At 63.1% G+C, this 57,314-nt stretch carries 51 protein-coding genes (1 of these 51 running past the window's edge); 33 read left to right on the top strand and 18 right to left on the bottom strand.

What is annotated here, in order from left to right; translation table 11 throughout:
• The 5 genes from otnI to ltnD all read right to left on the bottom strand — a co-directional run.
• Window positions 1–143: the beginning of a 2-oxo-tetronate isomerase gene (otnI, locus tag F6S08_RS10840; RefSeq protein ID WP_315871579.1), read on the bottom strand. It extends 643 nt beyond the left edge of the window; the window shows 143 of its 786 coding nt (coding positions 1–143); it begins with the start codon at window positions 141–143; the stop codon falls past the left edge of the window.
• A gap of 15 nt (window positions 144–158) precedes the next feature.
• Window positions 159–1,619 carry an SLC13 family permease gene (locus F6S08_RS10835; protein ID WP_315871578.1) on the bottom strand — a complete coding sequence of 487 codons (1,461 nt, stop codon included), beginning with the start codon at window positions 1,617–1,619 and terminating at the stop codon, window positions 159–161.
• A 97-nt stretch (window positions 1,620–1,716) separates the two neighbouring features.
• Complete coding sequence (locus F6S08_RS10830; protein ID WP_065946550.1) at window positions 1,717–2,361, bottom strand: aldolase; 645 nt, start codon at window positions 2,359–2,361, stop codon at window positions 1,717–1,719.
• Window positions 2,358–3,650: a 3-oxo-tetronate kinase gene (otnK, locus tag F6S08_RS10825; protein WP_315871577.1), complete on the bottom strand. Its 1,293-nt coding sequence runs from the start codon at window positions 3,648–3,650 to the stop codon at window positions 2,358–2,360. The genes F6S08_RS10830 and otnK overlap by 4 nt, the downstream gene beginning before the upstream one ends.
• Before the next feature lie 10 nt (window positions 3,651–3,660).
• Window positions 3,661–4,635: an L-threonate dehydrogenase gene (gene ltnD, locus F6S08_RS10820; RefSeq protein WP_256097762.1), complete on the bottom strand. Its 975-nt coding sequence runs from the start codon at window positions 4,633–4,635 to the stop codon at window positions 3,661–3,663.
• A 183-nt stretch (window positions 4,636–4,818) separates the two neighbouring features.
• Between ltnD and F6S08_RS10815 the strand changes: the two genes are divergently transcribed.
• From F6S08_RS10815 to F6S08_RS10790, 6 genes are all read left to right on the top strand, one after another.
• Entirely contained in the window at window positions 4,819–5,409 is a 591-nt protein-coding gene (locus F6S08_RS10815; protein WP_027603604.1) for an amino acid synthesis family protein, read from the top strand.
• Between the two features lie 39 nt (window positions 5,410–5,448).
• Window positions 5,449–6,282, top strand: coding sequence for an alpha/beta fold hydrolase (locus F6S08_RS10810; RefSeq protein ID WP_027603603.1), 834 nt, complete (start codon window positions 5,449–5,451; stop codon window positions 6,280–6,282).
• Window positions 6,279–7,760: an aldehyde dehydrogenase gene (locus F6S08_RS10805; protein WP_315871576.1), complete on the top strand. Its 1,482-nt coding sequence runs from the start codon at window positions 6,279–6,281 to the stop codon at window positions 7,758–7,760. Before F6S08_RS10810 ends, F6S08_RS10805 begins: the two co-directional genes overlap by 4 nt.
• 12 nt (window positions 7,761–7,772) lie before the next feature.
• The gene (locus F6S08_RS10800; protein ID WP_027603601.1) at window positions 7,773–8,258 is read left to right on the top strand and encodes a flavin reductase family protein; all 486 of its coding nucleotides are present in this window, start codon (window positions 7,773–7,775) and stop codon (window positions 8,256–8,258) included.
• Window positions 8,259–8,388: 130 nt separating this feature from the next.
• A complete protein-coding gene (locus F6S08_RS10795) occupies window positions 8,389–9,141 on the top strand; it encodes a GntR family transcriptional regulator (protein ID WP_027603600.1) in 753 nt (250 codons plus the stop codon).
• Between the two features lie 2 nt (window positions 9,142–9,143).
• Window positions 9,144–9,707, top strand: coding sequence for an NUDIX hydrolase (locus F6S08_RS10790; protein ID WP_065926395.1), 564 nt, complete (start codon window positions 9,144–9,146; stop codon window positions 9,705–9,707).
• A gap of 139 nt (window positions 9,708–9,846) precedes the next feature.
• Here F6S08_RS10790 and F6S08_RS10785 read toward each other — a convergent pair whose 3' ends face one another.
• Window positions 9,847–10,140, bottom strand: a complete 294-nt coding sequence (locus F6S08_RS10785) for a DUF1330 domain-containing protein (RefSeq protein ID WP_065926396.1) — start codon at window positions 10,138–10,140, stop codon at window positions 9,847–9,849.
• Between the two features lie 69 nt (window positions 10,141–10,209).
• On the opposite strand from F6S08_RS10785, the gene ribBA reads away from it, so the two are divergent.
• From ribBA to F6S08_RS10760, 5 genes are all read left to right on the top strand, one after another.
• On the top strand, window positions 10,210–11,319 hold the full coding sequence (gene ribBA / locus F6S08_RS10780) for a bifunctional 3,4-dihydroxy-2-butanone-4-phosphate synthase/GTP cyclohydrolase II (protein WP_315871575.1): 1,110 nt from the start codon (window positions 10,210–10,212) through the stop codon (window positions 11,317–11,319).
• Window positions 11,320–11,547: 228 nt separating this feature from the next.
• Complete coding sequence (locus F6S08_RS10775; protein ID WP_027603596.1) at window positions 11,548–12,573, top strand: ABC transporter substrate-binding protein; 1,026 nt, start codon at window positions 11,548–11,550, stop codon at window positions 12,571–12,573.
• Window positions 12,570–13,487 (top strand): ABC transporter permease, encoded by a 918-nt coding sequence (locus tag F6S08_RS10770; protein WP_065926398.1) that lies wholly within the window; start codon window positions 12,570–12,572, stop codon window positions 13,485–13,487. The genes F6S08_RS10775 and F6S08_RS10770 overlap by 4 nt, the downstream gene beginning before the upstream one ends.
• A 6-nt stretch (window positions 13,488–13,493) precedes the next feature.
• Window positions 13,494–14,303: an ABC transporter permease gene (locus F6S08_RS10765; protein ID WP_010567348.1), complete on the top strand. Its 810-nt coding sequence runs from the start codon at window positions 13,494–13,496 to the stop codon at window positions 14,301–14,303.
• A 17-nt stretch (window positions 14,304–14,320) separates the two neighbouring features.
• On the top strand, window positions 14,321–15,475 hold the full coding sequence (locus F6S08_RS10760; protein WP_315871574.1) for an ABC transporter ATP-binding protein: 1,155 nt from the start codon (window positions 14,321–14,323) through the stop codon (window positions 15,473–15,475).
• A 366-nt stretch (window positions 15,476–15,841) separates the two neighbouring features.
• On the opposite strand, the gene F6S08_RS10755 is transcribed toward F6S08_RS10760, so the two are convergent.
• Genes F6S08_RS10755 through F6S08_RS10745 form a run of 3 tightly spaced genes read right to left on the bottom strand, consistent with a single transcriptional unit; the run spans window position 15,842 to window position 18,257 of the window.
• Window positions 15,842–16,582 (bottom strand): PAS domain-containing protein, encoded by a 741-nt coding sequence (locus F6S08_RS10755; protein ID WP_065946542.1) that lies wholly within the window; start codon window positions 16,580–16,582, stop codon window positions 15,842–15,844.
• A complete protein-coding gene (locus F6S08_RS10750) occupies window positions 16,583–17,242 on the bottom strand; it encodes a response regulator (protein WP_065926401.1) in 660 nt (219 codons plus the stop codon). It lies immediately after the preceding gene.
• Window positions 17,211–18,257, bottom strand: a complete 1,047-nt coding sequence (locus F6S08_RS10745) for an ATP-binding protein (protein ID WP_065926408.1) — start codon at window positions 18,255–18,257, stop codon at window positions 17,211–17,213. Before F6S08_RS10745 ends, F6S08_RS10750 begins: the two co-directional genes overlap by 32 nt.
• Before the next feature lie 250 nt (window positions 18,258–18,507).
• Between F6S08_RS10745 and F6S08_RS10740 the strand changes: the two genes are divergently transcribed.
• The 9 genes from F6S08_RS10740 (at window position 18,508) to folD (F6S08_RS10700) (ending at window position 29,426) form a co-directional block, all read left to right on the top strand.
• Window positions 18,508–18,951 (top strand): dimethylamine monooxygenase subunit DmmA family protein, encoded by a 444-nt coding sequence (locus F6S08_RS10740; RefSeq protein WP_315871573.1) that lies wholly within the window; start codon window positions 18,508–18,510, stop codon window positions 18,949–18,951.
• Window positions 18,948–19,877 (top strand): PDR/VanB family oxidoreductase, encoded by a 930-nt coding sequence (locus F6S08_RS10735; protein WP_065946539.1) that lies wholly within the window; start codon window positions 18,948–18,950, stop codon window positions 19,875–19,877. The genes F6S08_RS10740 and F6S08_RS10735 overlap by 4 nt, the downstream gene beginning before the upstream one ends.
• Before the next feature lie 11 nt (window positions 19,878–19,888).
• Complete coding sequence (locus F6S08_RS10730; RefSeq protein WP_065926404.1) at window positions 19,889–20,905, top strand: heme-dependent oxidative N-demethylase family protein; 1,017 nt, start codon at window positions 19,889–19,891, stop codon at window positions 20,903–20,905.
• Window positions 20,906–20,935: 30 nt separating this feature from the next.
• Window positions 20,936–22,066: an aminomethyltransferase family protein gene (locus F6S08_RS10725; RefSeq protein WP_315871572.1), complete on the top strand. Its 1,131-nt coding sequence runs from the start codon at window positions 20,936–20,938 to the stop codon at window positions 22,064–22,066.
• Window positions 22,067–22,096: 30 nt separating this feature from the next.
• Window positions 22,097–22,963, top strand: a complete 867-nt coding sequence (purU, locus tag F6S08_RS10720) for a formyltetrahydrofolate deformylase (protein ID WP_065939724.1) — start codon at window positions 22,097–22,099, stop codon at window positions 22,961–22,963.
• Window positions 22,964–22,983: 20 nt separating this feature from the next.
• Window positions 22,984–24,351 carry an NAD(P)/FAD-dependent oxidoreductase gene (locus tag F6S08_RS10715; RefSeq protein WP_315871571.1) on the top strand — a complete coding sequence of 456 codons (1,368 nt, stop codon included), beginning with the start codon at window positions 22,984–22,986 and terminating at the stop codon, window positions 24,349–24,351.
• A 2-nt stretch (window positions 24,352–24,353) separates the two neighbouring features.
• Window positions 24,354–26,663, top strand: coding sequence for a DUF1989 domain-containing protein (locus F6S08_RS10710; RefSeq protein WP_315871570.1), 2,310 nt, complete (start codon window positions 24,354–24,356; stop codon window positions 26,661–26,663).
• Window positions 26,664–26,737: 74 nt separating this feature from the next.
• Complete coding sequence (locus F6S08_RS10705; protein WP_315871569.1) at window positions 26,738–28,417, top strand: APC family permease; 1,680 nt, start codon at window positions 26,738–26,740, stop codon at window positions 28,415–28,417.
• A gap of 16 nt (window positions 28,418–28,433) precedes the next feature.
• Entirely contained in the window at window positions 28,434–29,426 is a 993-nt protein-coding gene (gene folD, locus F6S08_RS10700) for a bifunctional methylenetetrahydrofolate dehydrogenase/methenyltetrahydrofolate cyclohydrolase FolD (RefSeq protein WP_315871568.1), read from the top strand.
• A 551-nt stretch (window positions 29,427–29,977) separates the two neighbouring features.
• Here the strand turns inward: folD (F6S08_RS10700) and F6S08_RS10695 are convergent.
• The 5 genes from F6S08_RS10695 to glnT all read right to left on the bottom strand — a co-directional run bounded on the left by F6S08_RS10695 (window position 29,978) and on the right by glnT (window position 35,726).
• On the bottom strand, window positions 29,978–31,303 hold the full coding sequence (locus tag F6S08_RS10695) for an ammonium transporter (protein WP_065925859.1): 1,326 nt from the start codon (window positions 31,301–31,303) through the stop codon (window positions 29,978–29,980).
• A 137-nt stretch (window positions 31,304–31,440) separates the two neighbouring features.
• Complete coding sequence (locus F6S08_RS10685; protein WP_027603581.1) at window positions 31,441–32,763, bottom strand: FMN-binding glutamate synthase family protein; 1,323 nt, start codon at window positions 32,761–32,763, stop codon at window positions 31,441–31,443.
• A gap of 14 nt (window positions 32,764–32,777) precedes the next feature.
• Window positions 32,778–33,452 (bottom strand): protein glxC, encoded by a 675-nt coding sequence (locus F6S08_RS10680; RefSeq protein WP_027603580.1) that lies wholly within the window; start codon window positions 33,450–33,452, stop codon window positions 32,778–32,780.
• Between the two features lie 11 nt (window positions 33,453–33,463).
• Window positions 33,464–34,369, bottom strand: a complete 906-nt coding sequence (locus F6S08_RS10675; protein ID WP_065925860.1) for a class II glutamine amidotransferase — start codon at window positions 34,367–34,369, stop codon at window positions 33,464–33,466.
• Between the two features lie 22 nt (window positions 34,370–34,391).
• Window positions 34,392–35,726 (bottom strand): type III glutamate--ammonia ligase, encoded by a 1,335-nt coding sequence (gene glnT / locus F6S08_RS10670; protein WP_315871567.1) that lies wholly within the window; start codon window positions 35,724–35,726, stop codon window positions 34,392–34,394.
• Window positions 35,727–36,008: 282 nt separating this feature from the next.
• Between glnT and F6S08_RS10665 the strand changes: the two genes are divergently transcribed.
• From F6S08_RS10665 to F6S08_RS10635, 7 genes are all read left to right on the top strand, one after another.
• A complete protein-coding gene (locus F6S08_RS10665) occupies window positions 36,009–36,608 on the top strand; it encodes a helix-turn-helix domain-containing protein (RefSeq protein WP_041161149.1) in 600 nt (199 codons plus the stop codon).
• A gap of 1,256 nt (window positions 36,609–37,864) precedes the next feature.
• Entirely contained in the window at window positions 37,865–38,731 is an 867-nt protein-coding gene (gene purU, locus F6S08_RS10660; RefSeq protein ID WP_065925509.1) for a formyltetrahydrofolate deformylase, read from the top strand.
• The gene (folD, locus tag F6S08_RS10655) at window positions 38,728–39,633 is read left to right on the top strand and encodes a bifunctional methylenetetrahydrofolate dehydrogenase/methenyltetrahydrofolate cyclohydrolase FolD (RefSeq protein WP_065925510.1); all 906 of its coding nucleotides are present in this window, start codon (window positions 38,728–38,730) and stop codon (window positions 39,631–39,633) included. The genes purU (F6S08_RS10660) and folD (F6S08_RS10655) overlap by 4 nt, the downstream gene beginning before the upstream one ends.
• Entirely contained in the window at window positions 39,615–40,856 is a 1,242-nt protein-coding gene (locus F6S08_RS10650) for an FAD-dependent oxidoreductase (protein WP_065925511.1), read from the top strand. The genes folD (F6S08_RS10655) and F6S08_RS10650 overlap by 19 nt, the downstream gene beginning before the upstream one ends.
• Window positions 40,857–40,869: 13 nt before the next feature.
• Window positions 40,870–41,169 carry a sarcosine oxidase subunit delta gene (locus tag F6S08_RS10645; RefSeq protein ID WP_065925512.1) on the top strand — a complete coding sequence of 100 codons (300 nt, stop codon included), beginning with the start codon at window positions 40,870–40,872 and terminating at the stop codon, window positions 41,167–41,169.
• Complete coding sequence (locus tag F6S08_RS10640) at window positions 41,166–44,063, top strand: 2Fe-2S iron-sulfur cluster-binding protein (protein ID WP_315871566.1); 2,898 nt, start codon at window positions 41,166–41,168, stop codon at window positions 44,061–44,063. Before F6S08_RS10645 ends, F6S08_RS10640 begins: the two co-directional genes overlap by 4 nt.
• Before the next feature lie 3 nt (window positions 44,064–44,066).
• Window positions 44,067–44,633, top strand: coding sequence for a sarcosine oxidase subunit gamma (locus tag F6S08_RS10635; RefSeq protein ID WP_065947956.1), 567 nt, complete (start codon window positions 44,067–44,069; stop codon window positions 44,631–44,633).
• Here F6S08_RS10635 and F6S08_RS10630 read toward each other — a convergent pair.
• On the bottom strand, window positions 44,621–46,027 hold the full coding sequence (locus tag F6S08_RS10630; RefSeq protein ID WP_315871565.1) for a purine-cytosine permease family protein: 1,407 nt from the start codon (window positions 46,025–46,027) through the stop codon (window positions 44,621–44,623). The genes F6S08_RS10635 and F6S08_RS10630 overlap by 13 nt on opposite strands.
• 321 nt (window positions 46,028–46,348) lie before the next feature.
• Between F6S08_RS10630 and F6S08_RS10625 the strand changes: the two genes are divergently transcribed.
• Both F6S08_RS10625 and F6S08_RS10620 read left to right on the top strand, forming a co-directional pair.
• The gene (locus F6S08_RS10625; protein WP_065925516.1) at window positions 46,349–46,834 is read left to right on the top strand and encodes a flavin reductase family protein; all 486 of its coding nucleotides are present in this window, start codon (window positions 46,349–46,351) and stop codon (window positions 46,832–46,834) included.
• Window positions 46,835–46,890: 56 nt separating this feature from the next.
• Window positions 46,891–47,934, top strand: a complete 1,044-nt coding sequence (locus F6S08_RS10620; RefSeq protein WP_065925517.1) for an LLM class flavin-dependent oxidoreductase — start codon at window positions 46,891–46,893, stop codon at window positions 47,932–47,934.
• A gap of 50 nt (window positions 47,935–47,984) precedes the next feature.
• Here F6S08_RS10620 and F6S08_RS10615 read toward each other — a convergent pair whose 3' ends face one another.
• On the bottom strand, window positions 47,985–49,286 hold the full coding sequence (locus F6S08_RS10615; RefSeq protein ID WP_074846027.1) for an Nramp family divalent metal transporter: 1,302 nt from the start codon (window positions 49,284–49,286) through the stop codon (window positions 47,985–47,987).
• A 244-nt stretch (window positions 49,287–49,530) separates the two neighbouring features.
• Between F6S08_RS10615 and F6S08_RS10610 the strand changes: the two genes are divergently transcribed.
• Window positions 49,531–51,939, top strand: a complete 2,409-nt coding sequence (locus F6S08_RS10610) for a glucose/quinate/shikimate family membrane-bound PQQ-dependent dehydrogenase (RefSeq protein WP_315871564.1) — start codon at window positions 49,531–49,533, stop codon at window positions 51,937–51,939.
• A 423-nt stretch (window positions 51,940–52,362) separates the two neighbouring features.
• Window positions 52,363–52,671 carry a DUF6124 family protein gene (locus F6S08_RS10605; RefSeq protein WP_315338690.1) on the top strand — a complete coding sequence of 103 codons (309 nt, stop codon included), beginning with the start codon at window positions 52,363–52,365 and terminating at the stop codon, window positions 52,669–52,671.
• Between the two features lie 275 nt (window positions 52,672–52,946).
• Here the strand turns inward: F6S08_RS10605 and F6S08_RS10600 are convergent, their stop codons facing one another.
• Window positions 52,947–53,645: a lysophospholipid acyltransferase family protein gene (locus F6S08_RS10600; protein ID WP_065947959.1), complete on the bottom strand. Its 699-nt coding sequence runs from the start codon at window positions 53,643–53,645 to the stop codon at window positions 52,947–52,949.
• A 219-nt stretch (window positions 53,646–53,864) separates the two neighbouring features.
• Between F6S08_RS10600 and F6S08_RS10595 the strand changes: the two genes are divergently transcribed.
• The gene (locus F6S08_RS10595; protein WP_074846021.1) at window positions 53,865–54,575 is read left to right on the top strand and encodes an autoinducer binding domain-containing protein; all 711 of its coding nucleotides are present in this window, start codon (window positions 53,865–53,867) and stop codon (window positions 54,573–54,575) included.
• Here F6S08_RS10595 and F6S08_RS10590 read toward each other — a convergent pair.
• Window positions 54,572–55,741 carry a XylR family transcriptional regulator gene (locus F6S08_RS10590; RefSeq protein WP_137213126.1) on the bottom strand — a complete coding sequence of 390 codons (1,170 nt, stop codon included), beginning with the start codon at window positions 55,739–55,741 and terminating at the stop codon, window positions 54,572–54,574. The genes F6S08_RS10595 and F6S08_RS10590 overlap by 4 nt on opposite strands.
• Window positions 55,742–55,880: 139 nt before the next feature.
• Between F6S08_RS10590 and xylA the strand changes: the two genes are divergently transcribed.
• On the top strand, window positions 55,881–57,197 hold the full coding sequence (xylA, locus tag F6S08_RS10585) for a xylose isomerase (protein ID WP_065926259.1): 1,317 nt from the start codon (window positions 55,881–55,883) through the stop codon (window positions 57,195–57,197).
• Window positions 57,198–57,314 lie beyond the last annotated feature (117 nt).

Here is a 57,314-nt window from a genome sequence, read left to right as displayed (position 1 = left end):
CGTTGCTTGAGTGCCTCGGCGCTGTAGTCGTAGGGGAACAGGTATTCCACCGCGTCGAAACCATCGGCCTTCGCCGCCGCGAAACGCTCGAGAAAATCATGTTGCGGGTACAGCATGCTCAGGTTGGCAGCAAAACGAGGCATAAAAGCTCCCAAGAGTCAGACAAAAGGCCAGATCAACAATGTAATCACGAACCCCAAGGTACCGAGCAAGGTGGTGATCACCGTCCACGTGCGCAGACCGTCTGCCACGTTGAGCCCGGCGAGCTTGGTGAAGATCCAGTAGCCGGCGTCGTTGATATGCGACATCGCCAGCCCGCCACCGCCCATGGCCAGGCACAGCAGCGCCAGGTGGTTGGGCGTGAGGTTGAGGGTCACGATCAGCGGGCTGATGATCCCCGCCGTGGTCACCAGGGCCACGGTGGTCGAACCCTGCACTGCGCGCAGCAGCATGGTCAACAAAAAGCCCAGGGCCAGCACCGGCAGGCCGGTGGTGCGCAGCATGTCGGAGACTACCGCGCCGATGCCGGTGTCCACCAGCACCTTGCCGAACACGCCACCGGCGCCGGCGATCAGGATCACCATGGCCACGCCCGGCAAGGCCGAGCCGATCACATCCGACACCTGGCTGCGGCTCCAACCCCGGCGCGAACCCAGCAACCAGGCGCACAGCAAGGTGTCGATCAGCAGCGCCACCAACGGCGCGCCCAGCACGGTCATCACCCCACGCAACGCCGATTCGATCGGCAGCAGCGAGGTGGCCAGGGTGCCCAGCAAAATCAGCACAATCGGCAGCAGGATCAGGCTCACAATCAGGCCAAAACCGGGTGCAGGCGCCGCCGGCAGCTTGGCGGCAATGGCGCTGGTGGACTCTTCCAATCCCATATGGGACTCGGCCACGGCGCTCTGTTGCACCGCCTGGTGATTGCCGTTGGTCCAGGCCCGCAGGTCTTCATTGGTCACGTGGGGGCCATAGACTTCTGCACGGATATCGTCGGTCATCGGATAGAAGCGCCGGGTCATGCGTCCCGCCACGCGGTAGCCGATGTAGCACAACAATGCGGTGATCGGCAGGCCGAACATCAGTACCCGGCCCAGGTCAGCGCCCAGTTGGCTGGCGGCGGCTACGGCGCCCGGATGGGGCGGCAGGAAGGCATGCACGGTGAGCAGCGCCGCACACATCGGCAAGGCGAACACCAGCAGCGGCTTGCGCGCCCGGCGTGCCACGCCATAGGCCAACGGCATCAGGATGATCACCCCGACTTCAAAGAACACCGGCACGCCGATGATGAACCCGGCGATGGTCAGCGCCAGCGGCGTACGGCTGTTGCCGAAGCGCTCGATCAACGACTTGGCCAGGGCCTCGGCACCGCCGGACAGCTCGATGATCCGCCCGATCATCGCGCCCAGGGCAATGATGATCGCGATATGGCCAAGGGTCTTGCCCATGCCGCCCTCGATCGTCGCCACCAGGTCAGCCGGTTTCACCCCGGCCACCAGCGCCACCACGATACTCACCAGCATCAACGCGACAAACGGCTGGAATTTGTACCTGAGGACCAGAAACAGCAGCAGCGCGATACCCGCGCCAGCGGTCAACATCAAAATCAGTGGGCTCATTCAAGAATGTCCTGTTGTTATTGTTTTTTTAGGCAAGCCGGGTCCGTCGAGCGTCAAACCAGGCGCTCGGGCAGCACTTGCCGTGTCGTCTTGCGGGTTACCAGTGCGCGCCGAAGGTCTCGCGCAATTCATCCAGTGCAGCCTGATCCAACGGCGCCGGCCGGGGGTTGCTCATCAACCACAACCGTGCGGTTTCTTCCAACTCTTCCAGGGCGTAGCTGGCCTTGGCCACCGAACTCTCCCAGACCACCGGCCCCAGGCGTTCGAGCATCACCCCTCGCACGCTGTTGGCCAGTTGCGCGACCTGCTCGGCGACCTTGGGCGAACCCGGACGCTGATAGCCGATCAAGGGAATGTGACCGACCTTCATCACCTGGTAAGGCGTGAGCGGCGGCAAGATATCCTCCGCGCTCCACACGCCTGCCAGGGTCAGCGCAACCAGGTGGGTGGAGTGGGTGTGCACCACACCGCCCACCGAGGGGTTGCGGTCATACACCTGGCGATGCAGGGCCAGGGTCTTGGACGGTTTGTCCCCGGACACCCACTCGCCCTTCAGGTTGACCTTGGCAATAGCGCCTGGCACGAGGCGCCCGAGGCAGACATCGGTGGGGGTGATCAGCCAGCCATCGTCGAGGCGCGCACTGATATTGCCGGCGCTGCCGACGGTGTAGCCACGCTGGTACAGGCTGTGGCCGACATCGCAGATTTCTTCGCGCAGGGCCTGTTCGTCGATGCCAGTCACTGGGCACCTCCGGCCAGGTGCGCGAGGGCTTTGGCGAAGAACTCACGGCCACCGAAGTTGCCGGATTTGAGCGCCAGCGCCAGCGGCTCGGCGGAACTGCTGACGGTGGCCGGCACGCCAGGGTCGATCTGCGCACCAATCTGCAATAGGTTGACGCCGAGGGCCTTGACCACCGAGCCGGAGGTTTCCCCGCCGGCGATCACGAAACGCCGCACGCCTTGCTCGCGCAAGCCCGCGGCGATCTCGCCCAAGGCGTTCTCCACCAGGGCCCCGGCGCGTTCGACGCCGAGCCGCTCTTGCACGGCCTTGACCTCGGCGGGGGTGCTGGTGGCGTAGATCAATACGGTGTGTGCGCTGTCGCGGGCAAACGCCAGCGCCTGCGCCACCACCGGTTCACCGGCAGCCAGGGCGATGGGATCAATGCGCAATGCCGGGCGGCCCGCCTCGCACCAGGCCGCGACCTGGCCGAGGGTCGCTACCGAGGCACTGCCGGCGAGCACCACCTCGCCACCGCTGATAGTCGGCAGCGTCGCCGCATCGAAGTCGCGCAGCTTACCGGCACGGCGGAAATTGCCTGGCAAACCCAAGGCCAGGCCCGAGCCACCCGTGAGCAAAGGCAAGTCGGCGCAGGCGCTGCCGAGGGTGTAGAGGTCTTGATCGCACAGCGCATCGGCGATGGCAATGCCCACGCCTTGCTCGCGCAGTTCGGCGATTTTTTTACGGGTCGCCTCGACGCCCGCGGCGATGCTGTCGTACCGCAGCAGCCCGACCGGCAGTTGCGTCTGGCTCTGCAGCACGCGCACCAGATTCGCGTCGCCCATGGGCGTCAGCGGGTGATGTTGCATGCCCGACTCATTGAGCAACTGGTCCTGCACAAACAGGTGGCCACGGAAAATCGTCCGGCCGTTTTCCGGGAACGCCGGGCAGGCCAGGGTGAAATCACTGCCCAGCGCCTTGAGCAAGGCCTCGCTGACCTGGCCGATATTGCCGGCGGCAGTGGAGTCAAAGGTCGAGCAATACTTGAAGAAAATCTGTTCGCAGCCCTGCTCGCGCAGCCAGTCCAGCGCGGCCAGGGATTCCTCCACAGCCTCTGCGACCGGCGTGGTACGCGACTTGAGGGCGATGACGATGGCGTCCGCATCCAGCCCGTCCGCGACTTCGCGGCTGGGGATGCCAATGCTCTGCACCGTGCGCATACCGCCGCGCACCAGCATGTTGGCCAGGTCGGTGGCGCCGGTGAAATCGTCGGCGATGCAGCCCAGCAACGGGCGCGTGGTGTGGTTAGTCATAAAGCGTTCCTTACACCGGCTCGGGCTTGGCAGTCGGCAGGTCGATGCCGGGGAAAATCTTGATCACCGCCGAGTCGTCCTCGCGGCCAAAACCGGCGCTGGAAGCCTGCATGAACATCTGGTGCGCAGTGGCCGACAACGGCAGCGGGAATTTGCTCGCACGCGCGGTATCCAGCACCAGGCCGAGGTCCTTGACGAAAATATCCACCGCCGACAGTGGCGTGTAGTCGGCCTTGAGAATGTGCGGCACGCGGTTTTCGAACATCCAGGAATTGCCGGCGCTGTGGGTGATCACCTCGTACAAGGCATCGGCGTCCACGCCTTCGCGCAGGCCCAGGGCCATGGCTTCGGCGGAGGCGGCGATGTGCACGCCGGCGAGCAACTGGTTGATGATCTTGACCTTGGAGCCCAAACCATGAACGTCGCCCAGGCGATACACCTTGCCGGCCATGCCCGCCAGCACTGCATCGGCCTTGGCATAAGCGGCCTGCGGGCCGGAGGTCATCATGGTCATCTCACCGGCGGCGGCCTTGGCCGCACCGCCGGAAATCGGCGCATCCAGGTACAGCAGGCCGTGTTCGCCCAAGCGCTGGCCGAGGTCCACGGCGTAGGTCGGGGCCACGGTGGCACAGCCGATCACCAGGCTGGCGGGACGCAGCGCCGCCACGGCACCGCCCTCACCAAACAGCACGGTCTCGGTCTGCTCGGCGTTGACCACCACGGTGATGAGCACATCACAGGCCTCGGCCATCTGCGCCGGCGACGCGCACGCCACCCCGCCTTCGCCGGCGAACTGCCGGGTAACCGCCTCGCGTACATCACAGGCATGCACATTGAAACCTGCGCGCAACAGCGAGCGGGCAATGCCCAGCCCCATCGCGCCCAGACCGATCACACCGACATTCTTATTATTCATGGGGTACTCCAGAGGAAAACGGCGGCTGACACCACACCGGCGAGCCGCGTTGGAATTGGGATCGATCATCCACCAATGAACGGATTATGTGAAGTATTTTTTCGATCTAACATTTTTTAACATCGCCCCAAGAAGAATTTCACACCCCCTTTATCGCCTTACCCACGCAAACTCATTTGCGACGCTTGTGCTTTGCGTATTATGGTATACCATCATACGCAATCCACTCCCCCACACCTGATGGAGCCGCTCATGAGTTTCGAAATTCGCAAGATCGTCAGCTACGTTGAAGAAACCTTTATCGAAGGCGGCAAGGCCTCGGATACCCCGGTGAAGATGGTCGGCCTCGCCGTGGTGCTGAAGAATCCATGGCTGGGTCGTGGCTTCGTCGAAGACCTCAAGCCGGAGATCCGGGCCAATTGCTCCGACCTCGGCGCGCTGATGGTCGAGCGCCTGGTGGGCATCATTGGCGGCGCCGAAAACATCGAGGCGTATGGCAAGGCTGCTGTGGTCGGGGCCGATGGCGAGATCGAACACGCCAGCGCGATCATCCATACCCTGCGCTTCGGCAATCACTACCGTGAAGCGGTCAAGGCCAAGAGCTACCTGAGCTTCACCAACAAGCGCGGCGGCCCGGGCACCTCGATCCAGATCCCGATGATGCACAAGGACGACGAAGGCCTGCGTTCGCACTACATCACCCTGGAAATGCACATCGAGGATTCGCCGCGTGCCGATGAAATCGTCGTGGTATTGGGCTGCGCCGATGGCGGCCGCCTGCACCCTCGTATCGGCAACCGCTATATCGACCTGGAAGAGCTGGCCGCTGAAAAAGCCCAGTAAGCAAGACCGGCCAAAACAAAAAGCATGCAGGAGCGCTCCATGATTCGGCTCACCGCTGAACGCACCCCGGCTGGCACCAGTTATCTGGCGACCGGCCAAGGCCAGCCTGTGGTTTTGATCCACGGCGTGGGCCTGAATAAAGAAATGTGGGGCGGGCAAGTCGTTGGCCTGGCCACGAATTACCGCGTGATCACCTATGACATGCTCGGCCATGGCGCCAGCCCGCGCCCGGCCGCCGGCACGCCGCTGCTGGGGTATGCCGATCAGTTGCTGGAGCTGCTCGACCACCTGCAATTGCCCCAGGCCACGGTGATCGGTTTTTCCATGGGCGGCCTGGTCGCCCGGGCGTTTGCCCTGCACTACCCCGAGCGCCTCACATCCCTGGTAGTGCTCAACAGTGTGTTCAACCGCAGCCCCGAACAGCGTGCCGGCGTGATCGCACGCACCGCCCAGGCCGCCGAACACGGCCCGGATGCGAATGCCGAAGCTGCGCTGTCGCGCTGGTTCAGCCGTGAATACCAGGCGGCCAACCCGGCGCAGATCGCCGCCCTGCGTGAAACCCTGGCGGGCAACGACCCCCAGGGCTACCTGACTACCTACGAACTGTTTGCGACCCAGGACATGTACCGCGCCGACGACCTCAAGGGCTTGCGCGTACCGACCCTGGTCGCCACCGGCGAACTCGACCCCGGTTCAACCCCGGAAATGGCCCGGCAACTGGCCGATCGTATTCCCGGCGCCACCGTTGCGGTGCTGGCCGAGCAACGGCATATGATGCCGGTAGAATCGCCACGCCTGGTCAACCAGCTGCTGCTGGGCTTCCTCGACACGGTGTACGCCCAAAACAATCCAATCAAGGGGATCGTTGCATGACACTCGCACGCTTCCAGATGTGCATCGGCGGTGAATGGGTCGATGCCCTGTCCGGCAAGACTTTCGACAGCCTCAACCCGGCCCTGGCCGAACCCTGGGCGCAACTGCCCGACGCCGATGAAGCCGATGTGGAGCGCGCCGTGCAGGCCGCCCAAAGCGCCTTCGACAGCCCGGCCTGGCGTGGCCTCACCGCCACCGCACGGGGCAAATTGCTGCGCCGCCTGGGTGACCTGATCGCCGACAACAAGGAGCAACTGGCCCAGCTCGAAAGCCGCGACAACGGCAAGTTGATCCGCGAAACCCGTGGCCAGGTCAGCTACCTGCCGGAGTTTTTCCACTACACCGCCGGCCTGGCCGACAAGCTCGAAGGCGGCACCCTGCCGCTGGACAAGCCGGACCTGTTCGCCTACACCGTGCACGAAGCCATGGGCGTGGTCGCCGCGATCATTCCGTGGAACAGCCCGCTGTACCTGACCGCGATCAAACTCGCGCCGGCCCTGGCGGCGGGCAATACCATCGTGATCAAACCATCGGAACACGCCTCGGCGACTATCCTCGAACTCGCGCGCCTGGCCCTCGAAGCCGGGATCCCGCCGGGCGTGGTCAACGTGGTCACCGGCTACGGCCCCAGCACCGGCGCCGCCCTCACCCGCCACCCACTGGTACGCAAGATCGCCTTCACCGGCGGCGCGGCCACGGCCCGCCACGTGGTGCGCAGCAGCGCGGAGAACTTCGCCAGGCTGTCCCTGGAACTGGGCGGCAAATCGCCGAATATCATCTTTGCCGACGCCGACCTCGACAGCGCCATCAACGGTGCGATTGCCGGTATCTACGCGGCGTCCGGGCAGAGCTGCGTGTCCGGTTCGCGCCTGCTGGTGCAGGATGAGATCTACGACGAATTCGTCGAGCGCCTGGTGGCGCGTGCCGAGCGCATCCGCATCGGCAACCCCCAGGACGACGCCAGCGAAATGGGGCCCATGGCCACCGCGCAGCAACTGGCCGTGGTCGAGGGCTTGGTCGCCGATGCCATCGCTGAAGGCGCGCGCCTGCGCACCGGTGGCAAACGCCCGCAGAACCTCGGTGAAGGCTGGTTCTATGAGCCAACCTTGTTCGAGTGCGACAGCAACTCGATGAAGATCATGCAGGAAGAAGTGTTCGGCCCGGTGGCCTCGGTCATCCGTTTCAAGGACGAAGCCGAAGCGCTGGCCATCGCCAACGACTCGCAATTCGGCCTCGCCGCCGGCATCTGGACCCGCGACCTCGGCCGCGCCCACCGCCTGGCGCGGGACGTGCGCTCGGGGATCATCTGGGTCAACACCTACCGTGCCGTGTCGGCAATGGCGCCTATCGGCGGCTTCAAGAACAGCGGCTACGGCCGTGAAAGCGGCATTGATTCGGTGCTCGCCTACACCGAGCTGAAGACGGTGTGGATCAACCTCTCCCAGGCGCCCATGCCTGATCCTTTCGTGATGCGCTAAGAGACCCCGACCATGATCGAACCCGGCATTTACAAAGACGTCATGAGCTCATTCCCCTCCGGGGTCACGGTGGTCACCACCCTCGACCCGGACGGCGGTATCGTCGGCATTACCGCCAGTGCGTTCAGCGCGCTGTCGATCGACCCGGCGCTGGTGCTGTTCTGCCCTAACTATGGGTCGGACACCTACCCGATCCTGCGCGACAGCAAGCGCTTCGCGATCCACTTGCTGTCCGCCGACCAGACCGCCGAGGCCTATGCTTTCGCCAGCAAAGGCAAGGAAAAGGCCAAGGGCATCGAGTGGCACCTGAGCGAGTTGGGCAACCCGCTGCTGGCCAAGGCCACGGCGATCATTGAGTGCGAACTGTGGCGCGAATACGACGGCGGCGATCACGCGATCATCGTCGGCGCGGTAAAGAACCTGATCCTGCCCAAGGAGCCGGTCACGCCGATGATCTACCACAAGGGCAAGCTGGGCCCGCTGCCGGCCCTGGCCTGAGGCGCGCGGGGGCCGTGAGGGTTTGTCGCTTAAGGAACGCAGCATGATAAACTTGGGCACGATTTTCGGCCCTCAATCGGCCCCGGCCGGCCGAGGCCTCCAGTTAACCGCTAAATTCAGAGCAGACCCCATGAAACGCGCGCCCCTCGACGACAGCTTCAAGGTCAATCACAACCCGGTCACCCTGCGCGAAATCGTGCTGGAAAAACTGCGCAGCGCCATCATGAACTTCCAACTGCTGCCCGGTGACCGCCTGGTGGAGCGCGACCTGTGCGACCGCCTCGGCGTCAGCCGCACCTCGGTACGCGAAGCCTTGCGTCACCTGGAGTCCGAAGGCCTGGTGGAATTCGCCGATGCCAAGGGCCCGCAGGTGGCGATCATCACCCTGGCCGACGCCGTCGACATCTATGAACTGCGCTGCGTGCTCGAAGGCTTGATCGTGCAGCTGTTTACCCTGCGCGCCAAGGCCAAGGACATCAAGGCCCTGGAAAAAGCCCTGGAAGAAAACCGCAAGGCCCTCAAGGACGGTGAGCTGCAACAGGTCATCGACTCGGTCCAGGGCTTCTACGACGTGCTGCTTGAAGGTTCGGGCAACCATGTGGCGGCCACCCAGTTGCGCCAGTTGCAAGCGCGCATCAGCTACCTGCGCGCCACCTCGGTGTCCCAGGAAAACCGTCGCGGCACCAGTAACCAGGAAATGGAACGCATGGTCCAGGCGATCAAGAGCGGCGACCCGCTGGCGGCCCACCAGGCCTGCGTCGATCACGTGCGCGCCGCCGCCGCTGTGGCCCTGGACTACCTCAAGCGCAAACAGGAAGAAACCGGCAAGATTCCGGAAATCACCCTGCCCATCGCGCTGAAAGAACCGCGCATAGGTCACTGACCTTGGCCAGCCCCAGTTTTTGCCCGACATGCGGCGGCAGTGACCTCGGTCACCAGCTGCCACCGGGCGATACCCATGAGCGCCTGATGTGCCGGGGCTGCGGCTATATCCACTACATCAACCCCAAGATCATCGCCGGCTGCATCATCGAGCAGGACGGCAAATACCTGCTGTGCCAACGAGCGATCCCGCCCCGCCCGGGCACCTGGACCTTGCCTGCCGGCTTTATGGAAGGTGGCGAAACCACTGAGCAGGCGGCGTTGCGTGAAGTCTGGGAAGAAAGCGGCGTACGCGCCGAGATCCTCTCGCCCTACTCGATCTTCAGCGTGCCCAGGATCAGCGAGGTGTACATCATCTTCCGCGCCATCGCGCTGGAGATCACCGGCCAGTTCGGCCCGGAAACCCTCGACTACAAGTTCTTCGCGCCCGAGGAGATTCCCTGGGAGAGCATCTACTACCCGGCGATCCGGCAGATTCTCGAACGGTATATCGAGGAACGCCAGGCTGGGGTGTATGGCATCTATATCGGTAATGACGACAGCGGCAAGATCCACTTCATCCGCTGATCTCACGGCTGAGCACGGATCAAAATGTGGGAGGGGGCTTGCTCCCGATAGCGGTGTATCAGTCAGCATCCTTGTAGCTGACAGACCTCTATCGGGAGCAAGCCCCCTCCCACATTTGGCCCATGTTCGGCCTGATGACCTAGGGTGCTAGCCCTTCCACAATGATGATCTGCGCCAGCCCCGCCCCTTCACGGTGCGCCTTCGCCTCCTGATATTCAGCGGACTCATAACACGCCACCGCCTGCTCATAGCTCTCAAACTCAATCACCACATTACGCTGCCGTGCCGGCCCGCCTTCCATTGCCTCGCTGCGCCCGCCCCTGGCCAGGAACCGCCCGCCAAACTTCGCAAACGCCGCCGGCGCGCGCTGGGTGTACTGCGTGTATTGCTCGGCATCGGACACATCCACATGGGCAATCCAGTAGGCCTTCATCGTGACATCCTCTTGTTGAGTTTTTGTGGTATACCATAATACATACAACCAACAAATCGAGCACTCTCCATGTCCTTCAACAGCATCGCAGACATCATCGAAGACTACCGCCAAGGCAAGATGGTGCTCCTGGTGGACGACGAAGACCGGGAAAACGAAGGCGACCTGTTGCTGCCTGCGGCCTGCTGTACCGCCGAGACTATCAGTTTCATGGCTCGCGAAGCCCGTGGCCTGATCTGCCTGACCCTCACCGACGAACACTGCCAGCGCCTGGGCCTGGAACAGATGGTGCCGAGCAATGGCAGCGTGTTCAGCACCGCGTTTACCGTGTCCATCGAAGCCGCCAGCGGCGTGACTACCGGAATCTCCGCCGCCGACCGCGCACGCACCGTGGCAGCGGCCGTAGATGTCAATGCCGGGCCGGCCGACATCGTGCAGCCGGGGCATATCTTCCCGTTGCGCGCCAAGGATGGCGGCGTGTTGACGCGCGCCGGCCACACCGAAGCCGGCTGCGACTTGGCGCGCCTGGCCGGGCAAACCCCGGCGTCGGTGATCGTCGAAGTGATGAACGACGACGGCACCATGGCCCGCCGCCCCGAACTGGAAATCTTCGCGCGCAAGCACGGCATCAAGATCGGCACCATCGCCGACCTGATCCACTACCGCCTCAGCACCGAACGCACCGTGGTGCGCATCGGCGAACGCGACCTGCCCACGGTGCACGGCACGTTCCGCCTGATCACCTTTGAAGACCGCATCGACGGCGGCGTGCACATGGCCATGGTGATGGGCCAGTTGCGCCGCGATACCCCGGCGCTGGTGCGCGTGCATGTGATCGACCCGCTGCGCGACCTGGTCGGTGCCGACTACAGCGGCCCGTCCAACTGGACGCTGTGGGCGGCCTTGCAACGTGTCGCCGCTGAAGGCAGCGGCGTGGTGGTGGTGCTGGCCAACCATGAGTCGTCCCAGGCGCTGCTGGAACGCGTGCCGCAACTGACCCAGGCACCGCGTCAGTTCAAACGCTCGCAGTCGCGCATCTATTCCGAAGTGGGCACCGGGGCGCAGATCTTGCAGGACCTCGGCGTCGGCAAGTTGCGTCACCTCGGCCCGCCCCTCAAATACGCCGGGCTGACCGGCTACGACCTGGAGGTGGTCGAGAGCATTCCCTTCACCGAATGACGGATAACCGGTAAGGCAAAATGCTTGCACAAAGTTTGGAATACCATAATATGATATTCCATAGACCGAACGCTTCCGCCAAGTGCGCCCGCCAGGGAGAGCACCAATAACAGCCCTTGGCACGGTCGCCTTTTGGGGCCTCGATTAGAGGCCCCGGATGGACCTACTGCTCCCGATAGGCGGGCATTACCAAGCCCGCTCAATAACAAAACAAATGAGGGCGTGAAAATGGTGTTGAACAAACGTGCAACCGCAGTGCTGTTCGCGGGTTTATTGGCCACAGCCACTCACGCGGCCATGGCGGCCGAAAGCGTCAATTTCGTGAGCTGGGGCGGTAGCACCCAGGATGCGCAGAAGCAGGCCTGGGCCGACCCGTTCAGCAAGGCCAGCGGCATTACCGTGGTCCAGGATGGGCCCACCGACTACGGCAAACTCAAGGCTATGGTCGAAAGCGGCAACGTGCAGTGGGACGTGGTGGATGTCGAGGCCGACTTTGCCTTGCGCGCCGCCGCCGAAGGCCTGCTCGAACCCCTCGACTTCTCGGTGATCCAGCGCGACAAGATCGACCCGCGCTTCGTCTCCGACCATGGCGTGGGCTCGTTCTTCTTCTCCTTCGTGCTCGGCTACAACGAAGGCAAGCTCGGCGCCGGCAAGCCCCAGGACTGGACCGCGCTGTTCGACACCAAGACCTACCCCGGCAAGCGCGCCCTCTACAAATGGCCAAGCCCCGGCGTGCTCGAACTGGCGCTGCTGGCCGACGGCGTCCCGGCCGACAAGCTCTACCCCCTGGACCTGGACCGCGCCTTCAAGAAACTCGACACCATCAAGAAAGACATCGTCTGGTGGGGCGGCGGTGCGCAGTCGCAACAGTTGTTGGCCTCCGGCGAAGTCAGCATGGGCCAGTTCTGGAACGGTCGCATCCACGCCCTGCAGGAAGACGGCGCGCCCGTGGGCGTGAGCTGGAAGCAGAACCTGGTCATGGCCGACATCCTCGTCGTGCCTAAAGGATCGAAAAACAAAGCGGCGGCGATGAAGTTCCTGGCCAACGCCAGCAGCGCCAAGGGCCAGGCAGATTTCTCCAACCTGACCGCCTATGCACCGGTGAACATCGACAGCGTGCAGCGCCTGGATTCGGTGCTCGCGCCGAACCTGCCGACTGCCTACGTCAAGGACCAGATCACCCTCGATTTCGCCTACTGGGCCAAGAACGGTCCGGCCATTGCGACACGGTGGAATGAATGGCTAGTCAAATGAAAATGACGGCAACCACACCGACCGGGAGCGCCCTCGGCGCTGCCGGCGCGGTTTCGCCCAAGGCCGGGGCGCCGTCCCTGGCACAGCGCTGGCGGGGCTCAAGCAACCTGATCCCGGCCCTGCTGTTCCTCGGCCTGTTCTTCCTGGCGCCGCTGATCGGCCTGCTGCTGCGCGGTGTGCTGGAGCCGGTGCCGGGCCTGGGCAACTATGAACAGCTGTTCGCCAACTCGGCCTATGCACGGGTGCTGCTCAACACCTTTTCGGTGGCGGGCCTGGTGACCCTGTTCAGCCTGCTGCTGGGCTTTCCGCTGGCCTGGGCGATCACCCTGGTGCCGCGCGGCTGGGGACGCTGGATCCTGAATATTGTGCTGCTGTCGATGTGGACCAGCCTGCTCGCCCGCACTTACTCCTGGCTGGTCTTGCTGCAAGCCTCCGGGGTGATCAACAAGGCGCTGATGGCCATGGGCATCATCGATGTGCCCCTGGAGATGGTGCATAACCTCACCGGCGTGGTGATCGGCATGAGCTACATCATGATCCCGTTCATCGTGCTGCCATTGCAGGCGACCATGCAGGCCATCGACCCGATGATCCTGCAGGCCGGCTCGATCTGCGGCGCGAGCCCGTGGACCAACTTCTTCCGCGTGTTCCTGCCGCTGTGCCGGCCGGGGTTGTTCTCCGGCGGCCTGATGGTGTTCGTGATGTCCCTCGGTTACTACGTCACCCCGGCACTGCTCGGCGGTGCGCAGAACATGATGCTGCCCGAGTTCATCATCCAGCAGGTGCAATCGTTCCTCAATTGGGGCCTGGCCAGTGCCGGCGCCGCGTTGCTGATCTTCATCACTCTGGTGCTGTTCTACTTCTACCTGAAGCTTCAGCCGGAATCCCCGGTTGGCGCCAGCAACGCGAGGTAAGCCGTCATGCTCCTGACCCCCAATGCCATGAGCCGCAGGATGCGCTTGGGCCTCTACACCACCACCGGGTTGATCGGCCTGTTCCTGCTGCTGCCGATCGTGTTCATCGTGCTGCTGTCGTTCGGCTCGTCGCAATGGCTGGTGTTCCCGCCGCCGGGCTGGACGCTGAAATGGTACGGCCAGTTCTTCTCCAACGCCGACTGGATGAACGCAGCCATGGCCAGCCTCAAGGTGGCCGTGCTGACCACCGTATTCGCCGTCGCCCTCGGCCTGCCCACCGCCTTTGCCCTGGTGCGCGGGCGCTTCCCCGGCCGTGAATTGCTCTACGGCCTGTTCACCCTGCCGATGATCGTGCCGCTGGTGATCATCGCCGTGGCGGTGTACGCGCTGTTCCTGAAGCTTGGCTACACCGGCACGATGTTCGCCTTTGTGGTCAGCCATGTGATCGTGGCGCTGCCGTTCACCATCATCTCGATCATCAACTCGCTGAAACTGTTCGACCAGTCGATCGAAGACGCGGCGGTGATCTGCGGCGCCTCGCGGTTGCAGGCGGTGTTCAAGGTGACCTTTCCGGCGATTCGTCCGGGGATGGTCGCCGGTGCGCTGTTCGCCTTCCTGGTCTCGTGGGACGAAGTGGTGCTCAGCGTGATGATGGCCAGCCCGACCCTGCAAACCCTTCCCGTAAAAATGTGGACCACCCTGCGCCAGGACCTGACGCCTGTGATCGCCGTCGCGTCGACGCTGCTGATCGGCCTCTCGGTGCTGGTCATGGTGATTGCCGCCGCCGTTCGCCGGCGTACCGAAACCCGCGCTTGAGCGCCGAGGAGAAGAACATGAGTGCAGTGATCAACGATGTCGCGCAGAGCCATGGCCAACCCCTGGTCAGCCTGCGCAACCTGAACAAGCACTACGGCGAATTCGCTGCCGTGGACAATATCTCGCTGGACATCCAGGACGGCGAATTCCTCACCTTCCTCGGCTCCAGCGGCTCGGGCAAAAGCACCACGCTGTCGATGCTTGCCGGCTTCGAAACGCCAAGCAGCGGCGAGATCCTGGTCAGTGGCCAATCGCTGGTCAACGTACCGCCGCACAAGCGCGACATCGGCATGGTGTTCCAGCGCTACTCACTGTTCCCGCATTTGTCGGTGCGCGACAATATCGCCTTCCCCCTGGCGATTCGCAAACTGGCCAGCGCCGAACGCGAAAAGCGCGTCGACGCCATGCTCAAGCTGGTGCAGCTTGAGCAATTTGCGCATCGCCGCCCTTCGCAATTGTCCGGCGGCCAACAGCAACGGGTCGCCATCGCCCGCGCGCTGGTGTACGAACCCCGCATCCTGCTGATGGACGAACCCCTCGGCGCCCTCGACAAGAAGCTGCGCGAAGACCTGCAGGACGAACTGCGCCAACTGCACCGGCGCCTGGGCATCACCATCGTCTACGTGACCCACGACCAGGAAGAAGCCATGCGCCTGTCTCAGCGCATCGCGATTTTCAGCCACGGCAAGATCGTCGGCCTGGGCAGCGGCTTCGACCTGTACCAGAACCCGCCGAACGCGTTCGTGGCGTCGTTCCTCGGCAACTCCAACTTCCTCAAGCTCAAGGCCCAGGGCAACGCGGCGGCGGCGTTCGAAGGCCGATCCGTGTCGATCCGCCTGACCAGCGGCCTGCACACCGAGCAGGAGGTGCTGCTGATGGTACGCCCGGAAAAAGCCCTGGCGCTGAGTGTCGAACAGGCCGCTGAGCAACCGCTGGCGGCGGGCTGGAATGAAGTGTCGGCGATTGTGGGTGAGGTGCTGTTCCTCGGCGAAAGCCAGACCTGCACAGTGAAAACCCTCGGCGGCACATCGATGACAGTCAAGGCGCTGTCCGCCGCGGGCATGCCCCTCAAGGCCGGCGACCCGGTGCGTGTGCGCTGGGCGACGGCGGATGCGTGTGTGTATACGCAGTGGGCGGAGAGTGATCTGAACAAGGCCGCTGGCGCGCATTGAATCCCATGTGGGAGGGGGCTTGCCCGATAGCGTTGTGTCAGTTAAAGATGCATTCACTGACACTCCCTCATCGGGGCATGGGTATCTACACAACTTCCAGTGAATACGAAATCTATGGCAATTAGGCTTCTGTGGTGAGCGGGCTTGCCCCGCGCTGGGTTGCGAAGCAGCCCCAAAACCTTCACCTCGATTGATTCTGGCACTCTTCGGTGACCTTATTGGGGCCGCTTCGCAGCCCAGCGCGGGGCAAGCCCGCTCACCACAGAGTTATGTGTCAGCCTTTAAGAGTTGTGTAGATACCTATGCTCATCGGGGGCAAGTCGAATCGTCGCACCGCCCCTCCCACATTTGAGGTGCGTTTATCCGTCAACTCTTGCGCTCGAAAATCGCCCCCTCGATCCCCAACACCTCACGGGTATCCGCATAAATCCCCACGCCCTTCTCCCACACGTGCTTGATCGACCGGTCGGCGCAGCGAATCCGGTAATTGAGCTCGAACGGCTCCTGCCGTGACAACGCATATTGCACCTCGCGCCATACGTAGTCAGCGTCCTGCGCCAGGATCAGGCTGTTGTAGGTGAACTCATGGTTGTCCACCAGGCGTTCGGCAGGGTAGCCGGTGAGTTGCAGGCAGCCGGCGCTGACGAATTCCATGGTCCAGTCGCGGTTGTTGCGGCCGCGATAGATCAGGCCCGGCATGCTGTCGAGCAAGCTCATGCTGCTGCGCTGGCTGGCCTGCCAGGCGATTTCGCGGCGCTTGTGGGCAGTAACGTCCCCGGCCACCAAATAGAAGCCTTGGGGGCCGCGCTTGAGGCTGATCTCGAACCAGCGCAGTTCGCCACTGGGGTGCACAAAGCGCAGGCGCTGGTTGAATGAGGTGTCGGGGCGGCGGCGCAGTTCATTCAAGGCCTGGCGCCATAGCGGGCGGTCTTCCTGGTGCACGTAGTCCATCAGGTTGCGCTCCGCGCCCGGCGGGCCCATCAACTCGGCCCAGGCCAGGTTGAAGTGGGCGATCTGGCCGTTGTCGCGCAGTTGCAATAAGGCGGCGGGAAAGCAATCCATCAGGTCAATCGGCGGGGGCGCAAACGCTTCGGGGCTGTCCCTCATCTAGTGGCGCTCCTCGTGTTTCATCAAGGCGCCGCTGTGCACCCAGGCCGCCAGCTCCAGGCGCGAATGCAGGCCGAGCTTCTGCAACAGGCTGCGCACGTAGATTTTCACCGTGCCGTCGCTGATCCCCAGCTCCCGGCCGATCTGTTTGTTGCTCATGCCGGCGGCGATCAGCGCCAGGGTCTGGCCTTCGCGCTCGGTAAGGTTTTCGCTGCCCGCAGCCTCACACGCTTGCGTGGGCTCGGCCTGGTCGGCGAGCAAGGCAATCAGGCTCGAGTCCAGCACGATCGCGCCCTTGTGACAGTTGCGCATATACGCCAGCAACGCATCCGGCTCGGTTTCCTTGAGCACATAACCGCTGGCGCCCAGGCGCAAGGCCGTGAGCAGCTCGGCGCGGTCCATGGAGGCGGTGAGCACCACCACCTGGCAATCCAGGCGCAACTGGCGCAGTTCGTCCAGCACCTGCAAGCCGCTGAGGCCGGGCATGTGCAAATCCAGCAGCACCTGTTGCGGCGTCAGGCTCACGGCCAGGTTGATGCCCTCGCGGCCGCTGGCCGCCTGCCCCACCACTTCGAAGTCGCCGCTGGCATCGAACAACTGCGCCAGGCCCTTGCGAAACAACGGGTGATCATCGATCAGTAATAAGGTCGTGCAGTCCATCGAGACTCCCCTGTGGCAGATCGTGGTGGCGGCGCAGGCCAAGGTGCACGCGCACCCCGTGCGGGCGGATCGCTTCTATGCTCAGCCGTGCGCCGATGCTGGCGGCGCGCTCGCGGATAATCGCCAGGCCGAAATGGTTGTGCTCGTCGCAGGCCGGGATCAAGCCGATGCCATCGTCTTCCACCGACACCGAGGCGTCGCCGTCCTGGGTCTGGCGCAGTTCGATGCGCACGTGGCGCGCGTGGGAATGCCGCACCGCATTGGCCAGGGCCTCGCGAATGATCTGCAGGATCTGCAATTCGGTTTCCGGGCTCAGGGCGTCGTCGGCCAGGCGGTTGTCGAGTTCGAAGACAATGATGCAGCGCCGCGAGAACTCCGCGACCGAATCGGCCAGGGCCTGGCGCAGCGAGCGCCCGTCCATGGTCAGACGCGCACTGGTGATCAGCTCGCGCACCTGGCGTTGCAGTTGGCTCAGGCCGGTGCACAAGTCCTGCAGTGCCGGCTCGCCCAGCTGCGACTGCAAGCCATGGGCCTGGAACGACAGGTAGCCCAACTGCTGCGCCACCGAATCGTGCAGCTCACGGGCCAGGGCGCCGTGGCGGGAGGTCGCCTGTTTGCGCTGCTGCTCACGGTTGTGGCTGCGCAGGCGTACGCTCACGCCTACCGCCTGCGCCGCCTCTTCCAGTAACTGGCGCCAACTGGCACCGGCGCGCCGGGGGGTGTCGAGCAGCAATGCGCCCTTTTCACCCTCGGGCAAGGCGCACACCAGACGGTGCACGCCCCGTTGCCGGCAAGGTCCGCAGGCTTGGGGAGCGTCCGTCACGCTGGCGTCGCGCCAGGGGCAACGCGCGACCGCCTGGCAGCCGTCGACCCACCCTCGCCGCGTCGGGCCCAGGTCTTCGCCGCCGAGGATCAGGTTAAGCCGGGCAGGCGGCAGCAGTGCGTCGAAACGGTCCAGGAAACCCGACAAGGCACCGTCAGCGTGCAGGGGCAACCCGGCCAACAACCTGCGCACGCTGCGCGCCTGTTCGGCGCGTACAGGCCCCAACCAGAGCGGCCAGCCTTTTGGTCGTGTCAGCACTCTTTGATAACTCCCCGTCCGGTTGCTCTGTGTGGTCGAAAGGCCCAGCAACTTCCATGCCCCGAATGGCCGGCGCGCAAGGCTTATCTCCAAAGGCATAGCCCTTTTTCCAGATTGAGAAGATTTTCCCCATAGGAAAGTATCTCTCCCAACAGGAAACAAACACACACCGTGGAGAGCCCGCATGACGCCTACCCGCAGCCGCCCCATCGTGGTGATTCAATCAGCCGCCGCCAGCGCAGCGTTCATCAGCGAACTGCACATGCCCGTGCTGTTGAACGGCGAACACCCCGAGTTTGCGCGACGCCTGCAACAGGCGCTGGCCAGCGCCACCGTGGGCTGCCGGCTCTACCTGCTGGGCGACGAAGCCTTTATCTGGCGTGTGCACGGCGAGGCCCGCGTCGCTGGCCTGGAACACGACGAGATCGACATGACCTGCATCCCCGGCCTGCGCCAGGTGTATTGCGCACACTGCGGCCTGACCCAGGCGGCCGGGCCGGAGCCGCTGTTGAACTGCATCGGCTGCCACGTCGGGCTGGAGGTCCGCACGCATTTTTCCCGGCGCCTGGGGGCGTATCTCGGCGTGTGCATCAACCCCGACCAACCCTACGCGGGGTTCCAGCCATGAGCGCGGCCCTCAACGTCCAGGTCAGCGCCGCACGCATGCTCACGCCGGTGGTGCGCGAATTCACCCTGACGCCCGCCACGGGCAGCCTGCCCGGCTTCTCGCCCGGCAGCCATGTGCAGGTGCACCTGCCGCTGGGCGAGGGCACGGTGCGCAACGCCTATTCACTCACCAGCGACCCGGCGCACACCCAGCACTACCGCATCGCCGTGCGCCTGCAAGACGCCTCGCGCGGTGGCTCGCAGTACCTGCACAGGCAGGTGCAGGTCGGCGACACCCTGCAGATTTCACCACCGGCCAATCTGTTCGCGCCCCATGGCACCGCGCACCTGCATATCCTCATCGCCGCCGGGATCGGGATCACGCCGTTCATGGCCTATATCGCCGCGATGGAACAACAGCAGGCCAACTTCGAGCTGCATTACCTGTTCCGCCGGGGCCTCAGTGACGCCTATCTCGACGAGCTGCAACAGCGTCTCGGCCCGCGCCTGCACACCTACGACCGGCGCCCGGACCTTAACCCAATCCTCGGCAACCGGCCGCTGGGCAGCCACGTCTACACCTGTGGCCCGCAGCCCTTGCTCGAGGCGGTTGAGCAACACGCCACACGCCTCGGTTGGCCGAGCAGGCGTGTGCATTCGGAAGCCTTCAAGGGCGCACAACCCGGCCAGCCATTCGACCTGCAGCTGCTGCGCAGCGGCCGACGCCTGCGGGTCGAGGCCGAGCAAAGCCTGCTCGAAGCCCTGGAACACGCCGGACTACAGGTGCCCAACCTGTGCCGTGGCGGAGTCTGCGGCCAGTGCATCACGCGCCACCAGGGCGGCGCCATCGAACACCGCGACAGCTTCCTCAGCCCGGCCGAGCAGGCCGACTTTCTGATGCCCTGCGTCTCGCGCGGCAGCGGCCCCTGCGTTTCGCTGGACCTATAGGAGTGAGTGCCATGCCCCTGCAAACGAGCCCCGTGCTGAGCTATCGCGACGATTTCAGCTTTCGCAACAGCCCGGCAGCGATCCGGCGTTTCCCCTTTCCCTTTATCGAGGACAGCTACCTGTACTCGGTAAACATCGAACCGGCCATCTCCCGCGACCCCGGCTCGATCTATGAGCACGCCTTCGACATCGACGAGCACTACCGCTCGGAAATGGCCGAGCGCGCCCTGGTGCTGGACAAGGACCCACGCCGCTACCTGGTGATGCCCCACATGCAAGTGGCGGCCTGGGATGCGCTGCAGATGATCATGGAACACCTGGCCGCCGACTACCCGCAGTCGTTCAGCCTGACGCAAAACGGCGAGCGCTGGCAGTGGCGCAACCACCTGCTGGACATCGACCAGGCCTTCATCTTCGGCGATGCCAGCAGCCTGCCCTGTGCGCCGCTGGAGTACATCGGCCGCCAGGTGCAGGGGGATTTCGCCCTGCTCGACCAGCGCGACGGCGACCTGTACATGGACGCCGGCCTGGTCACCAGCCCGGCCGACTGGTCGCTGGCGTTCGACGCCGGCATGAGTTTCAAGCAATGGCACGCACCGGTGCCCATGGCCCATCAGATGGGCGTGTTCGAACGGGCGCTGAAGTACCTGCTCAACCTGCAGGTCGGCCAGCCGGTACGGCGCTTGAACTGGACCCTGACCATCAACCCGCGCCTGGATTCGTCGCCGGAAACCTTCCATGAATGGGGCGCCGATCGCGGCCGGATCACCGCGCAGAACGTCGGCCAGCAGGTGCACCTGCGGGTCGAGCTGCAAGTGATGGCGCGCCTGCCGCGCAGCCACGCGGTGATGTTCAGCATCCGCACCTACCTGATCAGCCTGGACGAGCTGGTCACGCAACCCGGCTGGGGCTGTCGCCTGCACCGCGTGCTGCGCGACCTGCCCGACCCCATCGCCGACTACAAGGGCATGACCCGCTACCGCCACACGCTGGTCGAGTGGCTGAGCCAGTTCGACCCACAGGCCTGATGCCCCTTCTTCTACGACAAGGAACCTCACATGACCCACTCATGGCGTATTTCTGCATTGGCCGACCGGCACCGCGCCCTCGGCTCCCACCTCGAAGACTGGAACGGCATGGGCACTGCCTGGACCTACAGCAGTGACCTCGCCGACCACCACCAGGCGATCCGCACCCGCGCCGGCCTGATGGACGTGTCCGGCCTGAAAAAAGTCCATTACGTGGGGCCCCACGCCGAGAGCCTGTTGCAGTGGGCTACCACCCGCGACATCGCCAAGCTCTACCCGGGCAAATCGGTGTATGCCTCGATGCTCGACGAGGACGGCAAGTTCGTCGATGACTGCATCGTCTACCGCACCGGCCCCAACGCGTTCATGGTGGTGCATGGCGCCGGCACCGGGCATGAAATGCTCGTGCGCTCGGCCCAGGGCCGGCAAGTGGCGGTGCTGTTCGATGACGACCTGCACGACCTGTCGCTGCAAGGTCCGCTGGCGGTGGATTTCCTCGCCGAACACGTGCCGGGCATCCGCCAACTGGCGTACTTCCACCACCTGCAAACCCGCCTGTTCGACCGCCCGGTGATGATCTCGCGCACCGGCTACACCGGCGAACGTGGCTATGAGATTTTCTGCAAGGCCGCCGATGCGCCGTTCCTGTGGGACAGCATCCTCGAACAAGGCGCGAGCCTGGGGATCATCCCCTGCGCCTTCACCGCCCTGGACTGGCTGCGGGTGGAAAGCTCGCTGATGTTTTTCCCCTACGACAACTCGCAGATGTACCCCTTCGCCGACCAGAAGGCCGGCGACACCCTCTGGGAAATGGGCCTGGATTTCACTGTTTCACCTGGCAAGAACGCCTTCCGTGGCGCCGAAGAACACCTGCGCCTGCGCGGCCAGGAGCGCTTCAAAATCACCGGCGTGCTGCTTGAGGGCGTCCGCGCCGCCGAGGCCGGCGACACCTTGTGGCAGGGCAACCAGCAAGTCGGCGTGATCACCTGCGGCATGTATTCGCGCCTGAGCAAACGCTCGATGGCCATCGCGCGCATGAGCGTCGCCTGTTCCGAACCCGGTATTGCCTTGCAGGTTCGCGGCAGCCTTGAGGCCAGCGCCAGCACCCACGCCCTGCCCTTCGACGACCCGCAGAAAACCAAGCGCACGGCCAAGGGCTGAGCCTTCCTTCACTGAACTCAGGAGCTTTCGATGGACGCCTCCCGCGAACATTACATTCTCAAGATCACCTGCCCGGCGGCGTCCGGGATCGTCGCCGCGATCAGCGCGTGCCTGGCCCAACAGCAGTGCTACATCAGCGAGCTGGCGCAGTTCGACGATGAGTTCACCGGGCAGTTTTTCATGCGCGCGGTGTTCCGTTTCAACACCGGCGTGAGCGGCGACATCGGCGCCCTGCGCAAAGGCCTCGGCGACCTGGCCGGTGGCTTCGACATGCACTGGCAGTTGTTCAGCTCGCGCCAACCGACCCGCGTGCTGCTGATGGTCAGCAAGTTCGACCACTGCCTCACCGACCTGCTCTACCGCCACCGCAAGGGCGAGATGGACATGCACATCACCGCCGTGGTCTCCAACCACCTGGACCTGCGGGCGATGGCCGAACGCGAAGGCATCCGCTTCATCTACCTGCCGATCACCCAGGACACCAAGGCCGGCCAGGAAGCCGAGCTGATGCGCATCGTCGAAGACACCCAGACCGACCTGGTGGTGCTCGCGCGCTACATGCAGATCCTGTCCGACGGCCTGTGCCAGCAACTGTCGGGCCGGGCGATCAATATCCACCACTCGTTCCTCCCAGGATTCAAGGGCGCCAAGCCGTATCACCAAGCCTATGACCGTGGCGTCAAGCTGATCGGCGCCACCGCCCACTACGTCACCAGCGACCTGGATGAAGGCCCGATCATCGAGCAGGAAATCCAGCGCGTCGACCATACCCACCTGCCCGACTCGCTGGTCGCCATCGGCCGCGACACCGAAACCGTGGCCCTTTCCAAAGCCCTGAAATACCACCTGGAACACCGGGTGTTCATCAACCAGGACAAGACAGTGATCTTTCGCTGAAACCTTCAGGAGGCACGCTCATGACCCTACGTGTTGCAATCATCGGTGCCGGCCCATGCGGCCTGGCGCAACTTCGCGCGTTCCAGTCGGCCCGCGACAAAGGCGCCGCCATCCCTGAGCTGGTGTGCTTTGAAAAACAGCAGGACTGGGGTGGCATGTGGAACTACACCTGGCGCACCGGCCTCGACGAGAACGGCGAGCCGGTGCACGGCAGCATGTACCGCTACCTGTGGTCCAACGGCCCCAAGGAATGCCTGGAGTTCGCCGACTACACCTTCGAAGAGCATTTCGGCCGGCCCATCGGTTCCTACCCGCCGCGTGAAGTGCTGTGGGACTACATCAAGGGCCGCGTGGAAAAGGCCGGCGTGCGCGACTACATCCGCTTCAACAATGTGGTGCGCCAAGTCACCTTCGACGAACAGAGCCAGCGCTTCACCCTCTACGCCCACGACTACACCAGCGACACCTTGACCTGTGAAGCATTCGACTACGTGATCAACGCCTGCGGCCACTTCTCCACGCCCAAGGTGCCGTACTTCGAAGGCTTCGAACAGTTCGCCGGGCGCATCCTGCATGCCCACGATTTTCGCGAGGCGCTGGAGTTCAAGGACAAGGACCTGCTGATCGTCGGCAGCAGCTATTCGGCCGAGGACATCGGCTCGCAATGCTACAAATACGGCGCGCGCAGCATCACCAGTTGCTACCGCAGCGCGCCCATGGGCTATGCCTGGCCGGATAACTGGGAAGAAAAACCGCTGCTCCAGCGCCTGGAAAACAACCGCGCGTACTTTATCGACGGCAGCAGCAAGCACATCGACGCGGTGATCCTGTGCACCGGCTACAAGCACCACTTCCCGTTCCTGCCCGATGCACTGAGCCTCAAGACCGACAACCGCCTGTGGCCGATGAACCTCTACAAGGGCGTGTTCTGGGAACCCAATCCCCGCCTGATCTACCTCGGCATGCAGGACCAGTGGTACTCCTTCAACATGTTCGACGCCCAGGCCTGGTATGCCCGCGACGTGATCCTCGGGCGCATTCAGTTGCCCGGCCACGCCGACATGGTCGCCGACAGCCAAGCGTGGCACGCACGGGAACAGGCCCTGGAAACCAACCAGCAGATGTTCGAGTACCAGGGCGCCTATATCCAGCAACTGGTGGACGCCACCGACTACCCGAATTTCGACATCGCCGCCGTCAACGAAACCTTCCTGCACTGGAAGCACGACAAGGCGGAAAACATCATGGGCTATCGCGACAAGTCCTATCGCTCGCTGATGACCGGCACCCAGTCGCCGCCGCACCACACGCCATGGTTGCAGGCCCTGGATGACTCGATGGCGGCGTACCTGGGCGAGCCCACGACCCCCATCAAGTCGGTCGGCTGATGATGAATGCACCGCGTGTTTCCCATCCCCGCGAACCCGGGCTGTTTGCCCGCGCGCCGAACCTGGAACGCTACCGCGTGGCCGCCGGCGGTGTGACCCTGGTCGACTTGCAGCCCGGCGACGGCCTGCAAGTGATCGACGTCGAAGGCCGGCAAACCTGCGCACTGCTGGCCCTCGACGCCGGCGGCCGCAGCGCCCTGGCGAGCTGGGGCCTGAGCGGGTCAACGGCGTGCAGCGTGCCTGGGCGTATCGGCCAGGCGCTCCAGCGGCGCGGCATCGATGCACAGGCCTTGCCGCTGGCGGCCTCGCTATGGGACGCCGACAGCCCGCCCGGCCACAGCCGGCAGTTTGTCGCCGAGGACGCGCTGCTGGTGATCGTCGCCGCCCCCGCCGAGGCCACCGCCGTCGACCGGCAATACCGGCCCAGCGAGCTGCGTCTGATAGTGACGCGGGCCAATCCGTCGCCGCTGCTGCTGCCGGCCCTGCCCGAGCCGTTGGGCGATGTACTCGACGAATTCACCCTGCGCGCGGGCACGGCCCACGGCTACACCGTCGCCAAAGGGCAGTACATCCAGGTGCTGGACGTCGCGGGCCGCCAGTGTTCGGACTTCGTCGCCCTCGACCGGCGCGCTCTGGATCGCGGCGTCGAGCTGGACCTGGACCAGACCGTCACGCGCACCCTGAACGGCAGCGCCTACCCGGCACCGGGGCTGTTTTCGAAGTTTTTCGACCGCCATATGCAACCGATGCTGGAGGTGGTGCAAGACACGGTCGGGCGCCACGATTCATTCGCCCTGGCCTGCGCGGCGCGCTACTACGAAACCCATGGCTATTTCGGGCACGACAACTGCAGCGACAACCTCAGCCGCGTCCTCGCCCCCCATGGCGTGCAGGCGCGCAACGGCTGGCCGGCGATCAATTTCTTCTTCAACACCGGTATCGATGCGCACCAGCAGATGACCCTGGATGAACCCTGGTCACGGCCCGGCGATTATGTGCTGCTGCGGGCCATGACCGACCTGCTGTGTGGCAGTACCTCGTGCCCGGATGACATTGACCCGGCCAATGGCTGGAACCCGACCGATATCCATGTCCGCATCTACAGCGAGAAGGAGCGTTTTTCCATCGCTATGAGCACTCGAACCACGGCGGATGCCGACCCGATCCTCACCCGTGAGTCCGCGTTTCACTCACGTACCCGCGCCCTCACCGGCAGCTTCACCGACTACCGCAACTGGTGGCTGCCGCTGCGCTACGACGGTTACGGCGTCACCGAGGAATACCTCGGTTGCCGCGAACGGGTGGCGGTGATGGACCTGACCGCCCTGCGCAAATTCGAAATCATCGGCCCCGACGCCGAAGCCCTGTTGCAGTACTGCCTGACCCGCGACGTACGGCGCCTGGCGGTGGGCCAGGTGGTGTATTCGGCGATGTGCCACGCCCACGGCGGCATGCTCGACGACGGTACCCTGCTGCGCCTGGGCCCGGACAACTTCCGCTGGATCTGCGGCGAAGACTACGCCGGCGTGTGGTTGCGCGAGCAGGCACAGAAACTGGGCATGAAGGTGTGGGTCAAGTCCGCCAGCGAGCAGATTCACAACCTGGCGGTGCAGGGGCCGCTGAGTCGCGAGCTGCTCAAGCAGATGGTCTGGACCCCGCCCACGCAACCGAGTGTGGAAACCCTCGGCTGGTTTCGCTTCCTGGTCGGTCGATTGGACGGTTTCGACGGCTGCCCGTTGATGATTTCGCGCACCGGCTACACCGGCGAACTGGGCTTTGAGGTGTGGTGCCAGCCCGAAGACGCCGAACGGGTCTGGGACCGCATCTGGCAACTCGGCCAACCCTTGGGGCTGGTGCCCCTGGGCCTGGAAGCCCTGGACCTGCTGCGCATCGAAGCCGGGCTGATTTTCGCCGGCTACGAGTTCAGCGACCAGACCGATCCGTTCGAGGCCGGTATCGGTTTCAGCGTGCCGCTCAAGAGCAAGACCGATGACTTTATCGGTCGCGACGCCCTGCTGCGGCGCAGCGCACACCCCAGCCACAAGCTGGTCGGCCTGCACCTGAGCGGCAACGAGACCGCCCACCATGGCGACCCGGTGTACCAGGGCCGAGCCCAGGTCGGGGTGATCACCAGTGCCTGCCGCTCACCGCTGCTGGCCAGCAATATCGCGTTGTGCCGGGTCGACGTGAGCTGCGCCGAGCCCGGCACTGAACTTGAGATTGGCAAAGTCGATGGCCTGCAGAAGCGCATCAGCGCCACGGTCAGCGCAGCGATTTTCTACGACCCGGACAAAAGCCGGGTGCGCAGCTGATCGTCCCGAAACGTGTGTGCCACCCCATTTTGACTGCCCCAACCTAACCGCTATTCAGACATGGGAATACGAAGATGGAAGCGACGACGTTCGAGGCTGTACCGCAGGCTGCCGGCTCGGTGGGCAGCCTGCACCGCAAGATCGACTGGCGCGGGGCCTTCTGGGTCGCCAGTGGCGTGCCCGCACTGGTGTTGTTCTCCATCGGTGCGATCGCCGCCACGGTGGGCAAACCGGCATGGATCGTGTGGATCGTGTCGATCCTGTTCGGGTTTATACAGGCCTTCACCTACGCCGAGATCGCCGGGCTGTTCCCGCACAAATCCGGCGGCGCCTCGGTGTACGGCGCGGTGGCGTGGGTGCGCTACAGCAAGCTGATCGCACCGGTGTCAGTGTGGTGCAACTGGCTGGCCTGGTCGCCGGTGCTGTCCATCGGTTCGGGGCTGGCGGCGGGGTATATCCTCACGGCGCTGTTTCCCGCCGATGCGTTGATCAACACCTGGCAACTGACCCTGCTGGACCTGGGCTGGGTCAAGAGCGGCCTGTCGTTGCGCATCAACGCGACGTTCGCCATTGGTTTGTTGATTTTGCTCACGGTGTTTGCCGTGCAGCACGGCGGCATCCTGCGGTCGGCGCGCCTGACCCTGGTGCTCGGCGTCACCTCGTTGATTCCGCTGCTGCTGGTGGGCGTGGTGCCGTTGTTCACCGGGGATGCGACCCAGGCCAACTTCCTGCCGCTGTACCCCCTGGCCCATGATGCGGCCGGGCAAGTCATCGATGGGCCGTGGGATATGTCCGGCTGGTCACTGATGGCCGGTGGGCTGTTCATGGCGGCGTGGTCTACCTACGGCTTTGAAACGGCGGTGTGCTACACCCGCGAATTCAAGGACCCCAAGCGCGACACCTTCAAGGCGATCTTCTACGCCGGCCTGCTGTGCATCCTGGTGTTCACCCTGGTGCCGCTGGCGTTCCAAGGCAGCCTCGGGCTGGGCCAACTGGTAACGCCGGCGGTGCTCGACGCCAGTGGCGCAATCGTGACGCCCGCGGTGTACAGCGGCCTGCTCTCGCCCGCGATCTACAGCGGCATGGGCGTTGGCCAGGTGATGGCCGACAGCATCGGCGGCGGCAAGGTGGTGGCCAATATCGTGCTGATCATGCTGGTGCTGGCGACGTTGCTGGCGATCATGACCTCGATGTCCGGTTCGTCGCGCACCCTGTACCAGGCCTCGGTGGATGGCTGGCTGCCCAAGTACCTGGGGCGCACCAACGAACATGGCGCGCCGACGGCGGCGATGTGGACCGACCTGTCGTTCAACCTGCTGCTGTTGCTGATGTCGGACTACGTATTCGTGCTTGCGGCGTCCAACGTCAGCTACATCATCTTCAACTTCCTCAACCTCAATGCCGGCTGGATCCACCGCCTGGACCGCCCCGACTGGGTGCGCCCGTACAAAGCCCCCACCGTGCTGCTGGCGGCGGGCGGCGTGCTGAGTTTCGTCAACCTGGCCTGCATGGGCCTGGGCGCGGACATCTGGGGCGCAGGCACGTTGGTCACCGGCTTGCTGTTGGCGCTGCTGATCCTGCCGGTGTTCTGCTACCGCCACTATGTGCAGGACAAGGGTCGCTTCCCTGCCGCCATGCTCACCGACCTGTATATCCAGGCCGATGACGGCCAGCGCCGCGCCGGCTGGCTGCCCTATGCCACGCTGGTCGCCGGTGTGCTGGTGGTGTATGCCTGCCATCAACTGGTAGCCTGAGTCTTCCGGCCTGCCTATGGCTGAGGGATTCTTATCCCTCAGCGCCTTATTTCCCCAGACAACGGTGACGCTTTTGACCAGCTCTCTCCCCACGCTTGCCCGCGATATCGACGGCAAGGCCATCTCTGCCCAGGTGCTCGACGAGGTTCGCGAAGAGGTCCTGCTGCTTGCCTCGCAGCAAATCTACCCGGCCCTGGCGGTATTGCTGGTGGGCGATGACCCGGCCAGCCACGTCTACGTGCGCAATAAGCTGCTGCGGGCCAAGGACGTCGGGATTCGCTCCCTGGAATACCGGCTGCCGGAGGATGCCAGCCAGACGCAGGTGCTCGACCTGCTTGCCCAGTTGAACGCCGACACGACGGTCAACGGCATCCTGGTGCAGTTACCGCTGCCGGCGCATATCGACGAAGCGGCAGTGATCCACGCGATCGACCCGATCAAGGATGTGGATGGCTTCCACCGCGAAAACGTCGGTGGCCTGGTGCAAGGCATCGAGGTGCTCACGCCCTGCACGCCCAGCGGCTGCATGCGCCTGCTGCACGAAACCTGCGGCGACTTGAGCGGCTTGCACGCGGTGGTGATCGGCCGTTCGAACATTGTCGGCAAACCCATGGCGACCCTGCTGCTGCAGGCCAACTGCTCGGTCAGCGTGGTGCACTCGCGCAGCGTCGATGCACCGGCGCTGTGCCGTTTGGCCGACATCGTCGTCGCCGCCGTAGGCCGACCGCAGTTGATCGACGCCAGTTGGCTCAAGCCCGGCGCAGTGGTCATTGATGTGGGGATCAACCGCATCACCACCGAGACCGGCACGCGGTTGGTGGGGGATGTGGATTACGCCAGCGCACGCACCGTGGCCAGCGCAATCACACCGGTGCCCGGCGGTGTGGGGCCAATGACGATTGCCTACCTGCTGAAGAACACCCTGGTGGCGAGCCAGCTGCAACGCAGCAAGGCAAATGCGGGAGGGAACTTGCCCCCGATGGCCGTGGGTCAGCTACAACCAAGCTGACTGACTGACCGCTGTAGGCGTCTAGGTATCCACAACGCTAACCACGATGCGAAGCGAGCCGCTCTTGCTCTTGCTGTAGATCTTGATCTTGCTTTAGATCTTGATCTTGATCTTGATCTCAGGCGCCCCGTTAACCACGCTGGCCGGAATCCGATAGTGATTGGGGGGTAAACCGGCAGGGATGCCGGTTTAGCCGCCCCGCGCCATGGATGGCGCGTGGCGGCGGCCCCCCACATCACTGTCGGATTACGGGCACACCGAGCCTAGGCGAGGTGCCGAGTGGTGGGGCAAGAGCCCTTTTGGTTACTTTTGGGGCTCTTTTCCAAAAGTGACCCGCCGTAAGGGCGGAACCCATAGCGGCCGTGACCGCAGCAACGGATATGTACTCGAACTGATCCAACATCCTGGTCGGCTGTCAGGCCGCCATCGGGAGCAAGCCCCCTCCCACATTTAGGTAGCGGGGCATCAGTTAGATAGTCGTCGGCTCCTGAGCCATCACGGAAGCAAGCTCCCCTCCTACATTTTGAGCTGCGTTTACTCAGGGGGAATGATCAGTGGTTGTAGGCCCGCTCATTATGCTCGGCCAGGTCCAACCCCATCTCCTCCACCGACTCATGGGCACGCAAGCCAACCAGGGCATTGACCCCCTTGAGGATGATCCAACTGATCACAAAACAGTACACCGTAGTCAGCAGCACCCCCTTGAGCTGGGCAACCACCTGCCCGCCCATGGTCACGCCTTCCACCAGGCCCCCCATGGACGGTACACAGAACACGCCAGTCAACACCGCGCCAATCATCCCGCCAATGCCGTGCAGGCCGAACACATCGAGGCTGTCGTCGTAGCCGAAACGGCGCTTCAACACCGTCACGCTCAAGTAGCAGAACACCCCGCACAGCAAGCCGATGGCCAACGCACCGCCGACGCCCACGTAGGCACACGCTGGGGTGATCCCCACCAGGCCGGCCAACGCGCCGCTGGCCAGGCCGAGGGCACTGGGCTTGCCGACCTTGAACCACTCGGTGAACATCCAGCCGAGAATCCCGGCGCAGGCGCCCAACTGAGTGTTGAGCATGACGATGCCCGAGGTGCCGCTGAGGCCGCCACCGGAGCCGATATTGAAGCCGAACCAGCCGACCCAGAGCATCGCCGCGCCGGCCATGGTCAGGCTGAGGTTATGCGCCGGCATCGGCGTGTTCTGGTAGCCCTTGCGCTTGCCGAGGATCAGGCACGCAGCGAGCGCAGCCACACCGGCATTGATGTGCACGGCGGTGCCGCCGGCAAAGTCGAGCACGCCCCAGTTATGCATCAAGGCCCCCGAACCGCCCCAGACCATATGCGCCACCGGGGCATAGACCAGGGTGAACCAGATGGCCATGAACAGCAGCGCCGCCGAGAACTTCATGCGTTCGGCAAAGGCGCCGGCGATCAGGGCCGGGGTGATGATGGCGAAGGTCATCTGGAAGGTCACGAACACCCCTTCCGGAATATCCCCCACCAGGCTCTCCGGGGTCATGCCCGCCAGAAAGGCGCGGCTCAGGCCGCCGACAAAACTGTTGAAGGTCACCTGCCCTTCGACCATGCCGGTGGTGTCGACCACCATGCTGTAGCCGTAGATCACCCACAGCACGCCCACCAAGCCGGCAATGCCGAAGCACTGGGTGAACAGCGAAAGCATGTTTTTCGCACGGACCAGGCCACCGTAGAACAACGCGAGCCCCGGCAAGCACATGAACAGCACCAGCACGGCGGCGGTGACCATCCAGGCGGTGCTGCCGGTGTTCAAGGTGGGGGCGTCGGCGGCCTGGGCGAGGGGCACAAGCGCACCGGTCGCCAATAAGCCAATAAGGGATTTGCCGAGAAGACGATTGATCATGTTCAAAACTCCTGCAACAGAAGTGTGTAGGAGCGAGCTTGCTCGCGAAAAACGTCCAGGCAACGCGTTCATCCAGGGTGCCAGCGTTATCGTTGACGATCTTCGCGAGCAAGCTCGCTCCTACAGGGGGGGTAAACTCAGTAACCGGAACCCGGCACCCAACTGGTCCCCGCCAGCGGCACCCGCGCCATAGCGGCCGATTCCACTGTCAGCGCCACCAGGTCCTCGGGGTCGAGGTTGTGCAGGTGCGACTTGCCGCACGCACGGGCCATGGTCTGCGCCTCCAGCACCATCACCCGCAGGTAGTTGGCCAACCGCCGCCCGCCTTCCACCGGGTCGAGGCGCTTGGACAGCTCCGGGTCCTGGGTGGTGATGCCGGCCGGGTCGCGGCCGTTTTGCCAGTCGTCATAGAAGCCGGCGGCCGAGCCGATCTTTTTCAGTTCCGCGTCCAGCCGTGGGTGGTTGTCACCCAGGGCAATCAGCGCCGCCGTGCCGATGGCGACCGCATCCGCGCCCATCGCCATGGCCTTGGCCACATCGGCACCGTTGCGAATCCCGCCCGACACGATCAACTGGACCTTGCGGTGCATGCCCATCTCTTGCAAAGCCTGTACCGCTTGCGGGATGGCCGACAAAATCGGGATGCCCACATGCTCGATAAACACTTCCTGGGTCGCGGCGGTGCCGCCTTGCATGCCGTCGAGCACGATCACATCGGCACCGGCCTTGACCGCCAGCTTCACGTCGTAATACGGCCGGCTCGCGCCGATTTTCACGTAGATCGGTTTTTCCCAATCGGTGATTTCGCGCAGCTCGGCAATCTTGATCGCCAGGTCATCGGGGCCGGTCCAGTCCGGGTGGCGACAGGCGCTGCGCTGGTCCACGCCGATCGGCAAGGTGCGCATGCCGGCCACACGCTCGGTGACTTTCATGCCGAGCAACATGCCGCCACCGCCGGGCTTGGCGCCCTGGCCGAGGACGATCTCGATGGCGTCGGCCTTGCGCAAATCATCCGGGTTCATGCCGTAGCGTGATGGCAGGTACTGATACACCAGGTGCTGGGACTGGCCGCGCTCTTCCGGGGTCATGCCGCCGTCACCGGTGGTGGTGCTGGTGCCGGCGATGGTCGCGCCACGGCCCAGGGCTTCCTTGGCGTTGGCCGACAATGCACCGAAACTCATGCCGGCGATGGTCACCGGGATCTTCAGGTGGATCGGCTTCTTGGCGAAGCGGTTGCCGAGGATCACATCGGTGCCGCACTTCTCGCGATAGCCTTCCAGCGGGTAGCGCGACACGCTGGCGCCGAGCAGCAGTAAGTCATCGAAGTGCGGCAGCTTGCGCTTGGTGCCGCCACCGCGAATGTCGTAGATGCCGGTTTCGGCGGCACGCTGGATTTCCTGGATGGTCAGGCGGTCGAAGGTGGCCGACTCGCGCAGGACCGGAGGGGTTTGTTCAGTCATGGTGGAGCTCCTGATCAGTACGCGGAGGCGTTATCGACTTTGAAGTTGTAGAGTTGACGGGCCGAGCCGTAGCGCTTGAAATCCGCCGCCTGGTGGGCGAAACCGGCGCGGTCGAGCAGCTCCTGCAACTCTTGCAGGTGCTCGCTGCGCATCTCTTTTTCGACGCAGTCCGAGCCCAGGGACTCCACCGTGCCTTTCACGTAGATATGGGTTTCGTAGAGCGAATCCCCCAGCGCATCGCCGGCGTCGCCGCACACCACCAGGCGCCCGGCCTGGCCCATGAAGCAGCTCATATGGCCAATGCTGCCGCCGACGACGATGTCGATGCCCTTCATGGAGATCCCGCAACGCGCGCCCGCGTCGCCCTCGATCACCAGCAGACCGCCATGGGCCGTGGCCCCGGCCGCCTGGGACGCGCTGCCTTTGACGCGCACCGAGCCGGACATCATGTTCTCGGCGCAGCCCACGCCGACATTGCCGTGCACGGTGATCGAGGCCTGCTGGTTCATGCCCGCGCAGTAGTAGCCGGCGTGGCCCTCGATATCAATGGACACGGCCTGGTTCACCCCCACCGCGAGGTTGTGCTTGCCGTTGGAATGGGTCACGCGCCACTCGTTGTCGATGGCCTGGGCGTGCAGCGCCTGGTTGAGGTCACGCACGGTGGCGGTGGAAAGATCGATGGTTTTCATGTGTGCGTTCCTTAAGCTGACGGGCGTTCCCAGATGTACAACGTGGCCGGTGCCGGCTCCCAGATCCGCGCGTTCTCGATGCCCGGCAGGCTCGACAGCGCCTGGTACTCGGAGGCCATGGCGACGTAGTCGTCGGTCTCGGCCAAGATCGCCGGCTTGCACGCAATCGGGTCGCGGATCACCGCAAAGCCGTTGCGCGTGCCGATGGCGAAGGTGAAGAAGCCGTCGAGGTCTTCCAGGGAATGGTCCAGCGCCTCTTTGAGCGAGTCGCCCTGTTGCAGGCGCCAGGTCAGGTAGCCGGCGGCGACTTCGGTGTCGTTGTCGGTTTCGAAATGGATGCCTTCGCGCTTGAGTTCCTGGCGCAGGCGGAAGTGGTTGGACAGCGAGCCGTTGTGCACCAGGCACAGGTCGGCGCCGGTGGAGAACGGGTGGCTGCCTTCCATGGTCACCGCGCTTTCGGTGGCCATGCGGGTGTGGCCGATGATGTGGCTGCCCTGCATGTTTGCCAGGCCGAAACGCTGGGAAATTTCCTGGGGCAGGCCCATGCCCTTGAGGATCTCGATGCTCTGCCCGGCGCTCATGATGCGCACGCTCGGCGCCAGTTCGGCCAGGGCCAGGCGCACCGGGGTTTCGTCGGCGTGGATCTTCAATACGGCGGCGCTGGCGTTCTGGAACCAGTCCAGGGAACAGCCGAGGCGCCCTTCCAGCTCGCCCATCAAGCCTTTCCAATCGAAGGCTTCGGTGGTGGCTTGCAGGGTCAGCTTGACCCAGCCATCGGCGACTTCATCGCCGTAGATGGCGAAACCGGCGCTGTCCGGGCCACGGTCGGTCATGGCTTGCAGCATGGGTTCAAACAGCTGGCCGAGCTGGGGTTCCAGCTGCGGATTCTTCAGGTACAGGCCTACGATTCCACACATAACAAGTCTCCGTCACACGGTGTCAGAAAAATTCGGTATAGCGCTGGATTTCCCAGTCGCTCACATGGCGGCTGTACTCCACCCACTCCATGCGCTTGAGCTTGATGAACTCGCCCACGATCTGCGGGCCGAGCACTTCGGCGAACAGCGCGTCGGCTTCCAGCGCGTCGCAGGCTTCCTTGAGGGATTGCGGCAGGGTCTTGATGCCGCGCTCGGCGATCTGCTCGAGGCTCAGGCTGTAGAGGTTTTCGTTGCAGACGTGGTCGATTTCCAGCTGGCGATCGATACCGTCCAGGCCTGCGGCGATGATCGCGGCGCTGACCAGGTAGGGGTTGCAGCCGGCATCCGGCAGGCGGAACTCCAGGCGGCCATACGGCACGCGCACCATGGCCGAGCGGTTGTTGGCGCCAAACGCAATAAAGGCCGGGGCCCAGGTGGCACCGGACAACGAGTTGCCGACCACCAGGCGCTTGTAGGAGTTGACCGTGGGCGCGGCGAACGCACACAGCGCCGGGCCATGGGCGAGCAATCCGGCGGCGAAGTGATAGGCGAGTTTCGACAGGCCCATGCCGCTCGGGTCGCTGGCGTCATGGAACAGGTTTTTGTTATCAAAGCTGCTGATCGACAGGTGAAAGTGCATGCCGTTGCCGGCGCGCTTCGGGTCGGGTTTGGGCATGAAGGAGCAGATCATGCCCAGGTCATTGGCGATCTCGCCGGCGGCCATGCGGAAGAAGGTGAAACGGTCGGCGGAGGTCAAGGCGTCGCTGTAGGTGTAATTGATCTCGAACTGGCCGTTGGCGTCCTCGTGGTCGATTTGATAGACCTCGAAATCCACCGCCTGCAAGGCTTCGGTCAGGCGCTCGAGGAACACCCGCGAACGCGACAGGCCCTTGTAGTCGTAGCAAGGCTTGTCGAGGTTGTCGCTGGGGTCCACCAGTTGCAGCTTGCCCTGCTCGTCGCGGCGCATCAGGTTGAACTCGGGCTCCAGGCCGGTGTTCAGCGTCCAGCCCTTGTCCTGCAGGCGCTGCACTTGTTGCTGCAGCACGTAGCGGCTGTCGTAGGGATGAGGCTTGCCGTCGACATGCCCGACGCACACCACGCGCCCATAACCTGGCTGCCAGGGGACCGGGGTCAAGGTCGACAGATCGCCGCGCGCCATGAAGTCCGGACCATGGGGCTCCATGCCCATGCCACTGATGGCAAACCCGGCAAACCCTGCGCCCTCTTCGGCCACGGTCTTGAGCCCGCAGATGGGCACCGACTTGGTCTTGGCCGCACCGTGTATATCCACAAACTGCGCAAGCACGTATTTGATCCCGTGCTTGTCGATGATGCGCTGGGTTTCTGCTGGCAACATTGCGTGTCACTCCTCGCGAAAGGCAAAACCGTGTGGGTGGGCCTAGGCTGTCTTTTTATTCCTAAAAAGAAAGTTAGTTTCCCTACAGGAATGCAATACCCTTGCCATAATCGCGATCGACACATCGAAGTGGGTGGAGCTGCGCTTTTGTGCTGTATATATGGGAAAATTCTTTTCCCCGCAGGAATACGCACAGCGGGGTGGCCTTCAAGCGCCAGACCTTGCACTTTCCCAGTGCGAAAATAATATTACTGAACGGAAACCGTGCAGGAGCCGATGATCATGTCCACCGAAACCGCCCCGCGCCTCAAGCTCGAGCAATACCTGGGGCTGCAGATCAAACGCCAGCGCCAGGCCCAGGACCTGAAGCTGTCCGACGTGGCGAAGATTGCCGATATCAGCCAGGGCATGTTGAGCAAGATCGAGAACGCCCAGGTCTCCACCAGCCTCGATACCTTGAGCCGCCTGTGCGATGTGCTCGGGCTGCCGTTATCGAAGTTATTCAGCGAATACGACCAGCAGGATGGCAGCGCCTTGCTGGTCAAGGCCGACCAGGGCATGGAAGTGGTGCGCCGGGGGACCGAGAAGGGGCATACCTATCACCTGCTCAACCACACGCGCGGGCCGAAGAAGAGCTTCGAGGCGTACATGGTCAGCATGGATGACGCCAGTGAGGAGTTTCCGACCTTTGCCCATCCAGGGACGGAGTTTCTGCATTTGCTGGAGGGGGAGTTGATTTACCGGCATGGCAACCAGCTGTATCGGATGGAGGCCGGGGACAGCTTGACGTTTGAGGGCGAGATTCCCCATGGGCCGGAGGAGTTGGTGCGGGTGCCGATTCGGTTGTTGTCGATCATGAATTATGGGGGGGATAAGGAGTGATCGTGGGCATATCCGTTGTTCAGGTCACGGCCGGCTAAGATCAAACATCGGAGCAAGGTCTACCGGATGTATGCAGATCAACCTGTGGGAGGGGCGGTGCGACGGTTCGACTTGCCCCCGATTGCAGTGGGTCAGCCACAGATGCATCAACTGACACGCCCTCATCGGGGCATGGGTATCTACACAACTTTCAGGCTGAAAAATCTCTTTGGGGTGAGGGAGCTTGGTTCCGTGGCGGCCTTTGGGCCGACCGCTTTTTGGGGTTTGGGTGAGTACATATCCGTTGCTGCGGTAACGGCGGCTATTGGTTCCGCCCTTACGGCGGGTCACTTTGGAAAAGCCCCAAAGTAACCAAAGGGCTCTTGCCCCACCACTCGGTACCTCGCCTAGGCTCGGTATGCCCGAACGCAGGCTTGAATCCGTGGGCCGCCGTCATGGGCCATCCCTGGCCCAGGACGGCTAACCCGGCGTCCTGCCGGGTTACCCACGGATTCAAGCCTGCGTTCGGCCAGCGTGGTTAACGGGGCGCCTGAGATCAAGATCAAAAGCCAGAGCCAGAGCCAGAGCCAGAGCAGATCAAAAGATTGCTGACTTCGTCAGCGATTAAGGAAGTAGAAGCCACACCGCGTACGCTTCAATAATCAGGTCGGCTTTAAGGCCGCCTCGCTTTTGTTTTTGATTTGGCATCGCCCCGTCAAACACGCTGGCCGAACGCAGGCTTTGGAGCGTGGGTAACCCGGCAGGACGCCGGGTTAGCCGCGCTGGGCCATGGATGGCCCATCGCGGCGGCCCACGCTCCAAAGCCGGAGTGAGGGCATGCCGAGCCTAGGCGAGGCACCGAGTGTTGGGGCGAAGGCCTTTTGCTTACTTTTGGGCCTTTCCAAAAGTGAGCCGCCGTAAGGGCGGAACCCTAAGCCGCCGTTACCGCAGCAACGGATATGTACCCGGTCCAATCCAAAAAAATAGTCGGCCCAGAGGCCGCCATCGGGGGCAAGCCCCCCTCCCCCATTTCTAACCGCGTCCACCCGCGAGTGTGGGGCGAAGTCCTATAGTGACTGGTGGCGCCCAGCCCAAAAATTTCCCCTCAGTTAAAAAACTTTCCCAAAAACCCTGGACGCCCTGCCCCCATTCCCCTATAAAGCCACTTCAGGAATATTTTATTCCCCACAAGAAAACGCGCTCAAGGAATGAGCCTGCTGTCCTCAGACATTTTTTCGCTATGCGATGAGCTGCCGCCATCATCCCGAGGACGTGTCATGCAACACGAAAAAAACCATTTCATCATCAAGGTGACGTGCCCCGCCGTGTCCGGCATCGTCGCTGCCGTCACCACTTACCTGGCGGACAAGGCGTGCTACATCGGGGAAATGGCGCAGTTCGATGATGACTTCAGCGGCCGCTTTTTCATGCGTGCCGTGTTCCGTTTCAACGATGGCCACACAGGCGACCTGCAAGAGATCAGAGACGGTTTCGCCGATGTCGCCCAGGCCTTCGACATGCAGTGGGAGCTGCACGACACCCGCGAGCCGATGCGCGTGATGCTGATGGTGAGCAAGTTCGACCACTGCCTCACCGACCTGCTCTACCGCTACCACAAGGGCGAGATGGACATGACCATCACCGCCATCGTCTCCAACCACCTCGACCTGCGGCCGATGGCCGAGCGCGAGGGCATTCGCTTTATCTACCTGCCGGTGTCCAGGGACAACAAGGCCGCGCAGGAAACCGAGCTGATGAAGATCGTCGACGACACCCGCACCGAGCTGGTGGTGTTGGCGCGCTACATGCAGATCCTCTCCGACGACCTGTGCCGGCAACTGTCGGGGCGGGCGATCAATATCCACCATTCGTTCCTGCCCGGGTTCAAGGGTGCCAAGCCCTATCACCAGGCGTATCAACGCGGTGTGAAGTTGATCGGTGCCACCGCGCACTATGTGACCAGCGACCTGGATGAGGGCCCGATCATCGAGCAGGAAGTGCAGCGCGTCGACCACGTGTACAAGCCCGACGACCTGGTCGCCATCGGCCGCGACACCGAAACCGTGGCCCTGTCCAAGGCGGTCAAGTACCACCTGGAGCACCGGGTCTTCCTCAATCAGGACAGAACGGTGGTGTTCCGGTGAGCGCGCATAAACTGATCGACGGCAAAGCCGCCGCGGCGCGCGTGCTGCTGCAAGTGCGCGAGGACGTGGCGCGGCTGCATGGGCAGGCTATTCAACCGGCGCTGGCGGTGATCCTGGTGGGCAGCGACCCGGCCAGCCAGGTCTATGTGCGCAACAAGATCCTGCGCGCCGAAGAGGTGGGCATCCGCTCCGTGGAGCATCGCCTGCCCGGCGATACCAGCACCGAACACTTGTTGATCCTGATCGGCCAATTGAATGCCGACCCGGCGATCCACGGCGTCCTCCTGCAATTGCCGTTGCCGGCGCAGATGGACGAACTGCGCGCCCTGGAGGCCATCGCGCCGGACAAGGACGTCGACGGGTTTCACAGCCAGAACGTCGGTGGCCTCAGCCAGGGCCGCGCAGTGCTCACGCCATGCACCCCGAGCGGTTGCCTGTATCTGTTGGAGCAAACCTGCGGCGACCTGCGTGGCAAACACGCGGTGGTAATCGGCCGTTCGAACATCGTCGGTAAGCCCATGGCCGCGCTGCTGCTCAAGGCGGATTGCTCGGTGACCGTGCTGCATTCGCGCAGCCACGACGCCCAGGCCCTGTGTCGCCAGGCCGATATCGTGATCGCCGCCGTGGGCCGCGCCCGCTTGATTGACGCGAGCTGGTTGAAGCCCGGCGCGGTGGTGATCGATGTCGGCATCAACCGCATCGACGACGACGGCCGCAGCCGCCTGGTGGGTGATGTCGACTTCGACAGCGCCCTGCCCCATGTCGCCGCCATCACCCCGGTGCCCGGCGGTGTCGGGCCGATGACCATTGCCTTCCTGATGAAAAACACCGTGGCCGCCGCCCTGGCGCAACACCACGCCCTACGCAGCCAATCGGAGGCCGTATGCCATTCAATCTATTGAAATACGGGCTGAGTTCGGAGTACCCGGTGGAGGTGGACCTGCCACCGCCCAAGGAACTCAAGTCGAGTTACGACGTGGTGATCATCGGCGCCGGTGGCCATGGCCTGGCGACGGCCTACTACCTGGCCAAGTACCACGGCATCACCAATATAGCGGTGCTGGAAAAGGCCTACCTGGGCGGCGGCAATACCGCGCGCAATACGGCGGTGATCCGCTCCAACTACCTCACCAGCGAAGGCGTTCGTTTCTATGCCGAGTCGGTGAAGATGTTCCAGTCGCTGTCCAACGAATTCGATTTCAACATCATGTACTCCGAGCGCGGCCAACTGACCCTGGCCCACACCGACGCCACCGTGCGTTCGTTCCGCCAGCGCGCCGAGGTCAACAAGCACTTCGGCGGGCGTACCGAGATGATCGACCGCCAGCAGATCCGCGAGCTGGTGCCCAGCCTCAACCTCGACCCCGGCCACTTGCCGGTGATCGCCGGGCTCTGGCATATCGACGGCGCGACCGCGCGTCACGATGCCGTGGCCTGGGGCTACGCCAAGCAGGCGGCCAAGCGCGGCGTGGAAATCCATCAGCTCACTGAAGTGCAGGACCTGGTGATCGAGAACGGTGCCATCACCGCGGTGAAAACCAATCGCGGCACCATCCGGTGCGGCTGCGCGGTGCAGGCGATTGCCGGGCACAGCTCGCTGCTGATGGCCAAGGCCGGTATCCGTTCGCCGATCCAGACCTTCCCGTTGCAGGCCATGGTCACCCAGCCGTTCAAGCCGTTCCTCGACCCGTTGGTGAGTTCCTCGGCCCTGCACTGCTACGTGCAGCAAACCAGCCGTGGCGAAGTGGTGTTCGGTGGCGGTTCCGACCCGTACCCGCTGTTCAACACGCGCTCGACCCTGGACCTCAAGGAAAGCCTGTTGGCCCATGCCATCGAGATGTTTCCGTTCCTGGCCAACGCCAAGTTGATGCGCCAGTGGGCCGGGATCACCGACATGACCCCCGACTACAGCCCGATCATGGGCCTGTCGCCGCTGAAGAATTACTACCTCGACGCCGGCTGGGGCACCTGGGGCTTCAAGGCCACGCCGATCTGCGGCAAGACCATGGCCGAGCTGGTCGCCAGCGGCGGCAAGGTGCCGGACTTGATCAAGCCCTTCGGCCTCGAACGTTTCTCGACCTTCCAGCAAGTCAACGAAATGGGCGCCACAGCGGCCAGCCACTGACGGAGAGCAGACGATGAAAATCATGATTTGCCCGCTCAACGGGCCGCGCAATATCAGCGAGTTCACCTACGGCGGTGAATTCAAACCGATGCCCGACCCGCTGACCTGCAGCGATGCCGAATGGGCCGACTACGTGTTCAACACCGACAACCTCGCCGGTGTGGTGCGCGAATGGTGGATGCACACGCCGTCCAGTTACTGGTTCCTCGCCGAACGCCACACGGTCACCGACGAGATCCTGCGCACCTTCGATCCGCGCGAAGTGTTCACTACCCGCGTCGACTTCACCACCGCCAAGGAGATCGCCGGATGAACCGCCTCCCCGCCCCCATGGGCCTGCTGATCCAGCGTGACCAGCCACTCGATTTCAGTTTCGACGGCCTGCCCTATCAAGGTTTGCAGGGCGACAGCATCGCCAGCGCGCTGCTCGCCAACGGGCGCTTCCTGATGTCGCGTTCGTTCAAGTACCACCGCCCACGCGGCCCATTGACCATGGCCGGCCATGACGCCAACAGCCTGGTGCAACTGCCCCGCGAACCCAACGTATTGGCCGATGCCCACGCGCTGTCCGCCGGCTTGGCGGTGACGGCGCAGAACGTCAACGGCTCGCTGGATAACGACAAGGACGCCTACCTCGGCAAGTTCTCCAAGTTCATGCCAGTGGGTTTCTACTACCGTTCGTTCTACAAGCCCAAAGGCATGTGGAAAGTCTGGGAACCGATCATCCGCAAAAAGGCCGGCCTGGGCGTGCTCGACCTGACGTTCCAACCCGAGTACTACGACAAGGCCTACCTGTTCACCGACCTCGCCGTGATCGGCGCCGGCCCCGCTGGCTTGCAGGCCGCGCTGACCGCCGCGAATGCCGGCGCCAAGGTGCTGCTGATCGAGCAGCAGCCTATTCTCGGCGGGTCGCTGACCTACGCGCGCTTCGATATTGCCGGCACCCGTGCCGACACCCTGCGCCGCGAGTTGCTCGGCGCGGTGCAGCAACACGCGAATATCCAGGTGCTCACCGACGCCACCTGCAATGCCTGGTTCACCGACAACTACCTGCCGGTGATCCAGGGCAAGCGCTTGTACAAAGTGCGCGCACAACAGTGCCTGGTGTGCAGCGGTTCGTTCGACCAACCGGTGGTCTTCCGCAACAACGACCTGCCGGGGGTGATGCTCACCAGCGCCGCGCAACGCCTGATGAAGCTCTATGCGGTCAAGCCCGGCAAGCGCGCAGTGGTACTCACCGGCAACGATGACGGCTACCTCGCCGCCCTCGACCTGCATGACCAGGGCGTGGACGTGGCCGCCGTGATCGACCTGCGTCACGCCCCGGCGGACAAAGCCCTGCCGGGTGCCCTGGCCCAGCGCAAGATCCCGTGCCTGAGCAACAGCACCGTGTTCGAGGCCCTGCATGAAAAAGGCCTGCGCCATGTGAAAGGCGTCGATGTGCGCCAGATCACCGGCCAGGGCCAGGTCAGCGCCAGCGGGCAAGTGATCGACTGCGACCTGCTGTGCATGTCGGCCGGTTATATGCCGGTCTATCAGCTGCTATGCCAGGCCGGTGGCAAGCTGGCCTATGACGACTCGCGGGCGGAGTTCAGCCTCAGTGGCCTGCCGCGCAACCTGGGCGTGGCCGGTTCCGTACACGGTCGGCATCAACTGGACAATGTGCTGGCGGATGGGTCCAACGCCGCCGCCGACAGCCTGTGCGCCCTCGGTTTGAACAGCCCGAGCCCGCCTGCAGCGCTGCGCAGCGAAGCCCAGGTCAACTTCCACTGGCCGATCTTCCCGCACCCCAAGGGCAAGGATTTCGTCGACTTCGACGAAGACCTGCAAGTGGCGGATATCGTCAACGCCACCCGCATCGGCTACCGCGATGTGCAGTTGGTCAAGCGTTACTCCACGGTCGGCATGGGTCCGTCCCAGGGACGTCACTCGGCGCTGCCGACCGCACGGCTGGTGGCCTGGGCGACCCAGCGCACGATCAGCGAAACCGGGGTCACCACCGCACGCCCGCCGTTCGTGGCGGAGAAACTCGCCCATGTCGCCGGACGCGCCTTCGACCCCTACCGCCAAACGCCGATGCACGCGCGCCATGTGCAAGCCGGGGCGAAGATGATGCCCGCCGGTATCTGGCAGCGCCCGGCCTATTACGGCAAGCCCCAGGACCGCGAAGCGTGCATGCAGGCCGAAGCGCTGCATGTGCGTAACAAGGTCGGGCTGATCGATGTGTCCACACTCGGTGGCCTGGACGTGCGCGGCCCGGACGCCGCCGAATTGCTCAACCGCATGTACACCTTCGTGTTCCTCAAGCAGCCGGTGGGCCGTTCGCGTTATGCGCTGATGACCAACGAACACGGCGTGGTGATCGACGACGGCGTGTGCGCGCGGCTGGCCGACAAGCATTTCTACGTCACCGCCACCACCAGCGGCGTCGACCGCATCTACCAGCAGATGCTCAAGTGGAACGCACAGTGGCGCCTGGACGTGGACGTGACCAACGTCACGGCAGCGATCTGTGCGGTGAACGTGGCCGGGCCGGATTCGCGCAAGGTGCTGGAGCAGGTGTGCAACGACCTCGACCTCAGTGCCGAAGGCTTCCCCTACCTGGGCGTGCGCCAGGGCACGGTGGCCGGGATCAAGGCGCGCTTGCTGCGGGTCGGGTTTGTCGGCGAGCTGGGCTATGAAATCCACGTACCGGCACGCCACGGCCTGGCGTTGTGGGACGCGTTGATGACGGCCGGCAAGGCCTTTGACATTCGCCCCTTCGGCGTCGAAACCCAACGCCTGCTGCGCCTGGAAAAAGGCCACGTGATCATCAGCCAGGACACCGACGGCATGACTCACCCGGCAGAAATCGACATGGGCTGGGCGGTCAGCCGCAACAAGCCGTTCTTCGTCGGCCGCCGCTCGGTGGACATCCTCGAAGCCCAGCCGCTGAAACGCAAACTGGTGGGCTTCAGCCTGCCCAAGGGCTGCGTGCAACCGCTGGAAGGCCACCTGGTACTCAACGGCGCGGACATCAGCGGCAACGTCACCTCCTGCGAATACTCCACCAGCCTGGGCCGCATCATCGGCCTGGCCTACGCCGGGATCGACCAGAGCACACCGGGGCAGCGCATTCCGATTCGCGTCGAGGGCGGCATCGTCGTCCAGGCCGAGGTGGTGCAACTGCCGTTCTTCGACCCCACCAACCAACGCCAGGAGGGTTAAGCCATGACCAGTCTGAAAGCCCACGAATTGTTCACGCCGCCCTGCCAGTTGCAGGACCAGACCGACCTGCCCCGGGTCGGCTTTCGCGGCGCACAAAGCGCCGAGTACCTCACGGCGCGCGGCTTCACGTTGCCGGGCGCGCCCAACCAAGCCAGCGCACAAGCGGACGGCAGCTGGGTGGCGCGCCTGTCGCAGAACGAATACCTGGTGCTGGGCAGCCCGCAGGATCAGGGGCAACGGATTGCCGATGAAGAAGCGCGTTGGGAACTGGACCACCGTGCCAATTACCTGCTGCCGCGCCAGGACAGCCATGCCTGCGTGCGGCTCAGCGGGGGGGTGATTGCGCGGGTGATGGCCAAGCTGTGCGGGGTTGACTTGAGTGACCCGGCGTTCAAGCCCGGGATGGTGGCGCAGACGTCAGTGGCGCGGGTCAATGCGATTGTCATCCACACAGGGAGTGTGGAGCTGCCGGCGTTTCATATCCTCTGGGATCGCGCCTCGAAGGAATACTTCGAGGGCGCGTTGCGGGATGCGTTGGAGGAGTTCGGCGGAGTGGCTCAGTCGGTGTAGCCCAACCGCGCCGCCCTGACCTTCCGGGTGTGTTGACGTGTCGCCAGGCAGTAATACAACGGGCACGTCACCACCAGTCCCACCAGCCACGACAGGTCCGCGCCTTCCACCAGGTTGGCCCACGGCCCCACATACAGCGACGTATTGGCAAACGGCAGTTGCACGATGATGCCGATGAAGTACGCCACGATCGCATGCAGGTTGAAACGCCCATACACCCCGCCATCGGCCCGGAAGATCGAGGCAATGTCATAGACCCCGCGCTTGATGACGTAGAAGTCGATCAGGTTGATCGACGCCCACGGCACCAGCACCAGCAACAGCGCGAGGATCAGGCCGATAAATTGCGAGATGAAGTCCGCCGAGGCACCCAACGCCACCACGCAGCAACCGGCCAGGACCACGCCCGACAGCAGCACGCGCACCTTGATGCTCGGGGTCCACTGGCTGGCGAAGGTCTGCACCGAGGTGATGATCGACAGCACCGCGCCGTACAGATTCAGGGCGTTGTGGCTGATGATATTGAGCAGGAACAGCACCATCAGGATCGGCCCCAGCCAGCCGGTGGCTTGCTTGACCGCGACCATGGCTTCGGTGCCTTCGGGCGTGGCCAGTGCAGCTACCAGGCCAAAGGCGAAGGACAGGATGGTACCAAGGGTGGCGCCCAAGTAGGTCGCAATGAACGGCCGGGTGATGCCGATATCCGCCGGCAGGTAGCGCGAGTAGTCGCTGGTGTAGGGCGAAAAGCTGATCTGCCAGATCACCCCCAGCGACACGGTGGCCAACCAGCCAGCGGCGTTGAAGCCGCCACGGGTCAGGAAATCTGCCGGCAAGTCATGGGCGAAGATGTAGATAAAACCGGCCAGCAACGCGCTGCCCATCACCCAGGTGCCGATGCGGTTGAGGGTATGGATAAAGCGGTAGCCGATCACGCCGATGGCGGTGGCGCTGAGGGCGCCGATCAGGATGCTCGCCGGCACCGGCACCGACGGCACGATGCCAACGATGGACTTGCCGGCCAGGACGATATTGGAGATGAAAAATCCGATGTAGATCAGCGCGGCAAAGAACACGATCAACAGCGCGCCGTAACGGCCGAACTGGCCACGGCTCTGCACCATCTGCGGGATGCCCATGCGCGGGCCCTGGGCCGATGCGAGGGCAATCACGATGCCGCCGAGCAAATGCCCGAGGGCAATCGCCAGCAGGCCCCACGCCAGATTGAGATGGAACACCTGGGCCACCATGGCACCGGTGACGATCGGCAGTGGTGCGATGTTGGTGCTGAACCATAAGGTGAACAGGTCGCGGGCCTTTCCATGGCGCTCTGCGAGGGGGACGTAATCGACCGTGTGATGCTCGATCAGGGGGTCTTGCCGGGACATCTGGGGCATGGAAATGAACTCGCGTTTGTCTGATCTTATAGTTGTTTGACGTCAAACCGGGGGAGCTCTCTGGCCGCCCCTCAGATGAACACCATATTATGGTATTCCAACATTTTCACAAGACTGATCCGCTGGTTTTACCTGCAACTGATCCGGTTCCTTGTCGTATTGATTCCTTGATTTTTAAACCTAAAACCCCGTATTCATTGAATATTTCGCCACAAAAGACGTTTATCAGGGATTTAAAAAAGCGCTTGCAAGCTTTGTATTACGGTATACCATCATACCTACAACCCGATAAAAACCGTTTCACCGCCAGAGGACCGTCACATGATCGATGCCACCATCTACAAACAAGTGATGGGTTCGTTTCCTTCCGGGGTCACCGTGATTACCACGCTCGATGACGACGGGCAGATCGTCGGCCTCACCGCCAGCGCGTTCAGCTCGCTGTCCATGGACCCGGCCCTGGTGCTGTTCTGCCCCAATTACAGCTCCGACTCCTATCCCATTCTGATCAAGAACAGGCACTTTGCCATCCACGTCTTGTCGGGCGGACAGCAAAATGAAGCCTACGCCTTCGCGCGCAAGGGCAAAGACAAGGCCCAAGGCATCGAATGGACGCTCAGCGCACTGGGCAACCCGATCCTGGCGAATGCCACTGCAGTGATCGAGTGTGAGCTGTGGCGCGAATATGAAGGCGGCGACCACGCGATTATGGTCGGCTCGGTAAAGAACCTGATCGTGCCAGAGCAGGCCAATGGTCCACTGGTGTATTGCCACGGCAAAATGGGTACCCTGCCCGTGCCTGCCTGACCCTCCCTGCAAACCCGGTATTTGCGGAAAATAACAACAGATTAGAGGTAAGCGTCATGAAGTTTTCCCTGTTCGTACACATGGAGCGTTGGGACGAAAGTGTCAGCCACCGCCAGTTGTTCGAAGACTTGACCGAACTGACCCTGATGGCCGAGGCCGGCGGTTTCAGCACCGTATGGATTGGCGAACACCACGCCATGGAATACACCATCTCGCCGAGCCCGATGCCGCTGCTGGCTTACCTCGCGGCCAAGACCACCACCATTCACCTGGGCGCCGGGACCATCATCGCGCCGTTCTGGCACCCGCTGCGGGTGGCGGGCGAATGCGCCTTGCTCGACGTGATCAGCAACGGACGCATGGAAGTCGGCCTGGCCCGTGGTGCTTACCAGGTCGAATTCGACCGCATGGCCGGCGGCATGCCCGCTTCCAGCGGCGGCCAGGCGCTGCGTGAGATGGTGCCGGTGGTGCGTGCGTTGTGGAAAGGCGACTACGCCCACGACGGCGACATCTGGAAATTCCCCACCTCCACCAGCGTGCCCAAGCCGATCCAGCAGCCCAACCCGCCGATGTGGATCGCCGCCCGCGACCCGGACTCGCACAACTTCGCAGTAGCCAACGGCTGCAACGTGATGGTCACGCCGCTGATGAAGGGCGACGAAGAAGTCCTCGACCTGAAAAACAAATTCCAGGCCGCCCTCGACAACAATCCCGGCGTACCGCGCCCGCAACTGATGGTGCTGCGCCACACCCACGTGCATGCCGCCGATGATCCGGACGGCTGGAAAGTCGGGGCCAAGGCGATCTCGAAGTTCTATCGCACCTTCGATGCCTGGTTCGGCAATAAAGAGGTGCCGGTGAATGGCTTCCTGGCACCGAGCCCGGAAGAAAAATTCGCTGCCCGCCCAGAGTTCGAGCTGGAAAGCCTGCACAGGACCGCAATGATCGGCACCGCCGAAGAAATCATCCCGCGCATCCGCTACTACCAGGAACTGGGCGTGGATGAGTTCAGCTTCTGGTGCGACAACAGCCTGCCCCATGCCGAGAAGAAGAAGTCGTTGGCGCTGTTTATCGAACAGGTGGTGCCGGCGTTTCGTTGATCGCTTGCAGGCGTCGCGCCAAACAGGTGCGACGCCTGCCCGCCCGGTCATCAACTGAACAGTTCGACACCCAATTGGAACGCGACCCACAGCGCCAGCCCCGTGGCGAAGAGCAGCGCAATGTTCTCGAACAGGTTATTGCGGTATTCCTTGCTCAGCAGCGACTTCTGGTTGGACATAATCAGCAAGCCGAGGGAAATTACCGGCAGGCCAATGATGTTCAACGCGCTGACGCCGATGGTCAGCGTGACAAAGTCCGGCATGCCCGGCAGCGACCAGATCAGCGGGGTCACCAGGATGAACAACATGAACCACTTGTGCATCGGGTCATGGTGGAACTCTTTGCCGTAACGCTCCCGGCGTCCAGGCCGTACGTGCTGGAAGGCATCGGTGATCAGCATCGGAAACGCCGTGGTTTTGCCGGAGATGCTGGCAAACAGCGTAGCGAATACACCGATAAAGAAAATGTACCAGCCGATCGGCCCGAAGAAGATTTCGAGCGCCTTGCCCAGGTCGCCCAAGGTCTTCACTTCAATGCCGTTGGGCCGCAGGATCTCGGCGCCCACAATCCAGATCGCCAGATTGATCACAATGCCGACGAAGACGGCGAATAGCAGGTCGTTACGCTGGATGCGCTTGTGCTGTGGGCCGACCCAGCCTTTCTGGCGCATGACATAAGGGTGCACGAAGTTGGCAATCGAGCCCGCCACCGCGCCGATCACCGAGACAGCCACCAGCAACGCCCCGTGTACGCCCTCATCCGGCGGAATGCTGAAACCAATAGTCCCTTTGACAATGCCCGCCATATCCGGCCCGGACATCACCGCCAAGGCAATGAACGCCAGGGTCATGATTGCCAACAGGCCTTTCATCACGCCTTCGATCATCGAATAGATATTGCGCCCCACCAGCAGCCACACCGCCAGCACCACCGCCACCGAACACAGCAGCGCATAGTCGGTCTTGAACAGCATGGCCAGGGCTTCACCCGCCCCCTTGATCATGTAGGCATTCATCAAATGCCCCATCAGCAGCGCATACACCAGCAGGAACCAGGCGAAGAACGGGTTCAACTGGGCATAACCCTGAAGGATCGTCATGCCTTGGTTATTGCACAGTTGAAAGCGCGCAATGATGTTGACGATCAGGTACCTGAGCAGCAGGGACACTGCCAGCACCCACATCATGGCGTAGCCGTAATTCGCGCCGGCAACGGAGGAAGTAATCAAATCGCCTGCCCCCAGCCAAGACAGGACGGCGATCACGCCTGGGCCTAATAACTTGAGTAGTCGTACAACATGGCCGCTTACGGGTGCGGCAGACTTGCCTTCTATCGAAGGGAAATCGGTCATAGGGGAGTCTCCGTTGTTGTTTTTGTGAGAGCGGAGATAGTCGAACACAATTGATACGACGTCGTATAACCAATCAGGGCGGGTATGTATTAATAAATGTTTCCTGGCGGGCGCCCCCCCCTTGAGTGCTGATTGACCGGACAGAAAGAGGATTGGATCGCTGTGCACACGGCAAAATGTACTATCTGGTTACTTATATTGCTAAAATCGCGTCTTTGCCCTCTCTCACTCGAGTCCTTTCGACATGAAACGAGCATCGCGCGCCACTGGCGTCTCTAGATTCCTACTCCTGGGCCTGGGTGTAATCATCGCCCTGCTCGGCCTCGCGCTGGCCGTTGGCGGCGCCAAACTGGTGAGCCTCGGCGGTTCCTGGTACTTCCTGATCGGCGGCGTGGCCATGGCGGTTTCCGGCCTGTTGATTGCCCGGCGCAACACCGCCGGCGCATGGTTGTTCGCCGCGTTCCTGATCGGCACGGCCATCTGGGCGGTGGCGGATGTGGGCCTGGTGTTCTGGCCGCTGTTCTCGCGGCTGTTCATGTTTGCGGCCATCGGCCTGGTGGTGGCGCTGGTGTATCCGCTGCTGGCCGGCCGGCCCGCGCGCGGTGCCTATGGCGTTGCCGCCGTGTTGGCGGTGGGCGTGGCGGTGGCGGCGGGCAATATGTTCGTCGCCCATCCCAGCGTCGCGCGGACCGGTGCGGGCCCAGGCATCACGCCCGTGGCCGCGGCCGACGCGCAGAAAGACTGGGCCCACTACGGCAACACCGAAGGTGGCAGCCGCTTCGCTGCGCTGGACCAGATCAATCGCGACAACATTAACCAGCTCAAAGTGGCCTGGACCTATCACACCGGTGACGTGGCCCTCAGCGACGGCAACGGTGCCGAAGACCAGCTGACGCCCCTGCAGATCGGCAACAAAGTGTTTATCTGCACGCCCCACAACAACCTGATCGCCCTCGACGCCGACACCGGCAAAGAGCTGTGGAAGAACGAAGTCAACGCCAAGTCGGCGGTGTGGCAGCGTTGCCGGGGCATGGCGTATTTCGACGCCACCGCGCCGATTGCCCAGCCGACCCAGCCCAACAGCTCGCCGATCATCGCCGCCAGCGTTCCCGCCGGTGCGCAGTGCCAGCGTCGCTTGCTGACCAACACCATCGATGCACGGCTGATCGCCGTGGATGCCGACACCGGCAAATTCTGCGAAGACTTCGGCACCCATGGCCAGGTGGACCTGAAAGCCGGCCTGGGCAATGTGCCGGACAGCTACTACCAGCTGTCGTCCGCACCGTTGATCGCCGGCACCACCGTGGTGGTCGGTGGTCGCGTCGCGGATAACGTCCAAACCGACATGCCCGGCGGTGTGATCCGTGGCTTCGATGTGATCAGCGGGCAAATGCGCTGGGCCTTCGACCCGGGCAACCCGGAAGACAAACAGGCCCCGACCGGCGACAAGACCTACGTGCGCAGTACACCGAACAGCTGGGCGCCGATGTCCTACGACCCGTTGATGAACACGGTCTTCCTGCCGATGGGCAGCTCGTCCACCGACATCTACGGTGTGGAACGCACTCAGCTCAACCACAAATACGGCGCTTCGGTATTGGCGCTGGATGCCTCTACCGGTGCTGAAAAGTGGGTGTACCAGACCGTCCACAATGACCTGTGGGACTTCGACCTGCCGATGCAACCGAGCCTGATCGACTTCACCCCACCGGGCAGTGACAAGGCGGTACCCGCAGTGGTAATCGGCACCAAGGCCGGGCAGATCTATGTACTCGACCGCGCCACCGGACAGCCGCTGACCGAGGTCAAGGAAGTCCCGGTCAAAGCCGCGAACATCCCCAACGAACCCTACTCGCCGACCCAGCCCAAGTCTGTGGGCATGCCGCAGATCGGCGCGCAGACCCTGAGCGAGTCGGACATGTGGGGCGCCACCCCGTACGACCAGTTGCTGTGCCGCATCGACTTCAAGGGCATGCGCTACGACGGCCTGTACACCGCGCCGGGCACCGATAAATCCCTGAGCTTCCCGGGTTCCCTGGGCGGCATGAACTGGGGCAGTATTTCCACCGACCCGGTGCATGGCTTTATCTTCGTCAACGACATGCGCCTGGGCCTGTGGATCCAGATGCTGCCGTCGCAGAACAAGGCCCAGTCTTCGTCCGGTGGCGAAGCGCTGAACACCGGCATGGGCGCGGTCCCGCTCAAGGGCACGCCGTATGCGGTGAACAAAAACCGCTTCCTGTCGGTGGCCGGCATCCCGTGCCAGGCGCCGCCGTTCGGCACCCTCACAGCCATCGATATGAAGACCCAGAAAGTCGCGTGGCAAGTGCCGGTGGGCACCGTTGAAGACACCGGCCCCCTGGGCATCCGCATGCACCTGCCGATCAAGATCGGCCTGCCGACCCTCGGCGGCACGCTGTCGACCCAGGGCGGCCTGATCTTTATCGCCGGCACCCAGGACTTCTACCTGCGCGCCTTCAACAGCGGCAACGGTGATGAAATCTGGAAGGCCCGCCTGCCCGTCGGCAGCCAGGGCGGCCCGATGACCTACGTGTCGCCGAAAACCGGCAAGCAGTACATCGTGATCACCGCCGGCGGTGCGCGCCAGTCCACCGACCGTGGCGACTATGTGATCGCCTACGCCCTGCCATAACCTCTCTGTCCGCGCGGTGCCCCTGCACCGCGCTCCGGCATCAGCAACTAGCCCCCTCCCACATCGCCTGCATTTCAATAGGTGAGCGGCATCGTTAGTGGCATTTGGTCATGGTTTGTAAAGGGCCAGCAAGTCGGCTCGCTTTTAATTGCAGGACGTTTCCTAGACAATCCCTGCCGCCTTGTGCCTGTTGGAATCGCTGGCTAGTCTGCGGTCCGTCACTGCCAAATCAGTGATCGGGTTTAGTCGCCTGACCTTCCAACGCGTGCATGGTCCTCCATGAGTTTTATGGTGGCTGTGCGCAGGGCACCTTCGGGTGCGCCGGTATTTTCGCGTTGGAGCCGGTCGACTAACCTGCGTACAGCCGCCACCCTCGTTTAGTCGCGAAGGGTGTCGGCCTCTCATCCAACGCGAAGGTACACCATGAATAAAGTTATCCCCGATCCACCCCACGACCCCGCCAAAGACCGCGCCGCCTTCAACCGCGTCATCGACCACTACCTACCCACCCAAGGCCTCCACTCGGTCAACGAAGACCTGAGCTTCGAAGACGCCCTGCTTTACACCGCCAGCTTGCTCGACAGCGCTTCCGCCACGGCGCTGGATTGCGGTGACCTGCTACCAAACCCCGAACGGGCGAAGATTCTGGCCGTGTGGCATTTGCTGGAAATTGCAAAGACCACCGTGGATCGCTCCATCGAATGCCTGAAACCCGCAAAAGCAACTGCCTGAACGCGTTAAAAATGTGGGAGGGGCGGTGCGACGATTCGACTTGCCCCCCTCCCACATGGTGAGCGCTGCAAGTTTCGGCTACTGCGCACAGGTGACGCGAAGCGTCACGGGCTGCATTCCCACGCAGGAGCGTGGGAATGATCTTTGATCATCGAGCCGGGGACATTTCCGGGGGATAACATCGACAGTGCGCTGGTGCCGGGATTGCAGGTCAAGGCGATGTTCTGACTCGCCCGTGCGCAAATCGGCGGATGGTCCCCCCCGGTTTGCGACGGCTAACCCAGTGGAATCGACTTGGCGATAATCTCTCGGGCGTGATTGGCCAGCTGTTTGGCACTCATCGCAACCACCTCCTCGGCCTCAATGGGCGGGTGGGCGATGATGCTGACGTCGGTGCTGCGCAAGGCGTTGTAGGCGATATGGTTGACCGCCGGGCTGATCGTGACGGGAATGATCCCAACCCCGATATCCTTGGCAATCCGAAACGCCCCACTCTTGAAAGGCTGCATCTCCCCGCCATGGTTTCGAGTGCCCTCGGGAAAGATCCACAGCGAAGTATTCTCTGCGACAACCCGCTTGGCGATCTTGCGCAAACTGCCGATGGATGCCCGTGGGCTGTTCCTGTCAATGAACAGACTACCGGTCAGCCAATACAACTGCCCCACCAGTGGCAGCCACTTGAGCGACTGTTTACCGACGATTACCGTGCCGGGGTTGAGCGCATGCGCCACGATCAACACGTCATAGTTGCAGTGGTGGTTGGCCACATAGATGTAAGGCCGGGTGGTGGGAACGCTGTCAAAGCCACGAACATCGACACGCACCCGGAAGATTTTATTGATCACCGAATAGGCCCGGCAGGCCACGTACAGATTTCTATTCTTTGAGGTGTTGATCAACATGTAGAGGCACAAGAACGGAAAGCTCAACACGATCCACAGCAACACCAAAAGCCCTCGGGCCAACGCAATCATAAATTACCCGCTTTACCTGAATCTCTGAGCTTGGTTAACGGGGCTTCTCGAACCTCGTCAGCATTATCCATGCAAGTACAACAAACCTGCGGCGTTTTGAGTAGCTGCCCGAATGGGCAGGTCGATCGCGTTCAACCGCGCGCCCTCCGTCACGCGCACAAGCGGTATAATCGGCGCGCTCCCGTCTGTAACGGGTGCCGACCATGGAAGGGACGATCGGTGAAAGAATGGCGAGAAACCTTGATAGAAGCCGTATCCGGCTGCATGACCGAACATGAACTATTCAATAAAATTCATACGATAACGTCCAACCTGGGCTTCGAGTTCTGTTCTTACGGACTGAAAATCCCGTTGGCCACATCGCAATATGTGCTGATTTCGAACTACCCAGGCGCTTGGGAAAAGAAGTATGTCAGCGAAAATTACTTCTCCCAAGACCCCACCGTTGCCCACGGCCTGACCCGCTCCATCCCGCTGCACTGGTCCGCCGCACAACAGCAACAACAGCACCAGGCCTTCTGGGAGGAGGCGCGCCATTACCAGCTCAACCATGGCTGGTGCCTGTCTTCGCAACGCGGCCCTGACGCGATTGGTTTACTCTCGGTATCGCGCTCCAGTGAATGCATTTCAGCGACTGAACTTGAGCACATCGAGAACAAGTTGACCTGGTTGACGCAGTTGGCGCACGAATCGATGACACGCTTCTTCTCCGACAAATGCCTGCCAGAAATTCACCGCCCCCTGACCGCACGGGAAAAAGAGACCTTGAGGTGGACGGCCATCGGCAAAACCTATATCGAGATCAGCCTGATCCTCAACATCGACACAGGAACCGTGAAGTTTCATCTGGCCAATGCCATGCGCAAACTCCAGGCCCACAACAAAACCCAAGCTGCCGTCAAAGCCTCCTTGCTGGGATTACTCTTTTAGCCCTGCTGGTACTCCCGCGGCGTACAACCAAACTCGCGACGAAACACCGTATGCAGGTACTGCGCCGACTTGAAGCCGCACTTGGCGGCAATATCGGCAATCGCCAGTTCGTGGCTTTCCAGGCCCTTGGCGGCGGCGGCGAGTTTGAAACGCAGGATCTCGTCATGCACGCTGCAGCCGCGCACCTTGCGAAAGTGCGCTTCCAGGGAGGAGCGCGACACGCCGACATAGGCCGCCACCTGCGCGGTCTTGATGCCCTGGCAGGCGTACTGGCGGATAAACAGCAGCGCCTGCATCACGTACGGATTACCCAAGGGTTGATGCAAGCTGGAGGCCTGCACATTGATCGCCTCCGGCGGCACCAGGACCTGCGTGCCCACGCACGGTTTGCCGTGCAGCATCTGGTGCAGCAAGGCGGCGGCCGTGCGCCCCATGGTTTCCGTGCCCTGGATCACCGAACTCAGCGGCACGCGCGTGAGGGTGCGGGTCAGGGGGTCATTGTCGATGCCGATCAATGCGACTTGCTCCGGCACGGCGATGCCGGCGGTGAGGCAGGCTTGCAGCAGTTGTCGGGCGCGGGCGTCGGTGACGGCGATGATGCCGATGGGCTTGGGCAGGCTGTGCAGCCAGGCAATCTGCTGTTCCACCGCGCTGTCCCACAACGGCGCGCTGGTGCCCAGGCCGCGATACACCTCGACGTGCAGACCATCGCGTTGCAGCAGGCGGCGAAAGGCTTTTTCACGCTCCTGGGCCCAGCGATTGGCCTGGGCCTCGGGCAGGCTGAAACAGGCAAATCGGGTCAGCCCGGCCTCGATCAGGTGCTCGTACGCCAGCTTCATCAACTCATGGTTGTCGGTGGCCACGTAGGGAATGCCCTTGGGATAAGCGCGCGCGTCTTCATACGAGCCACCCACCGCCACCACCGGCAACGTGCTGTCGGCCAACGCTTCGCCGATCAGCGGGTCGTCGAAGTCGGCAATGATGCCGTCGCCCTGCCAGCGCTCGATGCCGCGCAGGCGACAGAGGAAATCCTCCTCGAGGAACAAATCCCAGGACGCACGGGTGCTGCTCAGGTAATTGCCGATGCCGGCGATGATGCCGCGGTCGTAGATTTTGCTGCCGTTGAACAACAGGGCAATACGGTGGACGGGCGGTAGGGTTTTCATTGTTTTTGTCCTCGGGCCTGTGGCAACAGACTAGCCCTCGCCGGTCAAAATCGCACCACCCCTTGGTGATTTTCATAATCAGCGGGCCAGGAGCCGTTGCTAGTATCCAGACACCGCCAAGAACAATAAGGAAAACGCCATGCTGTACTTCCCCGGTGTCGAGAAGGTTCGCTTCGAAGGCCCCAGCAGCGATGCCCCCCTCGCCTTTCGCCATTACGACGCCAACAAACTGGTCCTCGGCAAACCGATGCGCGAGCACCTGCGCATGGCCGCGTGTTATTGGCACACCTTCGTGTGGCCTGGCGCCGATATGTTCGGCATGGGCACCTTCAAGCGCCCGTGGCAGCGCAGTGGCGAGCCCATGGACGTGGCCATCGGCAAGGCTGAGGCGGCCTTCGAGTTTTTCTCCAAGCTGGGCATCGACTACTACAGTTTTCACGACACCGATGTGGCGCCGGAAGGCAGTTCGATCAAGGAGTACCGCAACCACTTCGCGCAGATGGTCGACCACCTGGAGCGCCATCAGGAACAGACCGGCATCAAGTTGCTGTGGGGCACCGCCAACTGCTTCAGCAACCCGCGTTTTGCCGCCGGTGCCGCCAGTAACCCGGACCCGGAGGTGTTTGCCTACGCCGCTGCCCAGGTGTTCAGCGCGATGAACGCCACGCTGCGGCTCAAGGGCGCCAACTATGTGCTGTGGGGCGGCCGTGAAGGTTATGAAACCCTGCTCAACACCGACCTCAAGCGCGAGCGCGAACAGCTCGGGCGCTTTATGCGCATGGTGGTGGAGCACAAGCACAAGATCGGCTTCAAGGGCGACCTGCTGATCGAGCCCAAGCCCCAGGAGCCGACCAAGCACCAGTACGACTACGACAGCGCCACGGTGTTCGGCTTTTTGCATGAGTACGGCCTGGAACACGAGATCAAGGTGAACATCGAGGCCAACCACGCCACCCTGGCCGGGCACAGCTTCCACCATGAGATTGCCACGGCCGTGTCCCTGGGCATCTTCGGCAGCATCGACGCCAACCGTGGCGACCCGCAGAACGGCTGGGACACCGACCAATTCCCCAACAGCGTCGAGGAGATGACCCTCGCCACTTATGAAATCCTCAAGGCCGGTGGCTTCAAGAATGGCGGCTACAATTTCGACTCCAAGGTCCGCCGCCAGAGCCTGGACGAGGTCGACCTGTTCCACGGGCATGTCGCCGCCATGGATGTACTCGCCCTGGCGCTCGAACGTGCGGCGGCGATGGTGCAGAACGACCAGTTACAGCAGTTCAAGGACCAGCGCTATGCCGGCTGGCAGCAGCCGCTGGGCCAGGCCGTGCTGGCCGGTGAGTTCAGCCTGGAGTCACTGGCCGAACATGCGTTTGCCCACGAACTGAACCCGCAGGCCGTGAGTGGTCGCCAGGAGATGCTGGAGGGGGTGGTCAACCGGTTTATTTATCGGTGACAGTGTGGCGAGCGGGTTTGTTGTGATGAGTGGGGTTGGTGTGGTGAGAGGCTTATTGTGGTGAGCGGGGTTGGTGTGGTGAGAGGCTTATTGTGGTGAGCGGGCTTGTTGTGGTGA

The organism is Pseudomonas sp. JV449 (assembly GCF_032424295.1).
In the GTDB taxonomy this organism is placed as follows: domain Bacteria; phylum Pseudomonadota; class Gammaproteobacteria; order Pseudomonadales; family Pseudomonadaceae; genus Aquipseudomonas; species Aquipseudomonas marginalis.
Note: the sequence above shows the minus strand (reverse complement) of the source record. Positions and strands in the feature narration are given on the sequence as shown.

What these genes read in the sequence shown, in the direction of transcription:
- F6S08_RS10835 (WP_315871578.1), bottom strand. Translation starts at nt 1,619, where the DNA reads ATGAGCCCACTGATTTTGATGTTGACCGCTGGCGCGGGTATCGCGCTG.
- otnK (WP_315871577.1), bottom strand. Translation starts at nt 3,650, where the DNA reads ATGACTAACCACACCACGCGCCCGTTGCTGGGCTGCATCGCCGACGAT.
- ltnD (WP_256097762.1), bottom strand. Translation starts at nt 4,635, where the DNA reads ATGATCGATCCCAATTCCAACGCGGCTCGCCGGTGTGGTGTCAGCCGC.
- F6S08_RS10815 (WP_027603604.1), top strand. Translation starts at nt 4,819, where the DNA reads ATGAGTTTCGAAATTCGCAAGATCGTCAGCTACGTTGAAGAAACCTTT.
- F6S08_RS10810 (WP_027603603.1), top strand. Translation starts at nt 5,449, where the DNA reads ATGATTCGGCTCACCGCTGAACGCACCCCGGCTGGCACCAGTTATCTG.
- F6S08_RS10805 (WP_315871576.1), top strand. Translation starts at nt 6,279, where the DNA reads ATGACACTCGCACGCTTCCAGATGTGCATCGGCGGTGAATGGGTCGAT.
- F6S08_RS10800 (WP_027603601.1), top strand. Translation starts at nt 7,773, where the DNA reads ATGATCGAACCCGGCATTTACAAAGACGTCATGAGCTCATTCCCCTCC.
- F6S08_RS10795 (WP_027603600.1), top strand. Translation starts at nt 8,389, where the DNA reads ATGAAACGCGCGCCCCTCGACGACAGCTTCAAGGTCAATCACAACCCG.
- F6S08_RS10785 (WP_065926396.1), bottom strand. Translation starts at nt 10,140, where the DNA reads ATGAAGGCCTACTGGATTGCCCATGTGGATGTGTCCGATGCCGAGCAA.
- ribBA (WP_315871575.1), top strand. Translation starts at nt 10,210, where the DNA reads ATGTCCTTCAACAGCATCGCAGACATCATCGAAGACTACCGCCAAGGC.
- F6S08_RS10775 (WP_027603596.1), top strand. Translation starts at nt 11,548, where the DNA reads ATGGTGTTGAACAAACGTGCAACCGCAGTGCTGTTCGCGGGTTTATTG.
- F6S08_RS10770 (WP_065926398.1), top strand. Translation starts at nt 12,570, where the DNA reads ATGAAAATGACGGCAACCACACCGACCGGGAGCGCCCTCGGCGCTGCC.
- F6S08_RS10765 (WP_010567348.1), top strand. Translation starts at nt 13,494, where the DNA reads ATGCTCCTGACCCCCAATGCCATGAGCCGCAGGATGCGCTTGGGCCTC.
- F6S08_RS10760 (WP_315871574.1), top strand. Translation starts at nt 14,321, where the DNA reads ATGAGTGCAGTGATCAACGATGTCGCGCAGAGCCATGGCCAACCCCTG.
- F6S08_RS10755 (WP_065946542.1), bottom strand. Translation starts at nt 16,582, where the DNA reads ATGAGGGACAGCCCCGAAGCGTTTGCGCCCCCGCCGATTGACCTGATG.
- F6S08_RS10750 (WP_065926401.1), bottom strand. Translation starts at nt 17,242, where the DNA reads ATGGACTGCACGACCTTATTACTGATCGATGATCACCCGTTGTTTCGC.
- F6S08_RS10740 (WP_315871573.1), top strand. Translation starts at nt 18,508, where the DNA reads ATGACGCCTACCCGCAGCCGCCCCATCGTGGTGATTCAATCAGCCGCC.
- F6S08_RS10735 (WP_065946539.1), top strand. Translation starts at nt 18,948, where the DNA reads ATGAGCGCGGCCCTCAACGTCCAGGTCAGCGCCGCACGCATGCTCACG.
- F6S08_RS10730 (WP_065926404.1), top strand. Translation starts at nt 19,889, where the DNA reads ATGCCCCTGCAAACGAGCCCCGTGCTGAGCTATCGCGACGATTTCAGC.
- F6S08_RS10725 (WP_315871572.1), top strand. Translation starts at nt 20,936, where the DNA reads ATGACCCACTCATGGCGTATTTCTGCATTGGCCGACCGGCACCGCGCC.
- purU (WP_065939724.1), top strand. Translation starts at nt 22,097, where the DNA reads ATGGACGCCTCCCGCGAACATTACATTCTCAAGATCACCTGCCCGGCG.
- F6S08_RS10715 (WP_315871571.1), top strand. Translation starts at nt 22,984, where the DNA reads ATGACCCTACGTGTTGCAATCATCGGTGCCGGCCCATGCGGCCTGGCG.
- F6S08_RS10710 (WP_315871570.1), top strand. Translation starts at nt 24,354, where the DNA reads ATGAATGCACCGCGTGTTTCCCATCCCCGCGAACCCGGGCTGTTTGCC.
- F6S08_RS10705 (WP_315871569.1), top strand. Translation starts at nt 26,738, where the DNA reads ATGGAAGCGACGACGTTCGAGGCTGTACCGCAGGCTGCCGGCTCGGTG.
- folD (WP_315871568.1), top strand. Translation starts at nt 28,434, where the DNA reads ATGGCTGAGGGATTCTTATCCCTCAGCGCCTTATTTCCCCAGACAACG.
- F6S08_RS10695 (WP_065925859.1), bottom strand. Translation starts at nt 31,303, where the DNA reads ATGATCAATCGTCTTCTCGGCAAATCCCTTATTGGCTTATTGGCGACC.
- F6S08_RS10685 (WP_027603581.1), bottom strand. Translation starts at nt 32,763, where the DNA reads ATGACTGAACAAACCCCTCCGGTCCTGCGCGAGTCGGCCACCTTCGAC.
- F6S08_RS10680 (WP_027603580.1), bottom strand. Translation starts at nt 33,452, where the DNA reads ATGAAAACCATCGATCTTTCCACCGCCACCGTGCGTGACCTCAACCAG.
- F6S08_RS10675 (WP_065925860.1), bottom strand. Translation starts at nt 34,369, where the DNA reads ATGTGTGGAATCGTAGGCCTGTACCTGAAGAATCCGCAGCTGGAACCC.
- glnT (WP_315871567.1), bottom strand. Translation starts at nt 35,726, where the DNA reads ATGTTGCCAGCAGAAACCCAGCGCATCATCGACAAGCACGGGATCAAA.
- F6S08_RS10665 (WP_041161149.1), top strand. Translation starts at nt 36,009, where the DNA reads ATGTCCACCGAAACCGCCCCGCGCCTCAAGCTCGAGCAATACCTGGGG.
- purU (WP_065925509.1), top strand. Translation starts at nt 37,865, where the DNA reads ATGCAACACGAAAAAAACCATTTCATCATCAAGGTGACGTGCCCCGCC.
- F6S08_RS10650 (WP_065925511.1), top strand. Translation starts at nt 39,615, where the DNA reads ATGCCATTCAATCTATTGAAATACGGGCTGAGTTCGGAGTACCCGGTG.
- F6S08_RS10645 (WP_065925512.1), top strand. Translation starts at nt 40,870, where the DNA reads ATGAAAATCATGATTTGCCCGCTCAACGGGCCGCGCAATATCAGCGAG.
- F6S08_RS10640 (WP_315871566.1), top strand. Translation starts at nt 41,166, where the DNA reads ATGAACCGCCTCCCCGCCCCCATGGGCCTGCTGATCCAGCGTGACCAG.
- F6S08_RS10635 (WP_065947956.1), top strand. Translation starts at nt 44,067, where the DNA reads ATGACCAGTCTGAAAGCCCACGAATTGTTCACGCCGCCCTGCCAGTTG.
- F6S08_RS10630 (WP_315871565.1), bottom strand. Translation starts at nt 46,027, where the DNA reads ATGCCCCAGATGTCCCGGCAAGACCCCCTGATCGAGCATCACACGGTC.
- F6S08_RS10625 (WP_065925516.1), top strand. Translation starts at nt 46,349, where the DNA reads ATGATCGATGCCACCATCTACAAACAAGTGATGGGTTCGTTTCCTTCC.
- F6S08_RS10620 (WP_065925517.1), top strand. Translation starts at nt 46,891, where the DNA reads ATGAAGTTTTCCCTGTTCGTACACATGGAGCGTTGGGACGAAAGTGTC.
- F6S08_RS10615 (WP_074846027.1), bottom strand. Translation starts at nt 49,286, where the DNA reads ATGACCGATTTCCCTTCGATAGAAGGCAAGTCTGCCGCACCCGTAAGC.
- F6S08_RS10610 (WP_315871564.1), top strand. Translation starts at nt 49,531, where the DNA reads ATGAAACGAGCATCGCGCGCCACTGGCGTCTCTAGATTCCTACTCCTG.
- F6S08_RS10605 (WP_315338690.1), top strand. Translation starts at nt 52,363, where the DNA reads ATGAATAAAGTTATCCCCGATCCACCCCACGACCCCGCCAAAGACCGC.
- F6S08_RS10600 (WP_065947959.1), bottom strand. Translation starts at nt 53,645, where the DNA reads ATGATTGCGTTGGCCCGAGGGCTTTTGGTGTTGCTGTGGATCGTGTTG.
- F6S08_RS10590 (WP_137213126.1), bottom strand. Translation starts at nt 55,741, where the DNA reads ATGAAAACCCTACCGCCCGTCCACCGTATTGCCCTGTTGTTCAACGGC.
- xylA (WP_065926259.1), top strand. Translation starts at nt 55,881, where the DNA reads ATGCTGTACTTCCCCGGTGTCGAGAAGGTTCGCTTCGAAGGCCCCAGC.